General features: G+C 36.8%; 50 protein-coding genes. 6 read left to right on the forward strand and 44 right to left on the reverse strand.

Annotated elements, in window-relative coordinates; translation table 11 throughout:
• The 3 genes from PHV30_02175 to PHV30_02185 all read right to left on the reverse strand — a co-directional run.
• Positions 1-598 (reverse strand): class I tRNA ligase family protein (locus tag PHV30_02175; GenBank protein MDD5455821.1); only part of this gene is annotated, 598 nt, incomplete at its 3' end.
• Positions 599-679: 81 nt separating this feature from the next.
• Complete coding sequence (locus PHV30_02180; protein ID MDD5455822.1) at positions 680-1,069, reverse strand: hypothetical protein; 390 nt, start codon at positions 1,067-1,069, stop codon at positions 680-682.
• 213 nt (positions 1,070-1,282) lie between these two features.
• Entirely contained in the window at positions 1,283-2,383 is a 1,101-nt protein-coding gene (locus PHV30_02185; GenBank protein ID MDD5455823.1) for a hypothetical protein, read from the reverse strand.
• Positions 2,384-2,769: 386 nt separating this feature from the next.
• Between PHV30_02185 and PHV30_02190 the strand changes: the two genes are divergently transcribed.
• Positions 2,770-4,350 (forward strand): S1 RNA-binding domain-containing protein, encoded by a 1,581-nt coding sequence (locus PHV30_02190; GenBank protein ID MDD5455824.1) that lies wholly within the window; start codon positions 2,770-2,772, stop codon positions 4,348-4,350.
• A 2-nt stretch (positions 4,351-4,352) separates the two neighbouring features.
• Positions 4,353-5,723: a ribosome biogenesis GTPase Der gene (gene der, locus PHV30_02195; GenBank protein MDD5455825.1), complete on the forward strand. Its 1,371-nt coding sequence runs from the start codon at positions 4,353-4,355 to the stop codon at positions 5,721-5,723.
• Here der and PHV30_02200 read toward each other — a convergent pair.
• From PHV30_02200 to rpmE, 24 genes are all read right to left on the reverse strand, one after another.
• On the reverse strand, positions 5,713-8,124 hold the full coding sequence (locus PHV30_02200; protein ID MDD5455826.1) for a cache domain-containing protein: 2,412 nt from the start codon (positions 8,122-8,124) through the stop codon (positions 5,713-5,715). The genes der and PHV30_02200 overlap by 11 nt on opposite strands.
• 79 nt (positions 8,125-8,203) lie before the next feature.
• Positions 8,204-9,571: an S-layer homology domain-containing protein gene (locus tag PHV30_02205; protein ID MDD5455827.1), complete on the reverse strand. Its 1,368-nt coding sequence runs from the start codon at positions 9,569-9,571 to the stop codon at positions 8,204-8,206.
• A 3-nt stretch (positions 9,572-9,574) separates the two neighbouring features.
• Entirely contained in the window at positions 9,575-10,750 is a 1,176-nt protein-coding gene (gene ftsZ, locus PHV30_02210; GenBank protein ID MDD5455828.1) for a cell division protein FtsZ, read from the reverse strand.
• Between the two features lie 151 nt (positions 10,751-10,901).
• Positions 10,902-12,131, reverse strand: coding sequence for a cell division FtsA domain-containing protein (locus PHV30_02215; protein ID MDD5455829.1), 1,230 nt, complete (start codon positions 12,129-12,131; stop codon positions 10,902-10,904).
• 49 nt (positions 12,132-12,180) lie between these two features.
• Positions 12,181-12,729: an HAD-IIIA family hydrolase gene (locus PHV30_02220; protein ID MDD5455830.1), complete on the reverse strand. Its 549-nt coding sequence runs from the start codon at positions 12,727-12,729 to the stop codon at positions 12,181-12,183.
• A complete protein-coding gene (locus PHV30_02225) occupies positions 12,726-13,469 on the reverse strand; it encodes a cell division protein FtsQ/DivIB (protein ID MDD5455831.1) in 744 nt (247 codons plus the stop codon). The genes PHV30_02220 and PHV30_02225 overlap by 4 nt, the downstream gene beginning before the upstream one ends.
• On the reverse strand, positions 13,447-14,343 hold the full coding sequence (locus tag PHV30_02230; GenBank protein ID MDD5455832.1) for a D-alanine--D-alanine ligase: 897 nt from the start codon (positions 14,341-14,343) through the stop codon (positions 13,447-13,449). The genes PHV30_02225 and PHV30_02230 overlap by 23 nt, the downstream gene beginning before the upstream one ends.
• Positions 14,344-14,369: 26 nt before the next feature.
• Positions 14,370-15,209, reverse strand: coding sequence for a hypothetical protein (locus PHV30_02235; GenBank protein ID MDD5455833.1), 840 nt, complete (start codon positions 15,207-15,209; stop codon positions 14,370-14,372).
• Between the two features lie 50 nt (positions 15,210-15,259).
• Positions 15,260-15,622, reverse strand: a complete 363-nt coding sequence (locus PHV30_02240; protein MDD5455834.1) for a hypothetical protein — start codon at positions 15,620-15,622, stop codon at positions 15,260-15,262.
• A gap of 15 nt (positions 15,623-15,637) precedes the next feature.
• Positions 15,638-16,747, reverse strand: a complete 1,110-nt coding sequence (locus tag PHV30_02245) for a hypothetical protein (protein ID MDD5455835.1) — start codon at positions 16,745-16,747, stop codon at positions 15,638-15,640.
• Between the two features lie 272 nt (positions 16,748-17,019).
• Positions 17,020-18,702 carry a penicillin-binding protein 2 gene (locus PHV30_02250; GenBank protein MDD5455836.1) on the reverse strand — a complete coding sequence of 561 codons (1,683 nt, stop codon included), beginning with the start codon at positions 18,700-18,702 and terminating at the stop codon, positions 17,020-17,022.
• Positions 18,689-18,955 carry a hypothetical protein gene (locus PHV30_02255; protein MDD5455837.1) on the reverse strand — a complete coding sequence of 89 codons (267 nt, stop codon included), beginning with the start codon at positions 18,953-18,955 and terminating at the stop codon, positions 18,689-18,691. The genes PHV30_02250 and PHV30_02255 overlap by 14 nt, the downstream gene beginning before the upstream one ends.
• A complete protein-coding gene (rsmH, locus tag PHV30_02260) occupies positions 18,940-19,842 on the reverse strand; it encodes a 16S rRNA (cytosine(1402)-N(4))-methyltransferase RsmH (protein ID MDD5455838.1) in 903 nt (300 codons plus the stop codon). The genes PHV30_02255 and rsmH overlap by 16 nt, the downstream gene beginning before the upstream one ends.
• Positions 19,843-19,848: 6 nt before the next feature.
• Positions 19,849-20,514, reverse strand: coding sequence for a hypothetical protein (locus PHV30_02265; GenBank protein MDD5455839.1), 666 nt, complete (start codon positions 20,512-20,514; stop codon positions 19,849-19,851).
• Positions 20,504-20,992 carry a hypothetical protein gene (locus PHV30_02270; protein ID MDD5455840.1) on the reverse strand — a complete coding sequence of 163 codons (489 nt, stop codon included), beginning with the start codon at positions 20,990-20,992 and terminating at the stop codon, positions 20,504-20,506. The genes PHV30_02265 and PHV30_02270 overlap by 11 nt, the downstream gene beginning before the upstream one ends.
• A 62-nt stretch (positions 20,993-21,054) precedes the next feature.
• The gene (locus PHV30_02275) at positions 21,055-22,776 is read right to left on the reverse strand and encodes a radical SAM protein (protein ID MDD5455841.1); all 1,722 of its coding nucleotides are present in this window, start codon (positions 22,774-22,776) and stop codon (positions 21,055-21,057) included.
• Positions 22,777-22,864: 88 nt separating this feature from the next.
• A complete protein-coding gene (locus PHV30_02280) occupies positions 22,865-24,886 on the reverse strand; it encodes a 6-phosphofructokinase (GenBank protein MDD5455842.1) in 2,022 nt (673 codons plus the stop codon).
• Entirely contained in the window at positions 24,879-25,634 is a 756-nt protein-coding gene (locus PHV30_02285; protein ID MDD5455843.1) for a hypothetical protein, read from the reverse strand. The genes PHV30_02280 and PHV30_02285 overlap by 8 nt, the downstream gene beginning before the upstream one ends.
• A gap of 170 nt (positions 25,635-25,804) precedes the next feature.
• A complete protein-coding gene (locus PHV30_02290; protein ID MDD5455844.1) occupies positions 25,805-26,392 on the reverse strand; it encodes a phosphoribosyltransferase family protein in 588 nt (195 codons plus the stop codon).
• Positions 26,370-27,239, reverse strand: a complete 870-nt coding sequence (prmC, locus tag PHV30_02295; GenBank protein MDD5455845.1) for a peptide chain release factor N(5)-glutamine methyltransferase — start codon at positions 27,237-27,239, stop codon at positions 26,370-26,372. The genes PHV30_02290 and prmC overlap by 23 nt, the downstream gene beginning before the upstream one ends.
• A gap of 7 nt (positions 27,240-27,246) precedes the next feature.
• On the reverse strand, positions 27,247-28,317 hold the full coding sequence (prfA, locus tag PHV30_02300) for a peptide chain release factor 1 (GenBank protein MDD5455846.1): 1,071 nt from the start codon (positions 28,315-28,317) through the stop codon (positions 27,247-27,249).
• 2 nt (positions 28,318-28,319) lie between these two features.
• Entirely contained in the window at positions 28,320-29,171 is an 852-nt protein-coding gene (locus PHV30_02305) for a DUF1385 domain-containing protein (GenBank protein MDD5455847.1), read from the reverse strand.
• Positions 29,159-29,863 carry an FAD-dependent thymidylate synthase gene (gene thyX / locus PHV30_02310; protein MDD5455848.1) on the reverse strand — a complete coding sequence of 235 codons (705 nt, stop codon included), beginning with the start codon at positions 29,861-29,863 and terminating at the stop codon, positions 29,159-29,161. Before thyX ends, PHV30_02305 begins: the two co-directional genes overlap by 13 nt.
• Before the next feature lie 23 nt (positions 29,864-29,886).
• Positions 29,887-30,087, reverse strand: a complete 201-nt coding sequence (rpmE, locus tag PHV30_02315) for a 50S ribosomal protein L31 (protein MDD5455849.1) — start codon at positions 30,085-30,087, stop codon at positions 29,887-29,889.
• A gap of 157 nt (positions 30,088-30,244) precedes the next feature.
• Between rpmE and PHV30_02320 the strand changes: the two genes are divergently transcribed.
• Positions 30,245-32,104: a hypothetical protein gene (locus tag PHV30_02320; protein MDD5455850.1), complete on the forward strand. Its 1,860-nt coding sequence runs from the start codon at positions 30,245-30,247 to the stop codon at positions 32,102-32,104.
• A gap of 17 nt (positions 32,105-32,121) precedes the next feature.
• Here the strand turns inward: PHV30_02320 and PHV30_02325 are convergent, their stop codons facing one another.
• Together PHV30_02325 and PHV30_02330 are read right to left on the reverse strand one after the other, a co-directional pair.
• Entirely contained in the window at positions 32,122-32,781 is a 660-nt protein-coding gene (locus PHV30_02325) for a hypothetical protein (GenBank protein ID MDD5455851.1), read from the reverse strand.
• A 37-nt stretch (positions 32,782-32,818) separates the two neighbouring features.
• Positions 32,819-33,553 carry a hypothetical protein gene (locus tag PHV30_02330; GenBank protein MDD5455852.1) on the reverse strand — a complete coding sequence of 245 codons (735 nt, stop codon included), beginning with the start codon at positions 33,551-33,553 and terminating at the stop codon, positions 32,819-32,821.
• 124 nt (positions 33,554-33,677) lie between these two features.
• Here PHV30_02330 and PHV30_02335 point away from each other — a divergent pair, with 124 nt between their 5' ends.
• The 3 genes from PHV30_02335 to PHV30_02345 all read left to right on the forward strand — a co-directional run bounded on the left by PHV30_02335 (position 33,678) and on the right by PHV30_02345 (position 37,168).
• A complete protein-coding gene (locus PHV30_02335) occupies positions 33,678-34,217 on the forward strand; it encodes a hypothetical protein (protein ID MDD5455853.1) in 540 nt (179 codons plus the stop codon).
• Positions 34,218-34,305: 88 nt separating this feature from the next.
• On the forward strand, positions 34,306-35,745 hold the full coding sequence (locus tag PHV30_02340) for a hypothetical protein (protein ID MDD5455854.1): 1,440 nt from the start codon (positions 34,306-34,308) through the stop codon (positions 35,743-35,745).
• A 157-nt stretch (positions 35,746-35,902) separates the two neighbouring features.
• On the forward strand, positions 35,903-37,168 hold the full coding sequence (locus PHV30_02345) for a hypothetical protein (protein ID MDD5455855.1): 1,266 nt from the start codon (positions 35,903-35,905) through the stop codon (positions 37,166-37,168).
• Between the two features lie 62 nt (positions 37,169-37,230).
• On the opposite strand, the gene lnt is transcribed toward PHV30_02345, so the two are convergent.
• The 15 genes from lnt to PHV30_02420 form a co-directional block, all read right to left on the reverse strand.
• Complete coding sequence (gene lnt / locus PHV30_02350) at positions 37,231-38,574, reverse strand: apolipoprotein N-acyltransferase (GenBank protein ID MDD5455856.1); 1,344 nt, start codon at positions 38,572-38,574, stop codon at positions 37,231-37,233.
• Positions 38,571-39,308: a hypothetical protein gene (locus PHV30_02355; GenBank protein MDD5455857.1), complete on the reverse strand. Its 738-nt coding sequence runs from the start codon at positions 39,306-39,308 to the stop codon at positions 38,571-38,573. Before PHV30_02355 ends, lnt begins: the two co-directional genes overlap by 4 nt.
• A complete protein-coding gene (locus PHV30_02360) occupies positions 39,295-41,613 on the reverse strand; it encodes an LptA/OstA family protein (protein ID MDD5455858.1) in 2,319 nt (772 codons plus the stop codon). Before PHV30_02360 ends, PHV30_02355 begins: the two co-directional genes overlap by 14 nt.
• 148 nt (positions 41,614-41,761) lie before the next feature.
• Positions 41,762-44,146 carry a hypothetical protein gene (locus PHV30_02365; GenBank protein MDD5455859.1) on the reverse strand — a complete coding sequence of 795 codons (2,385 nt, stop codon included), beginning with the start codon at positions 44,144-44,146 and terminating at the stop codon, positions 41,762-41,764.
• Positions 44,147-44,204: 58 nt separating this feature from the next.
• Positions 44,205-44,873: a phosphoribosylformylglycinamidine synthase subunit PurQ gene (gene purQ / locus PHV30_02370; GenBank protein ID MDD5455860.1), complete on the reverse strand. Its 669-nt coding sequence runs from the start codon at positions 44,871-44,873 to the stop codon at positions 44,205-44,207.
• Positions 44,874-45,122, reverse strand: coding sequence for a phosphoribosylformylglycinamidine synthase subunit PurS (gene purS, locus PHV30_02375; GenBank protein MDD5455861.1), 249 nt, complete (start codon positions 45,120-45,122; stop codon positions 44,874-44,876). It lies immediately after the preceding gene.
• Between the two features lie 110 nt (positions 45,123-45,232).
• Positions 45,233-46,480, reverse strand: coding sequence for a glutamate-5-semialdehyde dehydrogenase (locus tag PHV30_02380; protein ID MDD5455862.1), 1,248 nt, complete (start codon positions 46,478-46,480; stop codon positions 45,233-45,235).
• Complete coding sequence (gene proB / locus PHV30_02385; protein ID MDD5455863.1) at positions 46,480-47,268, reverse strand: glutamate 5-kinase; 789 nt, start codon at positions 47,266-47,268, stop codon at positions 46,480-46,482. Before proB ends, PHV30_02380 begins: the two co-directional genes overlap by 1 nt.
• Position 47,269: 1 nt before the next feature.
• Positions 47,270-49,102 (reverse strand): glutamine--fructose-6-phosphate transaminase (isomerizing), encoded by a 1,833-nt coding sequence (glmS, locus tag PHV30_02390; GenBank protein MDD5455864.1) that lies wholly within the window; start codon positions 49,100-49,102, stop codon positions 47,270-47,272.
• A 3-nt stretch (positions 49,103-49,105) separates the two neighbouring features.
• Entirely contained in the window at positions 49,106-49,378 is a 273-nt protein-coding gene (locus tag PHV30_02395; protein ID MDD5455865.1) for a hypothetical protein, read from the reverse strand.
• Between the two features lie 310 nt (positions 49,379-49,688).
• Positions 49,689-51,038: an FAD-dependent oxidoreductase gene (locus PHV30_02400; GenBank protein MDD5455866.1), complete on the reverse strand. Its 1,350-nt coding sequence runs from the start codon at positions 51,036-51,038 to the stop codon at positions 49,689-49,691.
• A 95-nt stretch (positions 51,039-51,133) separates the two neighbouring features.
• Entirely contained in the window at positions 51,134-51,916 is a 783-nt protein-coding gene (locus tag PHV30_02405; protein ID MDD5455867.1) for a Xaa-Pro peptidase family protein, read from the reverse strand.
• The gene (gene aroQ / locus PHV30_02410) at positions 51,916-52,353 is read right to left on the reverse strand and encodes a type II 3-dehydroquinate dehydratase (protein ID MDD5455868.1); all 438 of its coding nucleotides are present in this window, start codon (positions 52,351-52,353) and stop codon (positions 51,916-51,918) included. Before aroQ ends, PHV30_02405 begins: the two co-directional genes overlap by 1 nt.
• Positions 52,354-53,451, reverse strand: coding sequence for a 3-dehydroquinate synthase (gene aroB, locus PHV30_02415; protein MDD5455869.1), 1,098 nt, complete (start codon positions 53,449-53,451; stop codon positions 52,354-52,356).
• The coding region (locus tag PHV30_02420) for a shikimate kinase (protein MDD5455870.1) at positions 53,439-53,918 on the reverse strand (480 nt) is incomplete at its 5' end. The genes aroB and PHV30_02420, both read right to left, overlap by 13 nt.

Genomic DNA, 53,918 nt, shown 5'->3' on the forward strand with positions numbered 1-53,918 from the left:
TAATTTTAAGCATCCCCTGCCTGAGATTTTTTTTGCCGACTTCTGCGCCACATCTGTCGCATTTACCATCCGCTACTTCTTCATTAGCTAATCCGGTTTTACATGATGGGCACCAATTGATCGGAAATGTGGCTTCATAAGCCAGACCTTTTTTGAAGAGCTGAATAAAAATCCATTGTGTCCATTTATAATAATCAGGATCAGTAGTATTTATCTCCCTGTCCCAGTCATAACAAAAACCGATGCTTTTTATCTGTCTTTTGAAATTTTTGATATTATTAGCTGTACTTATGGCGGGTTGTATCCCGGTTTTCATGGCATAGTTTTCGGCCGGAAGCCCAAACGCGTCCCAACCCATCGGGTGCAGAACATTGAATCCGTTCATTCTTTTAAAACGGGCAAGTATATCGGATGCTGTATAGCCTTCCGGATGGCCTACATGCAGTCCCGCTCCAGATGGATAAGGAAACATATCCAGTATGTAATATCTTTTATTCTTGGGAACTGCAGGGTCTTCTGCGGTTTTATAAATTTTGGCTTCGTCCCACTTGTCCTGCCATTTTTTTTCGAATTCCAGATGATTGTATGTAGGAGCCATAATCTTTGCCTATTTTAGGGGACAGTGAAAAAACAGTCAACATTTGTAGAAGGTTAGATGATTGGATGGCTGGGAGATTACTTAATTTTTAAAATTATAATGATTAAGGAATGAATATAATAATTGATGATTCCCGATTTTTAAAAGATGCAGGGTAATTTGCAGATAAATATCCAGCATCTTATCATTGATTACCTCAAAATCCACAGCTTTGGAAAACACGTTAACCATTCCGGATAAAGATAAATGACGTCTTCTGTCTATTTCATCTAAACTCTGGGCCAGATAAAGGAGCTGATTAAGTTCTTCGACTGCTTTTTGTAGCTCCTGAAGTTCATTATTTTTACCAGTTGAAAGTTCAAGTACATGTAACATGATATCAAATAGAATTGCCCGGTTATAACAATTAACCAGCTTTGCTAAATTTGCCACACCACGATTAGTTCCGGCAGAAATTATTTTTAAATTCAACTTTTATCCTTTTTATAGATATATATGAATTATCGTTTGATTAATCTGAATGTTGCAGGAACCTCATCCCCAGGCCTCACCCCGGCCTGACGGCCACCCCTCTCCTGAAGGAAAGAGGGATACCTCACCCTGTCGCTACGCGACATCCCATCTACGCCATAAGGCTACGCCGGGCAAGCCCTCTCCACCAGCAGAGAGGGAAAATAAAAATTACTAATTATTCTTTTTTTTTGAAAAACTGTTTTTTATGATATCTATAGAATTAAAAAAAGTAATGTTTTCGTAATTAAATCTTTCAATAGCACCTGGACCCAGCATTTCCCTATATCGTTCTTCCGTCTTTCCTGAACTATCAGGATTGCAAACACAAAATTTTCTTAATGGTACATCACCTGTTGAACCGATTGCATATAATAATTTAAAAAACGTATCTGTAATAGGCATTGAATACCCAATTACAAATATATACTCTGCCATTTCTAATTCTCTTGCTGCTTTATTCCAAACTTTCGATAGAGTTTTATGATAGTCTGTTTTATTCCAAGAAGGTGGCACAATAGCAGGCTCTCTCTCAACTTGAAATTTTCTTCCATCAAAATACTTCAATGTATGTGTCCATATTGGTGCAGTTATCTCTGGGGCAATAGTACTTATTGGGATAGAATAATTAGCAAAATAATCTTTGAGATAGAATGGCATAATTTGTCCGCTTTGTTTTTCTAAAGCCCAATTTAGCGAACCGTGAAGTTTTAATAAGGATATTGTATTCTGTAAAGACTTTTTTTTATCTTCAAGACAATAATCGATATCGAATCCACCATAATAAAGTGCATGATCTAAGGCGATATCGTAATTAAATGTTATTATTGAAACAGATTTCTTTGGGTGAGTTTCTTCTCGCAAAAATTTAATTAGATTTACAAACCTTTCATATGCTTTAGATGGCAAAATATATTGAGCATTCCTTTTAAATTTTATCGTTTTTTCTAATGTTGTATAAATGACTTCCTTCAATGAATTTATAAGACCAATAATCTCATCATATGTTTCAGTGCCGGGTAGTTTACTTATTATTTTTCCCATTTCAAAAGTATTAAAGATAGCTTCTATATTATTTATATCCAATTGGGATTTTGAATGAATTTTTTGTAAAGCAGATATTGATTTATAAACTTTTTCAAAATGAATTATTTTGTCTTGAGGTATTTCATTCCTTTTCCACAAGTCAAAAGCAGTATCCAGAAAATCTGCCATTAAAGGTGCGCCACATTCCTTTGATGCTCCTGCGCCTAAAATAAACACTACATCACTCATGAACCCAATTATATGATACTGTAAGTAAAAATAACAAGTTTGCTTTTTAATAGTTCTATAGTGGATTTTAGAATTTCAGTATTCCCTCCGGCGCATAGCGAAAGAGCCGTAGAATTGTCAACGAATGGAGCGTAAACCCGTCAGGACAGACGGGTTAAGGCAATCGAGGCAGGAGGCCGAGTTTGCCTGATAGCACAATGAGTTGCAACAATTCAAGGTTCTGCAGCATAGCGCCTAGCATTTTCTTTTCTCTCTTTTCTTTGTGGCGATGACAAAGAAAAGAGAAACTGTATTACAATTTGCCATTTACCCCGGTTAATAGTAAAATTACCCTGATTCTTATATATTATCTGGTCTTGTCAATATATTATAAAGGAGGAATTTTGATGGATAATGAATTAAAAGGTACTAAACTTGGGGAATCCAAATCTGCCGAATTATATCCCGGTGATAACAAAAAATCTTATTCTAGCAATGATAATCCAATTAACATGTCGCTTCGTGGTACTCTCATGGGCGAAGAATCTGATTTTGAAAAAAAATTAAAAGCTTCTGTAGAAGAGGCAACACCGAAAATAGAAGAGAAAAAAGTAATCACTCAGCAAATTGAAGTTAAAAAACCTGCTGAGGCTGATGAAACAGAAAGCGTTCCAAAACTGGAAGCTCAATTTGCTGTAAAACAAGAAGAAATGGTAGAACCAAAACCAAAAAAAATAGAAATCAAAGCAACAAACGAAGAAAAATCGGAAAACGATAAAAATGGGAAGCCTGCCGATTTATATGGCATGGCTTTAAAAAATTATGCTGTTGGGGACATCATAAAAGGTATAATACTTTCAATTGAAAAAGCCGGTTTGTTCGTAGATATTAATTATAAATGCGAAGGATTTGTTGCCAATGAAGAATTAAGTTCGGAAATTCCCAAGTCTGCATTAAAAGTTGGAGATACTATTTATCTGTCCATTCTGCAATTGGAAACAAAAGAGGGTTACACTCTGCTTTCTGTTAAAAGAGCTGAATGGGAACTTTCCTGGAAAGAAGCGTATCAGTCATACAAACTCAAGGAAACCGTAGAGGTTACTGTTGTTAATGCGGTTAAAGGCGGTCTGGTTGTAAACTACAAAGGATTAAAAGGATTTATTCCTTCTTCACTTGTAAATCGTGATAAAAACGATTCTCTTAATACTTTAATAAATAAAAAAATGGATGCCTGCTTTGTAGAAGTCGATAAAAAAAGAAAAAAAATAATTTTTTCTAATAAATTATCAGATAAAAAAGACAGCAGACCTGCGAATGACCCTTTTGAAACCCTGGAAGTCGGTCAAGTTGTCAAAGGAAAAGTAACCAGCATAAAAGATTTCGGTGCTTTTGTAAACATAAACGGAATTGAAGGACTGATACATATATCTGAACTCAGCTGGGACAGAATTGATAAAGTTGAAGATGTACTAAAAGTTGGAGATATTATCGACGTTTTTGTGCTGGGAGTGGATAAAGAAAACAAAAAAGTATCCCTGGGCATTAAACAGCTTACCCCTGACCCCTGGGAAAAGGTAGAAGAAATTTACCCCATCGGCAGCACTGTAAATGGAACAATAAGCAGAATTACCTCCTTCGGAGCATTTGTCAAACTAGAGCACGGTTTGGAAGGACTCATTCATATTTCCGAACTAAGTCATAAACATGTAAAAAATGTTGAAGATGTTGTTCAAATCAACCAAAAAATACAAGTTAAGGTTATCCGTATAATTCCTGAAGAACAAAAAATTGGCCTCAGTTTAAAACAGATGCTGGAAGAAGATGAGGAAGAATACTATGAAAACGCTGAGGTAGAAGCCGCAGACGAAGCGGAAGAAATTGAAGAACCTGCGGAAGATTTGGAAATATTGGATAATGTTTCTGAAGACAAAAATGAAGAAAATTTAGAAGAAGATTCTCAGGAAAATTCGACTGAAGATGAAAAATAAAAATGTCGATACCTACTTTTCTTATTGTGGGCAGGCCCAATGTAGGCAAATCAACATTATTTAACCGTTTAACAGGTTCTAAAAAATCAATTGTCTTCGATTATCCTGGTGTTACCAGAGACCTGATCTTTTCATATGGGCATTGGGAAAATCACAACTATCTGCTGGTAGATAGCGGTGGTGTTTTTTTTGATAAGACCTTGGATACTGATACGGTTCCAAGTCACTTAAAAGACTTCCAACAGATTATCGAACATAAAGTTAAACAGGCGGTGGTCGAGTCCGACCTTATCTTCTTTCTTGTTGATGCCAGAGATGGACTGACTCCTTATGACAAAGTGATCAGCAGCTATTTACAACCATGGAAGAATAAAGTTCTGCTGGTAGTGAACAAAACCGATCTTACCAGAACAGATAGCGAAAACGCCACATTCTATGAATGCGGTTTTGAAACCTTGTTAAATGTAAGCGCCACAACATCCAAAGGCATGGACGACTTACTGGAAATAGCGTTTAAAACACTGCCGGATTACAATCAGGGATTAAACAAGCTGGATAATGACAATGCTATCAAAGTAGCTATTGTCGGCCGACCGAATGTAGGGAAATCTTCGATGATCAATGCCATACTTGGTCAGGAAAAAACCATAGTCAGCGAAATACCCGGCACTACAAGAGACAGCACAGACCATCTTAAGAAACATAATAAAGAAAATTATTTATTTATTGATACTGCCGGACTTAAGAAGAAATCAAAAAATGCCAAAGATATAGATTTTTACAGCTACATAAGAACTTTGCGTTCTTTGTATGAATGCGATATTGCTCTGCTGATTCTTGATGCTTCCGAAAAGATTACCGATCAGGATAAACACATCGCCAGTCTGATTGAAGAGAACAGGAAATGTCTGCTCATTATTGTTAACAAATGGGATCTTGTACCCAAAGAAAGTACAATTACTGAAAAATATACGGAATACATTTATCATCAGCTGCAATTTATTCAATACGCCCCTATTCTCTATATCTCGGCTATAACTAAAAAAAGACTTGATAATATTTATGAAAAAATTAAAACAATTTTTACGGAATCGAAAAAAAAGATACCTCAAAAACAGCTCAATGAATTTATCAAACGATATATCAAATACTCTAAAAATCCGGCTATAAATTCCGGAAGAGGGAAAATTTACTTTATTAAACAGGACAAAGTCAAACCTTTTGAACTGAACCTTTATGTAAATAAATCAACATATTTTAATTCAGCCATTATTCGCCATTTTATCACCAACTTCAGGAAACAATTCGGATTTTCCGGATGCCCGCTTTCAGTTCAAGTAAAAGCTGTAAAAGATAAAAAAACTAGAGTTTAAATTCATTAACCTGACTATTCAGGTTTTGCGCCAGGCTCATTAACGAGGAAGCGCTTTCATCGGTTTTTCTTACAAATGAATTGATATGATGTATGGATGCTGTAGCTTCTTCAGTAGAAGCTGAATAAGCTTCCGCAATCGTGGAAATATTATTCATCCTACCTTGAATATTCTTATAAGCTTCCTGAATATTTTCAATAAGGATCGTACCTTCTTCAATAATTTGCAAAAGATTGTATAATACACTCACAACATGGTCACTTTTTGTGGTCATATTCTTTGAAGAGACTGAAATATCCCTAGCTTTTTTCACATTATCATCAACAGAACCTATAATACGTGCTATAGCTTCTTTGGATTGTTCCGAAAACTTTACACCCCTGGTAACCTTACCGGAAGCGTTTTCCATAGTGGCAACGGAAACACCGATTTCCTTTTTTATTCCAGTAAGTAATTCATCTATCTCCTGTGTGGCTTCTGCCGACCTTTCCGCCAGCTTGCGCACCTCATCAGCAACCACAGCGAAACCTTTTCCATGTTCACCAGCTCTTGCCGCCTCTATTGCGGCATTCAACGCTAACAAATTTGTCTGTGATGCTATATCGTTAATAGTATTTATAATTTCACCTATCTTTTCCGAATTTTTTCCCAATTCACTCATTTTTTTGGAATTATCCAAAACAACTTTTTGTATTTCAATAATCGATAAAACCGTATCCTGAATTATCTGTTGACCGGACTTGGCATCTTTTAACGCATTATCGCTGTTATTATAAATGTCATCGGACATCGTGATTATGCCTTTGAAATTTTCAATGAAATCCTTTATCTCATTTTCGGTTGTTTTTACAGAATTTTGCTGTTTTCCAGCATTTCCGGCTAAAGCATCAACTTGTTCCATGATTGCGTTTACAAGGCCGGTTGCGTCTTTGATATTCTGCGTTTGTTCAGCAGCGCTTTTAGCGTTTTCATCTATTACATTGTTCATTTCATTTATATTGCCATGACTTACCTGAGAACTCTCCAGAAGATCCACACTTTCACCGCTTACTTGAGTTACAGAATCTTTAAATTCCTGCAGTACTTTTCGTAAAGCATCCAGAGTAATGTTAAAAGACTCTGAAATTTGACCTATTTCATCAAAAGTTGTAACTTTTATATGATCTACCACAAAATTTTTATTGGATAATTCCAACATTTTATTCTGTATTTCTTTTACCGGATTTGTAATTCGGCCTACTAAAACCTTCATGATCGGGATCATGGCAATAAAAATTAATATTAATAAAAATAAGGCGATATCTATAACATTAATAATCCTATGAATTTGTTTATTGATAACATCCTGGCGAATTTTAATAGTTGCTTCAATATCATTTACATATCCTCCTGTACCGATAATCCAGTTCCAGGGTTTGAATAATTTAACATAGCTTATTTTCGGTTGAGGTTTATCAAATCCAGGTTTCGGCCACATGTAAGAAACAAAGCCGTCACCTTTTTGCTGACAGACCTTTACCATTTCCTTGAATAATAAAACACCATTCGGATCTTTGTATTCAGTGAGATCCTGACCATCCATTTCGGGTTTAATAGGATGCATTATCATTCTGGGATACATATCATTAACCCAGAAGTAATCATTTTCACCATATCTCATCTTTTTTAGTACTTCCAGCGCCTCTTGTTTGTTTTTCTCTTCTGTATAATCCAAATAAACTCCAGTCCCGATCACCCAACCCATCGGTTGAAATAATTTTACATAGCTCAGTTTTGGTTGAGGTTTGTCAAATCCCGGTTTCGGCCACATATAAGAAACAAAGCCATCTCCTTTTTCTTTACAAATCTTAACCATATCATTAAATAAATAAACACCATTAGGGTCCTTATAATCCGAAAGGTCCATACCGTTCATTTCAGGTTTTATCGGATGCATAACCATAACAGGCTTGAGATCGTTGATCCAGATATATTGATCACCTTCATAGCGCAACCCTTTAATATAATTGATAAGCAAGGGTTTTATTTTGGAATCTGAATAACCTCTTGATTTGTAATCCGCATATTGTGTTTCCAGCCCGGAATACGTAATATCAATTACATTTTTTAATCTGGATTGATACTTTTTTTCCAATTCCCTGATATCTTTTGATTTATTATAAAAATTATCCAGAGTTGTATAAGCTGTTTCCACCAGATTCTTCAGCCTCTTACGTTCCTGGTCCATAGCGTCATTTTCCATGGACTTACTAATCAAAGCCTCTTTTTTATGAATATCCTTAATGTTAATTGTGAAAAAAAGCCCAACAATAACAAAAAATATACAAAGTACACTGAGAATTGCAAAAAGAATTTTTCCTAATATTGTTTTGTTATATAATTCTTTCAATTTCCTGATCATAAAGTTTTCCCCCGAAAAAATTAATTCCTAATAAAAAGAGTATTATAAAAAAACCAAAAACACAATATTATAAAGGAAATTAAATGTTTAGAAGGATACCAAACAAAATACCAAAATTTCTAACGTTTGTTGAGTTTGTGGAGTACCTCGCTTCATACTGAAATTTCATGATTTCGTTGTAAGGAATGTAGCACCCGATATTGGCTTGATAATAATTAATGCTATTCAGTTCCTTGCTGGATAATTCGGTATATCCTTCCAATTTTTCTATAATTTTTTCAAACCTGACTGAAAAATAATTGCTGTTGTTTTCAACCGGTGCCATAAAAGTATCAACAGCACCAAGGTCGGTATATTTATCTGAAAATCGTGTATCATATGCGTTGTCTCCAAGTGACAATAACTTTATCGTATAGAAATCAATAAATGAAACGTTGCTACCTCTTAGTTCTATATAATAATAGTTATCGGGAGAAGATGACAGTTTCCATTTGCTTTTAAATGTTGTATCTTTATATTTAATATTAAAAGTAAACAAGTCCTTATTTGCTAGTATACCGTTTGATTTTATCAAATTAGCCAGACGGTCCTGAAATAAATACTTTTTAACCCAGATTAGTTCCACACCATACTCCATCATGTTAAACCCGAAAGAACTGCTCAAAGAAAAAATATTCTGATTATTGCTTCCGAACTGCAATCCTAAATCTAATGGCATATAAAAAGAAGTGTATAGATTTATTCGGTCAGAAAGACCGTTAACTACTTCATTATAACGATTTATCCTTTCACCTGGTCCTTTGCTCACACTAAATCCAATGTTATTTATGAAGGGCAACGGTAAATCACCATTCATGGCAATTTCCAGGTCTGTAGAATTGGAATTCGCTGTAACATCACTCAATAATATATTAAATTTTAAAAAATCATTTTGATAAGAAAGTTTGGCATTATTGGCAAACACATCATTGGCATTACTATTTAGAATAGTATGATGAAATAATGAGAACCTGAAGTCAGCAGTGTTTTTTTGCTTTAGTGAATCTATTTTCTGCTGTAAAAACTTGACATCATTTTTCAGGTCATAAATATCATCTTCAATTGCCTCATTGTCAGTTTCTTTATTTGCAGTTTCTGCTTTGGAGGTTGCGGCCTGACTGATAAGATAATCTTCGTTATTATCATTTTGTTCACCTGCTTTGACGAGCACCAGGTTTAGTTTATTCTGGATGTAACGATCATACTTGGCAAGGACAATTGCCAAGTCATAGCGGCTGATTGTTTTTTCACCCCTAAATGTATTATCGGTATATCCAGTCATAACCCCCATGTCCATGACTTCCTGCAGATAAGCCTGGCCCCAGTAATTATTTGGAACATCTTTAAATTTTAAAACCGGAAAAAGAAGGCTGGTAAATACCAACAAAAATGTCAGTATTTTTTTCATCTTTTATACTTTTCTTTTTCTGAGGAATGTAGGAATAATGATATCATCGTCATCATCACCCAAATCATCCTGTTCCAGAGGGTCATTATCTACGTCCTGTATCACGGACGGAGATTTGTCTTCCTCCACAATGCTAACAAAGGGCTTTACAATACTGGTCGGCTCTTTCCTGCTGTCAAAAGATTGAGAATCCTTTTTGATATTGATTTCCGGAATATCGGTATCTTTTTTCTCATTGGGTTTAAATCCGGTAGCAATAACCGTCACCACAACTTCCTCATTTAAAGATTCATCAATAACCATACCCAGTATAACATTGGCGTTGGGGTCTACAGCTTCATAGATTACATTTGCAGCTTCATGAACTTCATGTAATGATAACCCTTCACCTCCGGCAATATTCAGGATAATTCCAGTAGCTCCGGTAATAGATTCTTCCAACAACGGGCTGCTAATAGCAGCTTCTGCTGCCTCAATGGCCCTATGCGTACCGCTACTCTTGCCGATGCCCATCATTGCAGACCCCGCGTCTTTCATAATTGTCTTAACATCCGCAAAGTCCAGATTGATCAATCCTACATTTGTAATCAGTTTGGATATACCTTGTACTCCCTGCAACAACACATCATCCGCGATCATAAACGCGTCTTTTAATGACGTAGTCTGCTCAATAACCTGCAATAATTTGTCATTGGGAATAACAATTAATGCGTCCAGTTCATCTCTTAAAGATTTTATTCCTTCATCAGCCTGTCTCATTCTAACCGGGCCTTCAAAACGAAAAGGTTTGGTGACGACACCTACTGTTAGAGCGCCAGCTTGTTTTGCCACTTTGGCCACAATTGCGGATGCTCCGGTGCCAGTACCTCCACCCATACCAGCTGTTATAAAAACCATATCGGCACCCTCTATAGATGCCTTAATCTCGTCCAGGCTTTCTTCTGCTGCCTTGGAGCCGATAGAAGGATTTGCACCTGCACCTAATCCCTTGGTTATTTCTTTACCTATCTGTAAAATATTTTCAGCAAGAGAACTATGTAAAGACTGACTGTCTGTATTTAAAGCCCAGAACTCTACTCCATCCAACCCGGCAGCTATCATACGGTTAACAGCGTTATTTCCCCCTCCGCCAACACCAATAACTTTGATATTTGTATATTGACTGAGTTCTGTTTTCATTATTTTGCCCCTTTTCTTGAGGATTTTAAAATATAACCGAATTTTATTAACATATAGAAAACAATTCCTTCCTGCTATATATATCTATTATTAATAATAGTCATTTTACCCTGAATATTCAATATCAGATACTGAATAAAATAATAAACTTTCAAAACAGATTTTCTATCCATACCATCGCTTTGGACAACAAACTTTTGTTATTGCCCGATACATGCGGCAAAAAAATTTCGTTATTTACAGAATAATGCAGTAGTCCGATGGTATTACTAATATTGGAATCATAACCCGTTTCGAGACTTTTTTCCTGTAAATGCCATTTATTACTCAAATAAAGGGCTGAACCTTTGGGGTGTCCCTTGCCTAGTAAAATCAAAGTCTCAACATTTTGCAGGATATTGTCTGCTTCTATTTTTTTTTCTACAGTCTCAATTATTTCTTCAAACCGACTAAAAGCTACCTGTTGAAGCAGACTTAGATCCAATTCTCTACCCTCCACCATAGTTTTCTTTTCCTCATAGTGATCCCAGGTAAGGTCAACATAGTTCTCTTTTAGTCTTTTAGCCAGTGTTACCGGCACATTTAATACCTGGGCAATATCCCGGGTTACCATTTCGCTCCCCAGGCCAAAATTATAAAAAAAAGTTAAAGAACCGTTATTAATACCGTAAACATAAGTTGATTCCGCTCCAAAATCAACAACAATAGACTTCTCCGTGCGATTTTTCGGGTTCAAATTCAAGAAAAGGTTAATAAAAGCCAAAGGTGGCGCAATGAATCTGCCCGTATTTACAGAGATACTTTTGAACATATTTTTTAGCTGCTCATGAATATAAGCATCATATGATATTAAAAAAACATCGATAGACAATACATCGCAGGTTTTACCGACGGGGTCTTTAATTTCCTGATCATCAATAAAATATCTTATCGGTATCGTGTGCAGAACCGCACCTTTTCTGCACAATTCCCTGGCTTTATTGATAAGTTCCAGCTTATGTTCATATTTGACTATATTTTCTTTTATAACCAGGTTTATCCTCTGTACTTCGCTATAATAGGCATTGAAGGGTAAAGCTACCAGGCATTTTTTGGTTTTCAGTTCCAGTGAATATTCATTTTCGAGTCTCTTGAAACCAGTTAACAAGGAATTTTTAATAACATCAATATCATATTTTTTTTTATCCATGCTGTTCAGGTATCTGATTTCAACTGTATCTATTATCTGAAAATCATGAAGACCGGACAATTCAGCCATAACTATTTTGACCGAAGAAGTCCCTATATCTACACCGAATAATATGTTTTGGGAGATCATTTTTCTTTTAGAATGCAGCTGTTCTTTGAAATTGTTAATTGATTTTTTTAGTTTGCTGAACATATGTAGCTATTATATCATAAAAAACTCAGCAGGTGACGATTAACAAATTCTACAAACTATTTTTTGGGATTATCAATGATGCAAATTCTCTAAGATTTTTTACAACGTGATCGGCTGATGATGCTACCTGCTTCTTATTAATAAAAACAGTCCTGCTCCCCAGACCCTTGCCGAACTTCATGTCAATTTCCGAATCACCTACCATAATTGACTTTCTGAAATCGATATCCGGGAAATCTTCCTTTGCTTGTAAGGCCATACCGAGAGCAGGTTTTCGGCATAAGCAATTTCTGGAAGCTTCATGGGGACAAAAATAAATTTTATCGATTCTGCCTCCTGCTTTGCAAATGGCGGCAGTCATCTGTTTATGTATGTTAGCCAAATCTTTTGAAGTCATTAAATTCTTACCTATACCCTGTTGATTTGAAAAAACAATGATATACTTAAAAAACTGGGATAATTGAGCAAGGCTGCTTTTAACATAAGGTAAAAACTTAAACTCTTGCCAATTTTTCACATAATCGTTATCCAGCTTTTTATTAATTACTCCATCCCTGTCTAAAAATAAACTCCAGGATTTATTGATCTTTATATTCATTGATTAAAATATTTTACTACCGGATAATCCGGGTAACGAACATCAATATACTCAACCTTTTCGTTTTTTTCCGAAATTGCTTTCACCAGAGTTTTCAATGTTTTTAACTTCTTCTTAAAATCTCTTTCATCACCGAATTTTATTTCAAGCAAATCATTGGTCAATACCCTTATGTCCTGGGGGTTAGTCAGATTAAATTTCAATCCTGTGTCCTTAAAAATACGGATGAGTATTTTTAAAGTTCCCTTGATCAGTGAACTGTATTCAGTTGGCAGAACGGTTAGGCCTTTGATGCTTTCCGGTGGTATGCCTGTGATTATTGGTAAATTACTGTATTCTGAAACAAAAACTACATTTTTGTCTTTGTTTATGTTAATAATAACTCCGTCTTCATCAATCAGATAATTGTTGGGGTAACAAATTATACTCGCAAAAGGTGAGCGTTCCACTACTTTTATTTTTAAATAATTTTCAAACCAGTGCTTGCTGAATTTAATTTTCTTTAATTGAGGAATTTCATTTATCAGTACCTTCCGGGCTTTTCTCCTGGATAAAAGGAATAAATTCTCGAAGTGATTATTTGAGGCCACATCTATAATCCATTGTGAATCTACAATTTTGTTACCCGAGACGACTACTTTTTTAATCTTGAAAAGCGGAGAATAACCCAGAATTAAATAAATAAACGTAAATAGCAGTAAAAAAAGGAGTAATCTTCTAATAAATTTGGAACGTAGCATCGATTATCCTTTGTACCAGCTCCGGGAAACTTATACCCGCAGATTTTGCCTGAGCCGGAAGATCGCTTGTATCTGTCATTCCCGGTATCGTATTAAGTTCGAGGATATATGGAGTACCGTCATTGGTTAGTATCATATCCACACGAACAGCGCCCCGGCAACCTATTACTCGATATGCTTCCAACGCTATATCGCGAATATTTTTCTCGATTTTTTCAGTTAAATGCGCAGGCAAAATGAAATCAGTAAGACCTTTGGTATATTTGGCTTCATAATCGTAGAACCTTTTTTTGGGAACCAGTTCCAGGATCGGAAAAATTTCGTCACCGAGAATACTGACGGTAAGCTCCCGTCCGGTTATATATTGCTCAACAAATATCTGAGTGTAATCTTTACTTAACTGTTTATATTCTGTGAGTAATTGCTTTTTGTCCTCAATAATAGCTACACCAATACTGGAACCCTCAAGCGTCGGTTTAATAATCTGTGGAAATTTTGTAACAAGATCAAGATCCTCGACGTTATTCAATTCTATAAAAGGCGCTGTCGGTAAATTGTGATAAATGAGTACCTTCTTGGTCAATACTTTGTTGCAGGCCAGAGCCGAGGCACAAATCCCTGATCCGGAATAAGGTATTTTCAGCCATTCCAGGACACCCTGGATTGATCCATCTTCGCCGCCGCGTCCATGCAAAGCTATAAATGCGAAGTCAATATCGGAAGGAATCTGGTCCTGTCTTGGGTCTATTCTGATAACATCATATCCCAGTTCCTGTAATGCTTTACTAACATTATTTCCTGATCTTAAGGATACTTCACGCTCAGACGAAAACCCACCTGATAATACACCTATTTTTTTTATCTTTTTATTCATCACCTACATTGTAACTTAAGACAAACTTAAGGACAATGGGGAGGTAATTGACCTTTCATTATGAGCCTGGGCATTTTGCTTTTTTCCATGTGTTGCTCCGGATTTACAACCGGAAGTATGGAAAGAGTATATGTTTCGGCTGCCGATTCCTCTGCATACAAAAATTTTTCTATATTTTTCACCTCATTATCCGACAAATTCATTTCTCCCAAATAAAATCTGATAATATTTCTCCTTTCACTGTCGATTTCCCAGGACCTGATATCAAAATGAGGCAGACCATTATCATATTTCTCAAATATGGTACCTCTGGATTCTTCAATTGCATTTTTATTGCCCAGTGCTGACAATTTCAATAAATGTATATTAAATGCCTCAACCACTGCCAGAGCTTTTTCATAATTCCTTTGTTCTTTATTAGTTATTGTTATGATCAATTTTTCGCCGGTGTCTTTGCTCTGAACAATTTCATGCTTGGAAAGTACCTGGCTCAATGTGATGTGCTCACCCTGATTGATTTGGTATTTGCCTATAAGATATCTGGTTGAATTTAATTGTTTTAGTTCCTCAGATGATAAATAATATTGGTTACTGTAAAATTTGAAGGGCCTTAGAAAATCCTGATAAAATTCTTCTATATTTTTTGAATTCAACCCATCAGAGCCTCTAAAAATATCTATTTTTTCTTTAAATTCCTGATATTTAGTTAAATAAAAATTACAGGATTTTTTAGCATAATCAATTCTAAGGTCCAGCTTATCTAATAAATCCTGTTGTGTACCGGCCAAAATAATATCGCCGATACGATAGTTGATTAATTTGTTATTAACACCTGTCCTGTCTTTTTGTTTTTTTGAGCGAATCACTTTAGCATACTCCTTCCTCTTTCTTCCTATAAATAATCGCCACAAATCGCTTATAATCTGCCCAGATAATCCTCCAGACGGTCTTGGACCTCAATAATTATTCTGATAGCTGACAACTGCATAAAAATTTCCGGTTTATATTCTCTATATAAATCCTGAAAAATCATGGAGATATGCCCAAGATAATCACGGTCCAGAGCATTCCCTTGGTCATCATAAAACAGATTTTTCGCGATTTTTCTATCTCTTTCGGACAAACCCATCTCTTCGAATAATCTCTTTTCCGTATCATTAAATTCTGCCGAATATTTTCCGAAATATGAAGCCCTTACTGCTGTTGCGTAAAAACAATCCGCTCCAACATTATTGTAAGTTTGTTTTTCAATAACATTGCTAATTAATTTGGTTTTCATAAATACTCCTTTATTTTATCTTTGATTTTTTTGAACTTTTTTCATAACTCCTTCCATTTCAGCATCTAGGTTTTTGCCGGATGCCTGCTGTAACTGCTCTTGATATTGTTGAAAATTTATATAGGTACTGTCAAACCATTCACCGGCTATACCCTGCACGGAAATAACCTGCCCTTTTTTTGTATCTAAAATCACATAATCACCGGCTTTTACGTGGATCTCGGCGTTGGGTGTCTTTATAATTACATCATCTTTAATAGATTCAGGTATTTTCATTGCATAACTAGGAACAAGCTTATAGCCCGATTTCCATGATGTATCAGCATCAATTCCATACGCCTCCTTTACAAACTTCTGGTCTGAAACATATTCATTGTAAAGTTTCTCCTGCCCGCTATTCTGATTGACAACAAATTTGTTATTCTCATCAAAATAGCCTTTAACTTGCTGACCTGCCAGAATATGCCCTGCCGGATAGGTTATGGGGCTGGCATTTTTCAGGATAACATCACCCTCTTTTATTGTAGCTACCCCACCGCCCCATGTTTCCTGAATAGGAATACCTTTTTCATCGACACCTGTGTAGGTAGTCAATTCATTACCCGGTCTGAACCTTGCTTCCTGATGTTTTTTACTTGCCAATAGTATACCGGTTTCAGTTTTCTTAATAACTTTTTCCAATATAGGAAAACTTGTGGTAATTCCTGATTTAATCAAATCTACATTTTTATCTATATAAACATCAAGAAGTCCGTTGTTGGAATATTTCCCCTGAGACTTTGTTAAAACACCGGCTAACAACTTATTGGCGATCTGCCCTATAGCTTTTGCCCGCATCATGTTTCCTTCTCCTGCCTCGAATTCAGCATCTTCCTTTAACTCAGCATAGCGAGAAACTATTTTCATTGCCTGGTCTACATCAAATGTACCAGAATATATTTCTCCCTTATAACCCCATTTGATTTCAACTTTCCCCTCCAAATATTTTATATTTACATTTGGTATTGATTTTAGAATGCTTCCATATTTTTTCCCAACAATGCAATCCTTCCCTAGAAATTCTGTCCACTTAAACTCACTGATTCTTATATCTCGCTCACTTATACCGATAACTTTGAAATACATTTTATCCTCCTTTATTCTTGTTTCTATAAATAGAAACATAAATAGAAGAAACCGGCTTGTGTGCTCAATAATGAAAGAGTTGGGACATTAGTACAGGTTAATACTTAGCAACAAATAGATAAAACTTTCCTCTATAAGTTTATTTCTACTTATTTTTTAGTATATTTCTAATTTGGGACCATTACTGGGAAGCCTGAATGTTTCTTCTACCTCTATATATATTAATCCAACAAGTATAGGTTTTTTAAACATGCATTTTTTTTGATGTTTTCTTAACGATTTGAAGTAATTACTATCACATCTTCTGTTAAACGCTTATCGGGAGGTAATTGCTTGTAGCGTAAAACCTGCTGAGCAATATTCTTAAAAACTGGGACAGCCGTCATTGAAGCGAATTTATTTGTTTGGGGATCGGTTATCACAACGAGCATAATATAAGCTGGTCTGGAAATTGGAAAAATCCCTAAGAATGAATTATTATAACTGCCAGGCAAATATGCATTATTTTCCTGAACAAAACGCCGGGCTGTACCTGTTTTGCCGCCGATTGAGAACCCTTTGATCCGGGTTAATGTGCCGGTACCTTCCTCAACCACCCCATGCATCATATCGAGCATTTGTTTAGCTGTCCTTGATGAAAAAATCCGTTTGGATTTTTTGGGATGATGATGCTTGTCAATAATTATATAAGGTTGAACCATATAACCTTCATTGCCGAAAACTGAAGCTGCTTTGATCAGTTGAATAGGAGTTACCGCAATGCTATATCCGAATGAAATGCGACTCAAGTCAACCTGCGACCAATTCGTATATGGATTTAAAATTCCTGAATTTTCTCCGGGAATATTCATCTGGGAAACCTTGCCAAATTCCAGCAGTGATAGATACTTATAAAGCTTATCGCGGCCCAGCATCAATCCTATTTTAGCAGCGCCAACATTTAGTGATTTCTCAATAATTTCCGTAACACTTTTACTGGAAGCCTCTTCTTTATGGGCTTCTTCAATGATTGTACCATTCACTACCAGCTTTTCTGGGATATAAATTAATTGAGAAATATTAATTACTTTTTCTTCCAATGCTGCTGCTACAGTGAAAAGTTTCATAACACTGCCCGGCTCAATAGCCATGGCGATGGCGTTATTCTGAAAGTACTGCGGATTATATTCTGAATAATGATTCGGATCGAAATAGGGATAATTGGCCATCCCTAAAATTTCACCGGTTTTAATGTCCATCATAATCGCAACCGCTGATTTTGCCTGGAATGTTTCTACTGCTTTCTGCAGTTCGTTTTCCATCATGAATTGAATGTTCTTGTCGATTGTTAACTGTAATTTTTTGCCGTTTTTTGCCGGATAAATTTTCTGATTATAACTGTAAATAAATTTCCCGGATGGGTCACTTTCCATAATCATCGAACCCGGTGAGCCTTTTAAAATATTATTGTAATAGTGCTCCAGACCGCTGGCTCCATCATCATCAATATTTACAAATCCCAGCAACTGCGCAGCGTTAAATTTACCAGGGTATGCCCTTTTGGTATCAGGTAAAAAATAAATTCCGGTTATATCAATTTTATCTTTAATTTCCTGCGGGACTTTACGCTTTACCCAGACAAAACGTCTGCTGGTATCCCAGATTTGGGGGTTACTTACATTCAGATATTCGGAAATGGCAGCCGCGGCTTTTTGCTTATCCCTGATAAGAAAGGGGTCAGCGTATACGGAATATGCTTTTACAGAGGTGGCCAATAATTGACCGTTGCGATCTATTATATCTCCCCTTACAGGATTTAGTTTAATGATCCTCTCCTGCTGGTCACGGGATTTTTTTTTGTAAAACTCATGTTTGATGACCTGCAGATAAAATAACCGCAGTATAATAATAAAAAATAAACTTGCTATTAATAAAAAAACCAGCCAAATCTTATAGTTGTATTTATTCGTAGACATAAATCACTTTTTCAGGGAATCCCATCTCCAGAGTTTGGGTAGCGTATTTATAAACCTCATTCAAATCGTTATCTGAGGACAACTTGATTGACAACTCGTAGTTGGTATCTTTAAGGTGTTTAAGCTCGCTATTCAATGATTGTCTCGTGTAGTCAAGCTTATAATTGATACTAAGCTGTAGCAAAGCTACAAACATAAAAACTATTATTGAAATAATAATAAAAACCAATCTTCTGCTTAAGTTATATTCCATTTTTCTATAGCCCTTAATTTGGCACTTCTGGCCCTGGGATTAATTTTAACCTCATCTTCAGTAGCAATAACTACTTTTTTATTTAATTTTACGATATGAAAAGGATTTTCAGAAGCGGTAAATTTATTAAAGGTTTGTTTTACAATCCGGTCTTCCAAAGAGTGAAAAGTTAACACCACTATCCTGCCCAGATGCGGCAAATCGTTAAGCATAGCAGTCAATGTGTCTTCTAAAATATCCAGTTCGTTGTTAACTTTGATACGTAGGGCCTGAAATACTCGCTTCACCGCGGTCATTTTTCTCTCAAAAGAACCATGTATTGAACTTTTAATAATTTCCAGCAGCTCTGAAGTCTTCGTAAAATGTTTTTCTTTACGTTTGGAGACAATGGACTTTGCCAGAAACCTGCTTTTGGGTTCTTCACCGTATTTATAGATGATGTCTGCGATATCATTTTCCGTAAAAGAATTAAGAATTTGAGCTGCAGTAAGCTGATTGCGAATGCGATCCATTCTCATATCCAGCGGACCTTCCGCCTTATAAGAAAAGCCCCTCTCCGCGTTATCTATCTGCATACTGGATATACCCAGATCCAAAATGACCTTGTTAAATGAATAATTTATCCCGTTTTCCTCAAGTAACCGGCGATAATTTGAAAAATTACCGTTTAAACAAATCAGTTTTTTAGAATTTATCTTGTTCTTTACAAGTTTAATAGCATCTATATCCTGATCTATGCCTATTATTTTTTCAACTTCAGGATAATGGTTTAACAAAAAATCAGTATATCCCCCCGCGCCTAAAGTTGCGTCAAGCACTATATCTTTTTTGGCAGGTGCTAGAAAACGCATTACTTCGTCCAACATAACTGGGATGTGATCGGCCATGTTTAATTATTTATCCTGTTTTAAAAACTTCAGATAGGCGTTAATTCCGGCTTGCAAGGTAGGAAAATACTGATGATGAGTATAAAAAAATAAAAGAAGAGTAAACAAGTTGCATTTCATGGAAAAAATTATACTGTGCTCTGTTAGATTGGGATTGGTTACTATATGCACCATCTTGATTTTTTCTTTTTTTACAAATTTGCGCATACCAAAAAAAACCAGAGCAGCTCTGAGAAACTCGGAAAATTCAATTTCATCCGGATTTACCTCCCACCAGTTTTTATCATCCAGCAGGTTCAACGCCAGTTTTTGTGATAATATATGATCTTTTTGTACATCTTCCTCGAAAAAAATCCTTGGTATGATTACGGGCATAGATTCGGTATACAAAACCACAAATTCACCTTGATCTTTAGGTAACAATTGCGGGTCCAAAATATGATTATCCAGCCCGAAATATATTTTTTTCAGATTACTGGCTTCCCGCTTGATTTTTTCCATTAGATGCTGAGGTATTTTCAGCCCGTTTTGCAAGATCCTGGTCAGGATCATATTATGACTGAGGAACAGCTTATCCATATGTGAATTAAAAGACTGCTGGTTGCTCTGTTCTGATTTCTGAATTTCCCTGTGCGGCTGAGCCTGCTGAAAACCTATTTGATCAATGCTCATTTTTTTCTTTCCTGCTCTGTATAAAAAATCTGGAAGTGGAAATGTCATCCAAAAATTTTACATCTTCTTTTTCCATTATTTTTTTCCAGAGCTTGCGTTTTTTATCTTTGTCTTTTTCCAGAATTTTTTTGTCTCGCATGGCTTTAAGTAATTTTTTCTCTTCTTCTTTTTTCTTGTCTTCAGCCTGCTGTGTTGCTATTACCTGTTCGTCGTGCCTAATTTTCAATACATCAAGTTGATGTTTGCGTAAAAAAACTTCGCTTAAATCAATCGGTTTTTTCCCGGAATACATTTCCAGTATTTTGCTATGCTCTTCGGCTTGATCTGCTTCAATCTTCCTTTGTTTCTCCTGTTCTTCCAACAATTTCTTGGTGGCCTTGTTTACTTCTTCTTTTTGCAGTATTTCTTTAATTTCACGCACCCGCAGCACTGTAGAAAGGTTATATTTAAATCTTTTACTTTTTTTTACTTTGGCCATGGTTATCTATATAACCATTATATCCAGAATTAAGGAATTACAAAGAGCAGGCTGTTTATTCGCTATATCTTTTCCCGTTTCAAAGCAAGAGCTTTTTCATATTCTTTAAGAAGAAATTCTTTTTTTACTCCGGTTTCAACAAAATCCCAGGGTAATGGTTTTTTTATAGCTTTTTCAGTTAAGTACCCTTCCAGCTTCAAACCGCACTGCTCAATAGCTTTTTGCCAGGCGTCAAAACGAAAATGATCATACCAGGCGTCAAAAAACGCTCCGTTTTTATAAGCTTGCTCAATTAATTCTCCTGTTTCTTCGTCTCCTCTGCTCAATAGTCCTTCGATCTGGCTTACCTGTGGGTCTGTCCAGCGTAATTCCAGTTGATGATGACGCAATTGAGCTTTAAGAAAATTCAATTTCCTGGTTATTTCTGGAATTGACTCCTGTCCTGCCCACTGAAAAGGTGTAAAAGGTTTAGGGACGAAGTTGGAAACATTAACCACAACTTTATTATGCGCCGGTTTAATCTCCCGAATTATTCTAAAGCTCAAATTTACAATATCTTCCACATCCTGATCAGTTTCTCCGGGTAAACCGATCATGAAGTACAACTTGATGCTTTTTCCGCTGTTTTGGGCGGCGATTTTGGCAGTAGAAATAATTTCATCTTCACTCAGATCCTTATTAATAACATCCCTGAGAAATTGACTACCGGCCTCCGGCGCCAGAGTTACACCTGATTGCCTGACTTTATTGATCATCAAAGAAACATCATTGGAAAATGTATCCATACGTAAAGAAGGCAGGCTTAAAGATACCTGTTTCTCCTTGCATAACGGCTCCAGTTCTTCTAATAATTGTTTAATGTATGGATAATCAGAAGAACTTAAAGAAGAAAGAGATATTTCGTCATAACCGGTATTCATTATGATATTTTTAACCTGTTTGATTAATTTTTCCTTGGGTTTAATCCTCACTGGCTTATTGATATACGAAGCCTGACAAAATCGGCATTTTCTAGGACAACCGCGCATTATCTCAATACTGAAACGATTATGTACAGTCTTCAACAGAGGTATCAATGGTTTTTCCAGATAAGATTCGTCAGCGAAATCTTTGTAAATATGACGAAATACTTTCTTTTCTTCATTTAATAAAGGTACGAAAATGTAATCAAGATTGTTTAATTCGGATAAAATCTCAATTTTAGTTATAACTTTCTTATATTTGAAGTAGTGAATCTTGTCACAGATTTCTTTGAACACCTCCTCACCGTCACCCAGTACAAAAAAATCCATAAAAATACTCATAGGTAAAGGATTCATTACACCACCACCACCGGCAAATATTAAAGGCCACTGCTCGTTATCCAACCGATCCTTGCTGCGGCGCGGTATTCTGGCCAGGTCTAAGGCCAGCAGCGCATTGGTAAAACTAAGCTCTGTAGAAAAAGAAACAGCCAGGGCATCAAAATTTGCCAAGGGCTTCTGACTTTCCAGGGAAAATAAAGGGACTTCATTATCCTTTAATAAAGTAATCATATCCAGATCTGGAATAAAGGCTCTTTCCAGTGAATGTTTGGTGTATGAATTAATGAGAGTATAAAACAAATTCACAGCCAGATTGCTCATGCCGACTTCATATTTATCCGGATACAACAAGCAAATTTTAGCTTTGGAGGTACTCCATTGCTTCCTCTGCATATAGATTTCGTTGCCCAGATATTGAATGGGTTTGGTAACTATTAATAAATTTTTCTTTAAAAAACTTTGGATGCCGGGATTTTGCATAGGAAAACAATATTAGCATAAATACTGAAAACATTCGATGCGACAATGCAATTCAGGTTAATATTATTTATATTTACGACCCAATCAGTTAATCAAACTTTATACGTGTCAAACGACCCATATTGAAATCCGGCTCAGCGCCATTGTCTATCTGTGCCCAGGTTAACAATCCCTGGTTCAATCCAACAGTGTAAGGTATTTTATAAGCTACCTGTCCTTCATGCTGTATGGAGCCTGGACTGCGTGAAGAATTGCCGTCAGCCCATGTCTCCCTATTCTGGGCAAAAATGTTGAAAGCAGGAGAATCCAGATCCACTAAAGCTTTTTCAATGACAGATGTTTCTTTGCCTTTTCTGACTTCTGTATGTATAAGACTGGAAAGCGGAATACCCAGAGGCTTACCTCCTGATAAAAGGTCGGTCACAGAAGCCATGTAGCCAGTATGGCTATTCAAAACCAGCGAACCTGCTGTCAACCCCAGTATAAAGGAATAATTGGCATCAAATCTGGCGGGAGCCCCGCATCTGGTTTCGTATCCGACAAATTTATCCTGTGGATCGAACTTGGAATCTATAAATTTTTTCATTTCTTTTTCAGAAAAACCCAACATATTTGCAAGATCATATTTTTCCGGCTGAGCTTGCATATCCTTAATCTTTTTTAGGACTAATTTCATTAATAGTTTTTCCGTAGGTATCTGAGAAACTTTCAGGTTACCATGATCATCCCTGTCCAATAACATCGCGTCCACAATATCATCAGGAAAAGTACGGAATAAGTCAGCTGAATTCGATGATATTTCCGGAGAAGTACAAATGAAATTCTTTTTCTCGGCAATCGTCATGGTCGCTTGTTCCAGAAAAAATTCTATATCTTCATCTCTATAATCCTTAAGTTCAGGTACAGCCTCTTTTAAAACAGTTGTTAAAATCTTCATGTCTGCTGAAAGAGCATTAATTTTACCGAACTCATTCCAATCAGTTTCTTCCTTTTTATTAATTAGTTTCTTCCCGAGTAATATGTTTTTTATTTCCACATGTTTTCCCGACAATTTATTCAGTTCACTGATCAATTTTTTTACTTCAGGTATAAACTCGATAACTCCCTCAGGAATAATCGCAACACCATAATTTTTTTCTTTAGCCATTCTTCCGGCAATAATATTGGACATGTAACTTACGACATCATCCATGGACATTTTTTTCTTGCCTATCTCTTCTGAAATTAAAGTAATATGAGGTCTTGTCTGCAAAGCAACCTCTAGGGTTAAATGCGAGGCGCTTCTACCCATAAGCTTTACAAAAAACCAATATTTTTTCTGAGACGCGCGATCTGTCAGCAAATTACCTACGAGTTTCGCCATTACTCTGGCAGCTGTATAAAAACCAAATGATATAGGCAACAAACTGTTTCCTTTATCATTTATTTGCAAGTCGCCATCAATAGTTTTAGGGACACCGATTACAGTGCAGCCTTTATTCAGATTACCTTTTTTGTATTCTCCAGTCAGATACTCGGCAAGTTCAGCTGCATTAGTATTAGAATCATCTCCTCCGACTACGACTATTCCATCCAAACCTAATTTTTTTACTGTATTTTTTACACTTTCAAATTTTTCCGGTTTATCAATTTTAGTTCTGCCAGTCCCCAAAAAATCAAAGCCACCAGTATTTAACAGCAATTCCATGTTATCGGCAGTAACCTTAAAGGCATTTCCTTTTATCAAACCATCAGGACCATTAGTGAGACCGTAAAGCGTATTACCTTTAAGTACTTTGAATAAACCTCCTAAAACATTATTTCCACCTGATGCAGGCCCACCAGAAAAAATAACCCCGACTTTTTTACCGGTAATGTTTGCAGTTTGCGCTTTTTCTCCTTCCAAAGCTTCTGTTTGCAGGTTGGGAAATTTTGTAGCAACTACTTCCGCCGATTTTATTGTCATTGCCTGATCTGTTTTTACGAAATTTATAGGAATAATTTCTCCTGACTCATCAAAAAAAATTTCAGGAACTGCCAGTGGTAAAGTTCTCAATAGAGAATCTATCGGTGCGCTCCGTTTTGCGTCGACATATCCGTTCGGTATCGCTGCTATTATCTTTTTATTCATTTTTCTTTCCTCCTGATTCATTTGTTATTAGGTTTAAAAATCTTAAATTTGTAAAATGATTTCCCATGCGCACACGTGGACAACTTGAAACACCTGCAAATTCCGGATATACTCTCTCCTCCTTAGGAATCCATAAGAGCATGGGAATTAGCATATATCTTTCTTTCAGGCTGCGCAGTTCCAGTTCACGCATCTGATGATCCGGGATGTAAGCCATTAGAGACAATGCTTTATCATTTTCCATAACAACATAAACATCAGCGCTTTTCGCGTCTTCTATATTAGTTTCTTCATCTAAATCATTTAGAATATTTATGCTCATCTTATATAAATTGGGGGTAATCTGTTTAAATCCATCCTCTAACAGCCTTGCTAATAAACTTGTTCCTATCAAATTGACTTCTTTCTGAAAGGGTTCCAGATAACTGGCTTTGACTCCATATCCGAAATACTCAAGCGCAGTTGACGGACCATAACTTATTTCCAGCACAAAATCATCGGGTCTGGCCGCAAGATTCACTCTTTTCAGTAATTCCGGCTTATAAGTGATTCCTGAAATATTATAAGCAAGATCAAAATATTTCTTAAATCCGCCGTTATCCTCAAGTTGAACTATCTGAAAACCGTTCTTAAAAAAATTAAGCTCGCCCAGACGTTCGTAGCCATGCCTAAGAAAAGCTGCCTGTAATTCCGGAAACGGTAAACTATATATAATCTTATTTTTTTGAGCTACTATCTTACAAAACATCAACCGATTTTTTACCCTTCTTTTTTATATCCACATAAATATCGTGTGAAAAATAAAAAAGTTGCAGGGAATTTTCGCCTCATCCCCCTTTGACAAACTATGATGATTAAGTGACTTTTCAACTATTCCCCCTTCTCCACTAGCGGAGAAGGGGGCCAGGGGGATGAGGTCTAAGCCCTACATATAAAAAATCCATCTACCGACAACGGATTATATTTTAGAAGCTCCTGTTTCAGTTCATTAAAGGTGGTACCTGTTGTATAAATATCATCAACGATAAGAACCTTCTTACCCTTGATAAGGTCAGGTCGCAATACCTGAAAAGCGCCTTTGATAATTACTTCCCGTTCCTGTCTTTTCAATTTATAAAAATAGCAGGTATACTTTTTCCTGCGTACCAGACCGTAGCAAATATTAGGAAGAAAATTATAAAGATAATGCAGGTGATTAAACCCTCTTTGAAAAAAACGCAACCAATGTGACGGGACAGGGATAACCAGATCATAATTAATAAAAAAATCCGTCTTTAGCTGGTCCTTTAAATATTGGGAAACAATTTTCTTCTGTGCTTTAAACTTGTATTCATGTAAAATTTCCTTGAGATTTCCCTGATATGGGTATAAATAATAACATCCCGTTTGAAACTCCGCAGGTTCTTTTTTAACCGGTCGGCAATTATTACAAATTCTGTCCGCCGAGATGGATTTACAGCACAGACAAACACGGGGGAAAAGCTTATCCAGTATGCGGTTTAACAACTTTGATAATCCTTGGTATCTGTTGATAATCAGGTATTAAAATAATTTCTTGAAGTCGCTCTTTTTTAGCCAGGTCCATCACTTCACTACTCTGGTCATAACCTATTTCCATAAACAGAGTCAACTGATTAGGTAAAGACTTGATCAGGTCAAAGATCAATTTAATAACCTCAAGGCCATCCGGTCCACCGTCTAAAGCTTCTTGCGGCTCAAAATCCTTTACTTCCGGTTGTAAATTTTTAATTTCAGCGGTTTTAATATAAGGCGGATTAGAAACAAGCAATAAAGATAAACTTTTATCTTCTAAAAAAGGTATTTCAGGAAAAAATCCCTCAAAAAAATTAATTTCTGTCTGATTTTCCTTGGCATTTTGCATGGCCATATCCAGCGCTGGTCTTGAAATATCCGTTGCCCAGACTATAAGTTCCGGGACATTTTTTTTTAAAGATACGGCCAGTGCGCCGGAACCGGTCCCAATATCAACAACTAAAGGCAGAACACTTTGACTTTTTAAATATTCAATAGCTTTTTCTGCCAGGATTTCGGTTTCCGGTCTGGGGATCAAAACTCCTTGACCTACATGAAAAGTATGCCCCATGAATTCACTTTGACCGGTAATATAATCAACAGGCTCGTGTTTGACGCGGCGCAAAACAAGCTCTTTGTAATTTTTCAAATTGGTAGAGGTTAAAGGCTGTTCATAATTAAGAAAAAGCTCTATCCGTTTGCACCTCAGCACGTGACTAAGCAATATCTGCGCGGTTAATTTCGGGGAATCTATCTGTTGTTTGGCAAAATATTCTTCGGACCATTCCAAAATCTTCTTAACGGTCCAGATTTCAGTCATATCTATATTATATATTCTTTAACTTTTCCAGTCGATCCGCAGTAATAAGCGCATCGATAATTTCATCAATGTCTCCCTGCATTATACTTTCCAGTCTGTAAAGAGTCAGCCCTATCCGGTGATCTGTTACCCTGCCCTGAGGATAATTATAGGTTCTGATCTTTTCACTGCGGTCACCAGAGCCCACCTGCATTTTTCTGGTTTCACTTTCTTTTTTATTACGATTTTCTTCTTCCATCTCCACCAGCTTGGCAGCCAGCAGCTTCATAGCTTTATCCCTGTTCTTATGCTGTGACCTGTCTTCCTGACAGGAAACGATAAGTCCGCTGGGGATATGAGTAATACGAATAGCGGATTCGGTTTTATTTACATGTTGTCCGCCCGCACCGCTGGAACGGTAGGTATCGATCTTCAAATCCTTAGGATCGATTTTGACATCCACCTCATCAGCTTCATGTATAATCGCCACTGTAGCGGCTGATGTATGTATCCTGCCACTGGCTTCGGTAACCGGCACTCGCTGCACACGATGTGTGCCGCTTTCAAACTTGAGACGTCCGAATACGTTCAGGCCCTGTATATAAACAACAACTTTAGCGAATCCGCCCGCATCTGCTTCCGCCATATCTACAACTTCTACCTGCCAGTTCCTGCGTGCAGCGTAACGAATATACATCTCATAAAGATCTCGGGCAAACAGTGCTGCTTCTTCGCCACCAGTACCGCTACGTATTTCCAGATACACATTTTTTTTATCGTGCGGGTCTGTAGGTATAAGCATAAAAGTCAATTCTTGCTTGAGGATTTCTTCCTTTTTCTGCAAGGCATCAAGCTCATCCTTAGCCAGTGCCATCATATCTTTGTCACTTGAAGAATTCAGCAGTTCTCTCGTATCATAAAGTTCTTGGGCAAGTTTGGTATATTCTCTGTATTTGTTAACGGGTTCTTCCAGTTCCATGCGCTTTATATTCAACTCCCGATAGCGGTCAAGATTGGAAATGGTTTCCGGGTTAGACATTTCGCTCTCGATCAAAGCGAATTTATGTTCAAGTTCTTTAAATTTTTCACTTAAATCCATACTCAGATTACTTCTTTCAAGGCACTTATAGCAGCGGTTATCTGCATTTCATCAGGCTCTTTGGTTGTCATTCTCTGAACCAATAGTCCAGGTGTAATCAGCATTTTGCAAAATATATTGCTATGAAATTTGGCCGCCAGTCTGATCAATTCATAAGCAATTCCGGAAATCAGCGGGAACAAAAGCAGTTTGAAAAAAATCCTGTGCAAAAGGTCCTGCCTGCCTATCAAAGAAAAAACAAAGATGGATGTGATCAGCACGAAAACTATAAAAGAAGTGCCACAACGAATATGAATACGGGAATATTTTTTGACATTTTCCACAGTAAGTTTCTCTCCTGCTTCAAACGCGTTTACCGCTTTATGCTCTGCGCCATGAAATTGATAAACTCTGACCATATCTTTCATAAGCAGAGTGGAACCCAAAAATCCCAAAAAAATACTTATTCTGATACAACCTTCAATGGCATTAAGCAAAAGGATATTGACGCTGGCGAAATGTATTCTCAAATAATTAAAAAAGATAGCGGGGATAATAATAAATATACCGATAGACACCATCAAACTGATAACAATTGAAGAACTAAGTTCATTTTTAGATATTTTTTCATGTTCTTCACTGGCAATATTAATAGAATATACTAAAGTTTTCATGCCAATTACCATCATTTCAATAAGTGATACAAATCCGCGTAAAATCGGCAGCTTTAACATCGGGTATTTCTTCGATATTGGAACAAATTCCTCTTTATTTACAACCAAATTATGTGACGGATTATAAACAGCTGTAGAGATATATTTATCCCCTTTCATCATTACTCCTTCAATCAGTGCCTGCCCTCCTACATATCCCATTTTTTTCGCCTTTCTTTTTTGACAACTACGCTTTCAGCTGCAAATTTATAGTGTCCGCAACAATCATCTTCAGCGCAATAGCCTTGAAGCTGACATTTTGGTTCCAGAAAACTTCCCAAAAAGGATGATATCCTGATTATTTCCTTTTTCATAGCTTTAGCCAAATCCAGGATTTCCCACTGCGCCCTGTAACACAACCTCAAGTTACAAAACTGCATGATCTCCCGATAGTTCATTGTAACCATGATATTGGTCGGGGTAGCGTTGGGCAGAATATATCTTGCGTCTTCCGCCGGAACACCATCTTCCAGCATTTCTTGATAAAATTCAAATAGAGAATTTATCATACGCTCATACCTTTTTTTATTCTTTATCTTTTTAGGTTTGATAAAATTGATACTGCCTGCATCATATTCTACATAACGTTGAGACTGCTGGGCATAAGAAGCATGTCGATGTCTTACCAGTTGATGAGTGCTTACCCTGCTGATACCTTCTACACCAAAAGTAAAACTGGCATGCTCCAGAACCGAATGATGACCTGATAAAATGGTTTTTCTTATCAAACTTAGCATCTTGTTTTCGGGGACATCGCTCTGGCTCAGTGGTCCTGCCTTGCTGTAACAGGTCCTGCAAGCCAAATATATAACCTTAATCGGTAAGGGTGTATGACTTATCAGCTGAACTTTCATGATTAAACAGTATAAAATACTGCCTATTTTGTTTTATAACGTCTCTTGAAACGTTCTACGCGTCCTTCGGTATCCATTATTTTTTCTGACCCGGTATAAAAAGGATGACAGGCACCGCAGATATCAACTCTTATTTCATCTTTGGTGGAATAAGTATTATATTGCGCCCCACATACACAGGTTGCTACGATTTCCTTAACTTGTGGATGTATATTTTTCTTCATTTCGTTCACCTTGCCTTTAACTGTATTGATCTAAGCCTAATAATTATATCGTTTTTTTTTAGGAAGTCAATTATATTCATTTGAAGTTCCTGACAAATTATTAAAGAAGATTGTAAGATTTCTACCCAATACTTTCGATAATCTAGTGAGGAAATTCATGCAAATAAATCATAAAATTGTAAGTTTCAGGATAATCCTGGGGTTGAAAGCCCGGGGTTTAGCTGAACTTCTGAGAACGGCTATACAGGATGACTGTGATAAATTTAGCCTGCTATTCCCACAGAAAACCGGTCAAATAAGGGCCGATCTGATAAATCTTATTGAGGTCCTCCGCTTTAATTATTTTAATCGGCTCTACAAAAAAAATAATATTAAAAAATTGACTGGTTACTATAAGCAAACTCTTACTGAAGTTAATGAAATGCTTGAATCAACTAATAAATCATTGGGAAGTGATCAATTTCAGCATGGGAATGATTTGGTCGAGAAGATTGCTGAAGTTGATCTGCAGAAAGCTAAATGTCTGAAATTGGAGGAAAAACTATTAGCATTAAATCTTTTTCTAAAAAATTTGAACTTATTTAACAAAAATGATTTAACCAGATTATCCAAACTTTTAAACGGGTCTAAAGGTACAGAGAAACAACTACTTAATTTGAACCCTGATTTTATGGATTTTTATTTGCAACAATCCATTGAAGAAATAGTTTTATCACCTCTGTCTCAAAAAATTTATGACGATTATCAATCAGGGAAAAGACAGGAAAGAATTGATAACTCCACAACAAGGGTTTCCAGAATTCTGTTCTTCGTACAGAGCGAAAAATTGCCCATGTATAAATTCATATACAATAAGGAAGCAGGCACTATATATTTAAAAGAACCCTTGCTAATAGATGAAATCAATGAACTTATTTCTAATTTCTTCGAGCACGAGGATATTATAAACATAAGGAAAACAAATAAACTTGTTCAGGAGTATTTTTTTTCCGACCAGGCAATAAAAAGAATACTTCTCATATTACATTCTGACCCTGCCCTCGATGCTGCTTATAATTTTGTTAATAATTTTATAAAACCCGATCTGGATACAAAAATTAATACCGAGATAACACAATTTCTGAATGACATTTCTGCGAAAATGCCAACTTTTAACAATGCCTTTGATGATTTCTTAAAAAAATTACATAGCATTGTTGAAATGTATAAAAATATCAATTCATTTGTGAATGGATTTAGAAATATGAAGAATATGAGTGGGGCGGCAATACTCATATTTGATTTTCTAGTGCATATTAAGAAAATATATACCGAACAGTTTAAAGAAATTATCAAAGCCGACCTGGATTGGTTAAAAAAATACCAATCAGTGCTCACCTTAGAACTGCAGGAAGGAAAAATGAGCTACTCCAATTTAGAAAGTAATCTGAGAGAACTGAAAGGAAAGCTCAATTCTGATACTCTTCGACAAGAAATAGAAGTATTGAATGATAAACATTCTTTTATTTCGGAACAATTAAATATTCTTGCTCAGAAAGCTGATGAACTTACCATGGAATCTATTGAAGCTAAAATCATTGAGCTCTATGACAAAAAAATAAAAGAAATTGGGAAAAAACTATTAAATCCCATAGCTATACATAACAAAAACGGGAATAACAAACAGGATGAAGCTATTAATACTGAACAAAATTTTGACGAAATTTTTGATTGGAATGAAATTACGCCCAATGTTATTTATACAGTTAAAAATGAGCTGAATGTTATTACCAGGTTCAAGTTTACAGCAAAAATACTGGAAGAAATCAATAAATATCAACCTCACATCTTGCAAAGATTATTAAACGCTGCTAAAAACGGTATGGTAGCAAAAGTCGGGGAACAAGGCATCAAAGCCTACACCAAAGAACCTATAATGAGTATAAAACTTATTAAGGAAAGTTTTCGCATTTTAGGGGATGTTAAGCATGACTCCGAAGGGGTATATACGGTATTCTATAAATTGGACACAAAATAAGCTACAGTAATAACTGTTTAGTCGCCAAAATTTCTGTGCAGTATATCAATAAGATTAATAAAACGGGAAGTATAAAGTTTTCTGTCTATAAAAACAGAAAATTTGTCCGGATACAAATGTCTGTTCATAACAATATTATTGAGCTTATTTATCAGCACTTTATAAGCCTGAGCATAAGGAAATCTATCAGGTTTTAATAACATATCTCTATATATTGTCCAGAATCTCTCCAGAAAAAGCAGTCCCTTATATGGGTCCTGGCCTCTCCAGAAAGGCTCAGCATCTTTCTGCACTACCTTAAAAAAATTAAACTCTGCTCTTTGCCTGTATTTTTCAAATTTTGACCTTTGGAAAAAATCAGCAGATGAAAGAGGTATATTCTGTCCATACTTGTAACCCATACGCAAGGCTATTTTCAGTATACTTTCCGGGAAGTTGTTTTCATTTAATAACAGAAGTTCTGAATTCTTTAATCGTGGTAATTTTTGTTGCGTTTCATGATGCAGAGGTTTATCCCGAAAAACATCAAAAAGATAAGGCAAATTTTCACCAAAAATACCTTTTAATTTTGCAATATCGCCGTTTCTCAGAGCTATACGGCTGTCTCTGGAAAGCTCGCGCCAACCAAGGTAACTGGCGTCTGAATATAAAGAGATAATTTTATGACAGGAAAACATTAATAAACTTCAAAATAAAAATATTATTCCAGACAAATTATTTTTTACCGTATAGTATCTGTCGTAACGAGCTTAATAGTTTATAACCAACAAGTTCGGCATATTCAGGTTTACTACCACCATAACTTTTAAGGGATTTACCTGGTTCAATATTTAGATGAGAACGTAAAATTTCAAAAAATTTCGCCAGATTATAGGCATCTTTTTGCGTACCCGGGGTCAGATCGAAGGATACCTGATAAAATTTTTTGAAACCATTTTCGTCTATGCCATAAACCTGATTCCCTGACAATTTTGCCAAAAGTTCCTTATTCTTAACCGGTTCGCTTTCTAACTTAACCATAGTGGCAATTGCTAATTTTCTTAAATCAAAATACCTTTCATATTGACTGCAGTCTTCATATGAATTATTTCCATTTATATCTATTGCCCCCTTGTCAGGAATAGAGTCTTCCAACTCTTTAATGACTTCATTTAAATTATTAATATTAACTTCTTTCATCTGTCTCCAAACATCTACAATATCTTCCTTTGACGCTGAACCCTGAATGCCACCTACAACGGGCAGCCAGGTTAACCATGTTAATTGTTTTTGCAGTAAACCTGCCGTTATTTCTACTTCGGTAGGTTGAATATCTTTATCATGATTATAGTCGGAACTATAAAACAATCCTCGAATCCCGTCTTTTTCTTCCTTGGTTTTACCGAATCTATTAACATACGCTTCGATTTTATTAGATACTGAATTATTAATAGTAATATTTCCAACCATGATTTATTCCTCCCCAAAAATTTCTTATATTAAATTATCGGGGGGGAAACTCCAAAGTTGCAAAAAATTTGGCCGAATGCTTAAAATATAATTTCTGTGGTATATAATAATAAGGATACAGTTTATGAAATCAGCTATCAAATTCATATTACTAACAATATTGTTAACTGGATTTAACCTTAATGGCAGTATTTTTGATCAGAACTTTAAAATATTCGGAGGTTTCGGTGCTCCTTATGGATTTGGAGGGGTTAATGCCGGTTATTTAATAAACAGTAACCTGGAGATTTCCGCAGGGATCGGATTTTTGGGTTTCATGGACAATACTGTCATTGATTCCGCAGGTAATACCATTATTCCTTATAATATTGGAGCCAAACTATTCACACCGGAAGCTTTCTGGAAAACCAATATTGTTCCTTACGTCAGCTGTTTCTGGGGTACGGTAGCTGTTATTCAGTATCAGGGATATTCGGCTTTCCCCTATTATGAAATTCTTAAAGGTTTCAGTTTTGGCTATGGCTTTTATATAGAAATTTTAAAACCCGATATCTGGGGGGATATAGGCATCAATTATTTGATTACCCAAGAAAAGCTCACGGGTTCTATAAAAGATGCTTTCAGTTCTTTTAACTTCTTCGCTGGCATCGGACTTTTATTTTAACTTAGTTTTTTAAAATCAAAAAAAATCCATGAATATTTTTATTATCCGGGGGCATATGAATTAATGTAATAAAAAAGGGGGAAGAGAAATGAAAAAAGTAGCAGTAAGCATAATTGGCGCAGCGATTCTAATATTTATCCTCGGGGGATGCGCCCAGAGATTAGGGCTGGTTAACAATTCATCACCGGCTGACTCCATTGCACGTTTTGATATAAGTGGTGCACAAAGTTTATTCATTGCAAACGCAGTGAATAAAAGTGTTAGTACCGGCATGTCGGCTAAGGCAGCCAAAGTAGCCTCCAGTAACAATGGTAACAGTGATAACAGCGGCAACAATGGTAATGGTAATGGCAACAACGGCAATGGCAATGGTAATAGCGGCACTCCTGCAACAGTGACACCTGAACCTGTTGTTACGCCAGTAACAACAGTAACCCCGGTTCCTGAAGATATAACGACAGAAGTCTCGGGAACCAAATCATTATACAAATTGATGCCTGATGGTACAGTCCAGCCTGTTGGGTTCTATGATCCATATAATAATTTAATTCAGTTTCAGGCTGAAGTAGTTGGAATTAAAAATATTAATAAGGATTATTTATCTGTCAAATTCCTGGACAGCGCCACCTCCGGTAGTTTTTTATATTTTCTGGTAAATAAAACAACCGGTATTGCCTATTTATATGGAACCAATATTAATGAAAACACTTCCATAACTTATCCCAGTGATGGCACAAAATACTACTTTATAAACAACCAGGGACGTTTGGTTAGACTGGACTTTACGGTATCCAGTACTACAGGTATTAAAATGACAGTTCTGCCGGCTCTTAAAGGTGTAAACTACGCCACAGCCAAAATAGATAAAAATGAAAATATTATTGTAGGAGACAAGTTCATAAAACAAACAACAGGTGGTTATGAATACCTGACTGTTGCTTCCCAGGGCAAAGATGTCTATGTAAGCAAATCCGGAGATTTTAATTACTATTCCGGTGCTCAACTTTTCAAACTATGTTTGGATGCCAATAATGCCGTACAAAGCATAGCTATTACTACAACTCAGGGTACAGACTACCAGTTTGTAGCCACAATAGAAAGCAATACTCCCTTACTCACAAATACAGATTACGGTTATTATTCATTTCCAAAATTAAGTTCGTCCGGTGTAGCGCAAAGTTTGCTGATAGCCAAATACAACGCAAACACAATGGCCATTAATACAATTGAGTATCCCAAAACAGCAAAAGCTGTTGCAGGCAATCAACTACTCTACGTTTTGAAAGACAACAAAACTATAGAAAAAGTGGATACTAATTTAACCATACAAAGTTTCTACACAACTAATGAATATGATATAACCAGCGTAGCAGCGAATAATGCCAACGAAGTGTACTTCTACGGACTAAGATATAGCGATGGTGCTTATATCGCCGCTGTTCTGAATCCTGATGGCACTCAAAAAACCATTACAACTTCTGTTACTGTAGCTGAAGTTTCTTATCTGACACCGCTTAAAACTAAATAACTGCAACCATCTTTTTTAATTATTTTATTGGAAACCCGGCTAATGGCCGGGTTTCCTTTTATATTGTGTTTTCAATTTATATAACTAAATTTTTCGATGAATATTTTTATTCTCCACGGGTATATAAATAAATGTAATTAAAAAAGGGGGAAGAGAAATGAAAAAAGTAGTAAGTTTAGCAAGCATCGCAGTTCTGATGTTTATCCTTGGGGGATGCGCCCAAAAATTAGGTCTGGTGAATGATTCTTCACCGGCAGATTCTATAGCTCGTTTTGATATCAGCGGGGCTCAAAGTGTATTTATAGCCAGTGAGGTACCTAAAGGAGCCGCTACTGCCAAAGGGCTGTCTATTAAAGCAAATGCCAATAAAAAACTGCTCTATAAGATGTTGCCTGATGGCACAGTCCAACAAGTAGGATTTTATAATACCAAGACAAATGTTATATCTTTTACGGCTGAAGCAGTGGATATAAAAACTATTAATAGTGACTATTTGTCTATTAAATTTCTTGATAATACTACTTCCGGCAGTTATTTGTATTTTCTTGTAAATAAAACTACCGGTTACGCTTATCTGTATGGAACAAATATTAATGAAAAAACATCCATAACTTATCCCAGTGACGGTACAAAATATTACTTTGTAAATGATCAGGGTCGTTTGGTTAGACTTGACTTTACAGCTGCCAACACTACAGGCATTAAAATGACAGTTCTGCCGGCTCTTAAAGGTGTAAACTATGCCACAGCCAAAATAGATAAAAATGAAAACATCATTGTCGGTGATAAATTTATCAAGCAGACAACCGGTGGTTATGAATACCTGACTGTTGCTTCCCAGGGCAAAGATGTCTATGTAAGCAAATCCGGAGATTTTAATTACTATGCAGGAGCTCAGCTTTTCAAACTGTGTCTGGATGCCAATAATACCGTACAAAGCATAGCTATTACCACGACCCAGGGAACAGATTATCAATTTGTCGCTACTATAGAAAGCAATACACCTTTAATAACCGACTCAGATTATAGTTATTACTCATTTCCCAAATTAAGCGCTTCCGGTGTAGCTCAAAGTACACTTATAGCTAAATATAATGCGAATACTCTGGCTATAAATACAATTGAGTATCCCAAAACAGCCAGAGCCATTGCCGGCAATCAGCTACTCTATGTCTTAAAAGATAACAAAACTATAGAAAAAGTAGATACTAACCTTGCTATACAAAGTTTTTATACAACAAATGAATACGACATAACCAGCGCTGCTGCAAACAATGCTAACGAAGTATATTTCTATGGTCTGAGATATAGCGACGGGGCTTATATCGCTGCAGTTCTGAATCCTGATGGCACTCAAAAATCCATTACAACTTCTGTTACTGTGGCTGAAGTATCTTACCTGACACCGCTTAAAACTAAATAGTAACAATAATAATATTTAATGAATGTTCAAAAAAAGCCCGTCTGAATAGTCGGGCTTTTTTATTATAAAGGAACTTTATAGATAATATACCCTTCTTTGTTTGATGGCAGTATTCTCCTTATTCTGCCATTTTCATCGATAACAGCTGATTTACCGCCATTGCTAACAAAAAGAAGATATTTTCTGTATTCGGCGGCGCGACAAATAGCGGAACGCAAATGCAGTTCTTTAAAACAGGCATGGAACCAGGCATCATTGGTAAGCACCAAAAATAAATCAGAATCTTTTATTCTTTTGTAAAGTGCGGGAAACGCCGACTCATAGCAGATAACCGTTCCATAACGCACACTTTGAATAGTAACTGGCTCAATTGTCCTGGACGCGTCATAATCAACAAGATCCATAGGTCGCAAGAAACCGAACAACCAGGGTACCCTCTCCCCAAAAGGTACAAGATGATTTTTATAATAATTTTTTTCTACATTTCCATCCCTGTAAAACATAACAGAATTATAAATTTTGTTGTCACGTCTGGCCGGCAAACCGAATATTAAAACTTTTTTACCGATAACATCATTTTCATTTAACAACCTGACTATTTTATTTTCCCATAATGCCGGAATGATAGACTCGGGCAATATGATTACATCCAGATTTTTTTCTTTGCTTACTACAAAAGTTAAAAGCTGCAAGTAATTATTTAATAGATTTTCATAATAATCGGCGTTATGTCTTAGTTCTTCTTTAACATCGGTTTGGACCAGGGCTACCTGAAGTTGCCTCTGATTATGAGCCGCTTTTTCAGGCAATAATGATCTGATTCCTGTTAATACAATTAATAATAGAATGATAAAAAGTAATCCGGGGATATATTTCTCCTGCTTTTCCTTACAGACAATTAATTTGGCTATAAAAGCTGTTATACTGACAAGACCGAAAGTCAACAAACTTGCGCCAAATGGATTATAAGCAATATACAAATAAGGCGCATAAACCTGAGTAAGATATAAACTATAAAAAGGATAACCAAATGGTCCTAAGGTCAACAATCGTTCGAATATGGTCCAGGCTATTCCCAGTATTATAAAAGAAAATGGCTGTTCCTTAATTATCCGAATTAATTTAAAAAAGATAAAAAAGAAAACAAAAAAGTAAAGAGTCAGTCCCAAAGTAAGGAACAAAGCTGCGATCTTTCCACCCACCCAGGGATATAAGGAGTAAATCCAGTAATTATGAAAAAGCAGGAATAAAAATAACGACAAAAGCAGTTGTCGGGAAGGATATTTCTTTTCGCTCTTGTAATAATCGACGAAAAAAAACATCAGCACAATGACAACCAGAGGATATAAATTTAGATAATAACTCATGGCCAGGACTAATGGACAAATAATGTAAAAGATAATCATAATATTCTGGCTTCCCAGGCGATAATATCCAGATTTCCGGAAACAGGCGCGTAATTGGTCGGGCCTCCGGTTTTGATCTGGTTCAGGTCATTGGTCATGACTGCCAAATCGGTCTGTAATGTATCGACCAGTTTACGGTCCTTATCCAGCACCAGCAAATTGAAATAAAACGTGTCTCCGGCAGCCGGAGGGTTTCTTAAAGCGCTCAAGGAAATCTGAAAATAAAAACCGTTAGCATATTTTGAGCTGCTGTTGAACTGAAAGGATGTGTTGGAGAGTGAATTACGCGCTATTGAATTATGAATAACAGCGTTAGCCGTAACTGGGAAATAATTGCCAGTTCCAAAACACAGATAATTACCTTCGGAACTATCCATTACAATATCATCCGACCAGGTGGAAAAATAATTCTGATAATAATAGTTTATTTTGTCATCAGCGGAAATAATAGTCGGATCCGGTATTGTAACACCGCTTAACTGTGATTCAATGCCGATATCTCCCGGTACAAACAGATAATAATTAACCGGGAAATTAAGAGGTTGTTTGCTGTAAACAAAAATGTAGCGGTAACCTGCTATATTGTATTGGTCTCTGAAATTAACATTAAAATTCAGAACATTGCCCGCTGAAGTCTTTGGACTGGAAACCATTTCAGCGCAACCCGTTAATAAAAAAGCCGCAACCAGTATTAAAAAAGTTATGCTGTGAAGGAAATGTTTATCTTTCGGCATTTTCAGCATCCAATCCCTTTAGTTTTAGACCTTCATTACCATAGCCTATACCAAAACTGTCATTTGGAAAAGCATTGACCCTAAACATGAACACATGTTCCTGTTTGTAATCATTCCATTCGTAAATCATTTCCACACAGTTCATATCGCGCCTGATCCTTAAAGATGGAATACGATACTGTTTGTTAATATTGTTCCAAAGGAACTCGGCCTGAAATATCCAGCGTTCGTATTTATCCACTGGATAAACATAGCTGGTTAGTATATGGCTGTCATCAATAAATCCTGTTTTCAGATTGTAATTAGTGTTCATTTCTATAGAGTTTTCTTTATTGAACCTGTAGATGGCGCTGCCTTGTAAATTATTCCAGGCCTGATTCTGATAATCATATCCTGAGGTAAGGGAAAAAAGATGGTCGATATCCTGATTATAGGATAAATAGTATCTTTGCGATTCTCTGGCATTATTCACAAAATCATATCCGTCCTCAACACGAAAGCTCCAGAACCTGTTTATCAAATAAGAAAACACATTGGATAGCCGGTTTTGTCTGGACCTGATCTCGTCAAAATAAAAAGGAGTATAGCCCAGCGCATGCGCTTCAAAAAATGTAATTTTATTACTGATATTATTCTGTGGTAACAAGGTAAGATCGTATTTGTTATTGAAAGCAAATTGTTTGTCGCCGGTTTCGTATAAATATTGGTCATAATTATATTCAGCGCTGATATCATAAGCGCTGGAACGATACAAATACCCACCTAACCTGTTCTGCAGAAGCATACGGTTGTGATACAAATTTAACTGGGAAGTAATAAACTTCCTTTCATGATAAGAGCCAAGTGTAAGTATTGGAGTATAATTCAACCCAAAAAGCGAACGATTTTGAAAATTCATGACTACCTCAGGTAAACTTTCCCGGTATTCCACATTAGCGTCGGTTGTAACCTTGTCGCCATCTACATCTATAAACGCGTCCACATTATATTGTATATCACGAACACCAAGCTGCCCCAAACCTTCCTGCGGATTAATGCGCTGCCACAGGTTGATTCGTGGATTTAAAAACTGATCTTCGTTACCGTTATCAACATTGTTACCATAATGCATGGCTGTATCCATGACCCAATTTTCGCCTAGAGTCATATGAGTCATATCATCTATATACTCTGTTCTTTTTTTTTGCGACTGGTAATCCGAGTTCCTGTAGAATAAATTATTGTTCATCCACTCGTTTTGCAAATGATCTGAAAAATTCAAATAATAGATTCTTGATCCTACAAAATTGTCGTAATTAAAATCCAGGTTATGCCCCAGTTTATCGAACTGTTTATCCCAGGAAAAAGCGAATTTTCGTTGAATATAGAAATAGTCTTCTTTGTTATATAAATTCCAGTTACCCAACTGACTGTCACGCATTTGCAGATTATTTTCCCAGTAATCATCCCGGCTGCCATAGACCTGATACAAATTGCGCCGGCCCTGAGCATAAGTAATTTCACTATTTTTTGTAAGCACCAGCTTTTGTTTAAAGGACACTGCAAAATCATTTTCATCCTGTGCATAGGCATAAACATTCAGAGGATGATCGCTCTTGGGAAAAATATCGCTGCGCACACCAAGGCCCAGACCTTTATTGGACATTAAATCAATTAAAATAAGGGCCCTCAAATCTCTGTTAATATTATAATCCAGGGCACTTTTGATAAAAGTTCCTTCCACCCTGTTATCACCTACAATCGGATACAAATAAATAGGGTTGCGATAACCAAGCTGGAACTCATAATATGGTGAATAAAACACAGGAATCATACCTGTATATGCATACACATCATAGGCTTCTATTCTTTGCTCAGGATAAAAAACAAATTTCCGGGCCTGAATAACATAATATTGTCTTTCCGGCGGGCAGGAGGAAAAAGATGTCTTGCCGCCATAATACACTCCGTTTTTTCGGGAAATATTTTCACATTCAAAAAAAAGAGGAGTTACAGCTTCCACTATATTAAAAGTGGCGCTGAATACATTAAAATTTATTTCGTTACTCTTTATATTATATTGTAATGATTCAGCTTTAAGGCTACGACCCTGATAATTCATGGATACATGGCCCTGTGCCACCAGGATATTGCTGTCTGTATAGAGCACAACCGTATCTGCGTTTACTGTAAGGTCTTTATGGTAAAGCTGCACATTTCCTGATGCCAGTATCATGGACTTGTTATCGTATTTCATATAATCGGCCATCAATGACACGGAATCGGCAAAAGCCATGCTTACTATAAAAGAAGTCAGTATATACATAAACCAAATTGGTTTATGGTATACTCGCACAAAATTGGGAATTCGGCGAGGCGTCCAAGAGCCAGGCGCGCAGGCGTATTCAAAAATACGTCGAGCACATGGCGCTGCAGACAACAAAGCCGAAAACCAATTTTGAAAGAGTATAACTTTAAAAAAGGTTAATATAGCGGGTTTCAAACATCCTTTTACTGGCGATGATGGGCAATAGACCACTATTTTTATATTTCCCCCAATTTTCTAACGCGCTCTTGATATCTTTTAAATAATAATAAATATCTCCCAGTAGTAAATAGCATTCGTAAAATTGTTCATCAAATTCCAGTATTTTTTTAATAAACTTTATACTTTCTTCATATTTATGATACTGATAGGTATAAATAAAAGCCAGATTGTAAAGGGCAGCTGCTGACAAAGCAGATTTATCCTTGATAATTTTATCATAAATCCGTTCGGCAGAAAGCCAGTCACTCTGTAAAATCAAAATAACTCCCTTATTATTTAAAATATTTTTGTGTGCCGGATCCATTTTATAGGCTATATCCAGAAGATCAGCCGAAGAATTAAGCTTTCCCTTAAAAATATCATCTATAGCCTCATTGTTCTTGAGGATACCCATGGAAGAGTCAACAGATTCTTTATGTTTTCTTTTCAAAATATTGCGGTTAAAGACCGCAGCCGGGCTTTTGCCATCCAGCTCTCTGGCTACAAGTATCAAAGATTTTCCAGCTACATCCAGATAAGGACAATTTTTCAGCATCTGCTCCTTATCTTTAATCTCCTGTCGTGAATAATCGATCTCCAGAATTTTTCTGTAATATTCCAGACTTTTATCAATTTCAGCCACAATCTCATAGCACAGGGCGATTTTGTTGAGTACTTCCAAATAACCGGGAGAAGATTCCACAAAGATGTTGTCCAGCGACTTTTTGAAGCTGCCGACAGCCGAATAATATTGACCCATTTCCATAAAAATAATTCCCTGTAAATAATACAGCTGATAATTGGGTTCATTTTTCAGAAGGTTTTGGGTATAAAGCAAGGCGTTATCCGCATCCTGACATTCGATTAAAGACAGTATGTATTCCAGGCTTGCATTAAAATCCTGTGCATGGGAAGAAATTTTTTGTTTGAAAAAATCTTTTTTTAACTGTAGTTCCTGCGTGTAAATTTTTTGGAACAAACAGTAAAATTCAATCCTGTTTAAAAATTTGTTTTTGTCATTTTCAAAGTCCGACCTGATGGAATTAAAATCCTTGATGGCAATCAAGGTGTTAAATAAAACCTGGTAAGCCTCCAGAGTATTTTCTCCCTTATCAATAAGCTCTCTGGCTATTTCCAGACAATTATTATAATTTTCGCGCTTATAATAAGCTTCGGCCATGGTTAATCTGGCATAAAAATTTTTGGGATTGCTTTCCAGCAGGTCCTTGCACTGGGCAATTACTGCCAGTGACTTGGAAAAATCGATATCCAGCATTTTACGCATAAAGTCCAGAGCGTTTTCGGTTTGTCCTTTGGTTTTATAATATTCTCCCAGATATTGCAGTACAGACAGCTGTTCCGGATATATTTCCAGAATACTTTTCAAACCGTCCAGGGACTGCTTTTCAAAATTGGGATTTTTGATCAACGACCAGAAAGAATCGGCTGCTTCCGAGTATAATCCGGTCTTATAAAAAAACCCTGCTTGCAACAAAATTCCTTCAGGAACATCCGGGAAGTCCTTGATTATTTTGCGCAAACGTTCTTCGAAAAATTCCTTTTTATCTGACCTGATCTCGGGTTCTATGTAGAGTTTTAGCAGGTTCACTGCCTGGTCCGGCTTGTCACCTCTTATATACAAATCAACAAGGAGTTCTCCAATACTCTGATTTTCCAGAGATTTTTTATAGCAATTTTCAATAAATGAAGTTACATCACTCAGACTGTTATTATTGGCACTTACCCTTTTAAAAGCTGTTAAAGCAGCCTCCATATAATCATCGTTGCGAAAATACAAATCGGATAGTGTTCGCAGATAACTTTCTTTGCTGCCGTTTATTTCAATAAGGTCCAGATAGACGTTGATAGCTTCTTTGATTTTATCAAACTCGATGTAAGCCACTGCCAGCATATTAGCCATTTCTTCGTCATAAATTTTCAGAAGATATGGAGCATGCAAAACACCTATTACGCGTTCGTAATTTCTGGTTTTCAGATAAAGTTGGGAAAGCTGTTTATAATGGCCGATATTAAAGGGATCCTGTTCAATAATATCCTCATATTCATCAATAGCTTCATCCAGGCTTTGTTCCGCGGAGTGCAATTCAGCCAGTGAGGTTTTAATCTCCACATTGGAATCATCTTCCAGGATAGTCTTCTCGAATTGTAAAAGAAGATCAGGCAAATATTTAGGCCAGAGCCTGATAATTTTCTTGTAATAATTCTGCGTAGCCTGATTATATTTCTTCTGTTTAAAAAGATAATCCCCTGTTTTTCTCAGTGAATGGTAATCTTCAGTCTGGTCGCTGGAAATTTTCAGATCAGTGATCATAATTATTATTCTACAACAGGTTTTACCTTATATAAAGGACAACAAGTCGCTAAAAGAACTAATTCATACTGAGTATTTGTAAACTTTTTTTATTGAAAAAATTGCATCGTTCAGGATGTGGCATCATTCCCAATACATTCTTCTTCCGATTAAAAATACCGGCTATACTATTTAAAGAACCGTTAGGATTTGCCTGATCGGTTTCGGAACCCACTTCGTCGACATATTTGAAGGCAATCTGTTCATTATCCTCAAGCTCTTTCAACCCGTCATTATCTATAAAAAAACGACCTTCTCCGTGCGCTATGGGGACTGTTAGGATATCACCGGTCTTATATTTTTTTGTATAAACGCTTTTGTTATTCATAACCTTCAGGTTAATATTTTTACAAATAAACTTCTGGTACTGATTTCTAAGTAAAGCGCCGGGCAGCATTCCGGACTCGGTAAGAATCTGAAAACCGTTGCAGATACCTATTACATATCCACCGTTTTTAGCGAACCTGATAATCTCGGGCATAATTTTGGCGAACTTGGCTATAGCTCCGCAGCGCAGATAATCGCCATAGGAAAATCCTCCAGGTATGATAATCATATCCAGACCTTTGGGTAAAATACCCTCGTCATGCCAGATATACTGCACTTTTTCTTTCAACTCGTCCTTAACTGCGTGATAGCAATCCATATCACAATTGGAACCGGGGAATACAATAACTCCATAATTCATTTATATTTTCTCCAGGGTAAAGCTAAATTTCTCAATAACGGTATTGGTTAAAATTTTCTTGCACATTTCATCAACAGATTGTTTTAAAACTTTTTCATCCTGCTCACCGGATACGAATTCAATATATTTTCCAATCCGTACGTTGGAAATGTCTTTATATTCCAGATGTTCCAGAGCGCGTTGCACTGTTTTTCCCTGCGGATCCAAAACGTCATCTTTTAACAAAATCTGAATCTTTACTTTATACATTTATTAATTTCCTTTCTTCACCTCATCCCCCTTTGAGTTTCCACGTTAATTACTAGCATGGAACTATTCCCCCTTCTCCACTAGTGGAGAAGGGGGCTAGGGGGTTGAGGTTATCCTCTGATCTGTCCGTTACCTTCCACAATATACTTATATGTTGTCAGCTCTCGAAGGCCCATAGGTCCGCGAGCATGCATCTTCTGGGTACTGATGCCTATCTCCGCACCAAAACCGAACTCAAAGCCATCGGTAAAACGTGTAGATGTATTGACCATAATCGCTGCGGCATCTACCTGACTTTTAAAAAGTTCCAGTGTTGTATAATTTTCAGAAATAACAGCTTCCGTATGCAGAGTACCGTATGTATTGATATGCTTAACTGCCTCTTTTATATCTTTAACAATTTTTACCGCGATTTTGTAATCCAGAAACTCTGTTTTATATTCTTCTTCAGTCGCGACTTTAACTTCCTTATCAAATTTTTGAGTTTTTGGACAACCGAAAATTTCGACTTTATTTTTTTTCAATTCCCTAATTATCAACGGCATCATTTCATCGGCAATGTCTTCATGCAGAAGCAATGTTTCCGCCGCATTACAAACACTGGGACGTTGTACCTTGGAATTTATCACTATTGGAACAATTATCTCTTTGCGCGCGTCTTTGTCCACGTAAACATGACAATTGCCGACTCCGGTCTCGATACTGGGGACTGTGGCATTATTAATGACAGTTTCGATAAGGCCGGCCCCTCCTCTGGGAATTACCAAATCAACAAATTCCTTACAGGTAATCAGGTCTTGCACACTTTCTCTCGAAGTATCTTCAATAAGGCCGATTGTGCCTTGAGGAAATCCGGCTTTCGATAAAGCATCATTTAAAACCTGAACTATAGCCTTGTTAGAATTTATAGCGGAGGAAGAACCTCGCAAAATAACTGCATTGGACGATTTCAACGTCAATCCTGCCGCATCTACAGTTACATTAGGTCTTGCTTCATAAATAATACCGATAACTCCAATTGATACACGTTTTTTAATTATTTGCAGACCATTAGGGCGAGTGCTGCCCTCGATAACTTCACCTACAGGATCAGGCAAATCTATAAGCACTTTCAAGCCTTCTGCCATGTTTTCAATACGTTTGACGTTTAAAGCCAATCTGTCGAGCAAAGCTTTGCTCATACCGGCCTTTTCCCCGTTTTTCAGGTCCAACGCATTTTCCTGCAGGATATAGTCCTGCCTGCTCATCAGGTTCTCAGCCATAAACTTAAGTCCACTATTTTTTTGTCCTGTAGTAACTCCGGTCAGGAATAAAGAAACTTCTTTAGCTTTTTTTGCTTTATTAAATACATCTGACATCAGCATTTTTTTCCTTTTATACAAAATGTACCATACATTTTACCATGATATAAATCTTTGAGAATATTCTCTTTTCTGCCATTTGCTATAATTACTTCTATTCCGTTTTCCAAAAGCTGTTTGGCGGAATTTACTTTTGATTTCATCCCTCCCCTGCCCTTGCGCGAAGCATTTGCGCTAAGACTGGCCAACAAATCATCGGAAATTTCAGTCAATTTGGTAATTAACCTGGCATCCTTGTGCGCTCTGGGGTCCAAATCATAAAGCCCGTCTATATCGGTTAAAAAAATCTGCAATCCGGCTCCTAAAAGCAAAGAAACAGTGCAGGACAAATTGTCGTTATCCGAGAACTTGATTTCATCAACAGAAATCGTATCGTTTTCATTAACTATAGGGATTACATCAAGGTCCAGCAAATGCTGAAAAGTATTTTTAGCGTGTTTGGCACGTTCTTTATCCATAAATGCATCACGTGTAAGCAGTACCTGCCCTATTGTAAAACCATGCCGAACGAAAAACTGCTGATAATTCTCCATCAAAATAACCTGACCTACCGCCGCTGCGGCCTGTTTATCAGCTATACTTTCAGGTTTTATCTTCAGCGCTTCGCCACCGCATACTATAGCTCCTGAGGTAACTATAACTACTCTTTTGCCCTGATTTTTCAGGAAAGCTATTTGGCTGACCAAATGTCTCAAGGTATTTAAATCGAGTTTATTGCTCTCGTCAGTGAGTATGTTGGAACCGATTTTAATGACAATCAATTTCTTCTTTGTAAAATCTATCATTTTATTCCACAGTCACGCTCTTAGCCAGATTTCTGGGTTGATCCACATGGCAACCACGAAGTACTGCTGCATAATAAGCCAGCAGTTGCAACGGTATAACCGAAAGTATGGCTGTCAGCTCTTCTTCCGTATCCGGTATATAGATCACATCATCCACTTTTTGTTTTATAGAACTGTCACCTTTGGTAGCAATAGCGATAACAATACCTTTACGTGCTTTAACCTCAGAAATATTACTTAGTATTTTTTCATAACTGCGACCTTTTAAGGCAATAACCACAACAGGCATATTTTCGTCGATCAAGGCGATCGGACCATGTTTCATTTCCGCAGCTGAATAACCCTCAGCATGAATATAAGAAATTTCCTTCATCTTAAGCGCTCCTTCCATGGCTACAGGGAAACCGATACCACGCCCCAGAAAAAGGAAATTGTCTGATTTGTAATATTTATTGGCGATTTTAAATATCTCATCTTCAGATAGAAATACTTCCTTAATTAGCGAAGGAAGTTCAAATAACTGTTTTATCAATCGTGAGCGATCATTTCTGGCGATCAGCCATTTAATTCTGGCCAGATAAATAGAGAACATGTAAAGAGCTGTTATCTGCGCGGTAAATGCCTTGGTAGAAGCAACCCCTATTTCTATTCCTGCTTTTGTATAAATCACACCGTCTGATTCACGGGTAATAGTGCTGCCCTGTACATTACAAATGGAGATAACCATAGCACCTTTGCTTTTGGCCTCGGTCACTGCTGCCAAGGTATCAGCGGTTTCCCCGGACTGACTTATAGCCAGCACCATAGTTTTATTATCAATAATAGGATTGCGATACCTGAACTCAGCCGCGTATTCCACTTCTACGGGTATATGCGCGAGTTTTTCCAGAAAAAATTCTCCTACCAGTCCTGCGTGTAACGATGTCCCGCAAGCTGTGATCACAATTCGATTGATATTTAACAGTTGGAAATAACTTATGTTCAAAGAGTTAAGAGTAATATTACCGGTTTCTATATCGCATCTGCCTTCAATGGTTTTTATAATAGAGTCTGGTTGTTCATGAATCTCTTTCATCATAAAAAAATCATAGGTCCCCTTGCTGACATCCTCAATATTTATTGCACTTTTTACAACTTTTTTTGGCTTCAGATTTCCTTTGAAATCCTTGATATCCAACTGATTTTTAGTAAGAACGGCGTATTCTTCTTCATCCAAATAAAGAATCTGTTTGGTATATTTAAGAATGGGTGAAATATCTGATGAACAGAAGCATTCCTTATCACCAATACCGATAATCAACGGACTACCTTTACGCACTGCGAAAATTTTACCGGGAGCGAATTCTGATACCAGACAAATAGCATAGGAACCATCTAATTGTTTGATAGTTTTTACAAAAGCCAGTTCAATATCTTTTGTTTCTTTGTAATATTTATCAACCAGATGAACTATTACTTCAGAATCGGTTTGTGATCTGAACACGTAACCTTCGTCAATTAATTCCTTTTTTAAAACCTGAAAATTCTCAATAATACCGTTATGTACCAGGGCAATCTTACCGGATTTATTAATATGCGGATGAGCGTTGATTTCCGTAGGCTCGCCATGGGTTGCCCAGCGTGTATGGCCAATACCGACTTTACCATCTATTTTTTTCTCGCTAAGTTTTTCTTCAAGTTGACAAACTTTCCCTATACATTTATAGGTAGACAAGGAACCGTCCAGTATAGAAATTCCTATACTGTCATAACCGCGATACTCAAGTTTCTTCAGGCCGTTAATTATGACGTTAACTGCCGGACGATGTCCTATATAAGCGAATATTCCACACATAACTTATTGTCCCTTTTCAAATTTTTTAAGTAACCTGGCCAGTAAAATATTAGTCCCGGCAATACATTTAGCTGTAGTCACGTCACTGGCATTTAGAGGCGCAGTGCCCGGCTCACAGGACTTTCTAAAATTGCCTATTTCCTTGCAAATCTTGGCTGACGGGCACTCATCGCAGCGAATAACAGGCTCAGCATAAAAGCTCGAACTATACGGTTTATTCTTGGACATTGGAGATGTCTGCGGAATATGATGGAAATCCGGGCTTATATCAACCATGTCCTGTATTTTAGCATAGGAGAAACCTAAATTTCTACTAATATATTCTTAAAACCCTGCTCAACTCTTCAACCGCCTTCGTCAGTATCCGCCTTTGGCTGCGACGCGACTTCAACGCGGCAAGCCTTTCAACGTTAAGCCTACAACCTACCACCTAACACTTATCTCTTAACACACTTTGTCAAGCTCAGCATGACACTACTCAACGACTCCACAATTACACGATTCAACCTTAAACCTTCAACTTTCTACTGTCAGGCTTCGTCTAGCTCTGCATGACCCTTCACTCTTCACTTTTTATCCCTTACCCCTATCTCTTAAACCTTGTTTCTTCCTTTTTACCGCTGGTAATCAGATCTACAACTTCAACCCCCTGCATGAAGCTGTGGTCCATATTGCCGGTTTCATAACGCCACTGACCGAAACGACCGCGACTATAAATATCTTTTTTCTCCAGTGCCGGTATAAGTTCATTTAAAGCTTTATCTCTGGAACATGAAGGTATCGGATATTCATATTCCATTTCAATTACATCGTCGAAAAAAATCAGGTCCTGATCTTTTTCATCAATAAATTTACTTTGCACCAGGCCTTTTATTGTGTCGTTAAGAATAGTTTCTTTATTATGTTTCTTGTAATCCGAATAGGATGTTTCGCACATTAGCAAAAAATGTTTTTTTATGTCAGGCACCATATTCGGAGAATAATTGGACAAATAAGTTACTCTGTAAAAAGGAGAGTCGGTTTCGGGAAAATAGTTCCAGCATTTGGTTTTTTTATCTTCTTCCAATGGCCGGTTAAAACCCAGCGATACGCTGAAAATACCATTATGCAACAGAAGCTCAGCGGTTTTAGCGTATTGATTTTGCAAATCGGAGTTCTTAATTAAAATATCCAGGGGCATTGTATTTATTAAAAGATCATAAGACATCTGCGTACCATCACCTAAAAAAAGTGTTTTGTTTTGCGATTCTATTCTCTCAACTTTGGAATTTAAACGAATATATTTCTTGAAGTTTTCCGCTATGCCTGTAAAAATCGCCCCGGTTCCGCCAAAAAGCGGGAACTTGAACATATTATTAGGCCCCCAGGCTACGTCATCCTGATTAAAAATAATATTTTTAAGTACTCTGTTAATATCAATTACGCTGACCCGTTCGGCTATCCAGTCTTTAGACATCATATTCAGCGGATGGGCCCAAACTTTAAAGTTATAAGGTTTCATAAAATATTTGGCGATACCCGCGCCGAATGTCTGGTCTATCCATTCGTCAAAATTCTGCGACTCAGCCGATTTTCCAAGCTCTAAAAGGCCCAGTACACATTCCCAGATCATATCCGGAGGTAAATATTTAATATTATTTTGGAACGGATAAGGTACGAATTTATTTTTTATCCAGACCCAGGCCTCACGCTGATGTTCCAGATATTTACCCTGCAGAGAATCTTCCACAACTTTATCAAAATAAGGATAATGAGAAAATAGTACATGGCCGCCAATATCTACAGTAAAATCTTTTTTCTTAAAACTGGCTGCCAAACCACCTACATAGGAGTTTCTCTCCAGAATAATAAAATCCTCATAACCCTGTTCCTTCAGTCGATAACCAGCCCCAAGCCCGGTCGGACCTGCCCCGATGATAACTATTTTTTTTGACATCTAAACCCCCTAATATTTAATAAAATTATTTATATCCTTACTCTAGGCTATTCTTAGATTATATTTTTTATTTTGCCCAAGGTAAAGAAAAACCGTCAGATAAACAATTTTCTGGGGAATTTGGTAAGTATTTCGAGACCTTGGGCGGTAATCAGCACTGTGTCTTCCAGTCTCAATCCGAATTTACCAGGATAATAAAGGCCGGGCTCCACTGTTACTACCATTCCCGGCTTGGGCAGCAGCTTGGCATCCATGTCTTCCACAATGCGCGGATATTCATGCACTTCAATACCTATGCCATGGCCCAGGCTATGCAAAAAATGATACTGTACTTTTTTTTTCTCAAAATATTTATTCACTTTTTGGGCTACGATAAAAAATGGCTGCTTTTTTTTGAGTTCGTCCAAGGCCAAATCCTGGGATTTTTTTACGATTTTGAAGAGTTTTTTTATTTTTTTAGGGGCTTTTTTCTTTTTTCCAACATAAATCACTCTGGAAAAATCAGCGCAATATCCTTTTACTTTAACACCCAGATCAAACTGGATTATATCGCCTTTTCTTATAGTCCTGGTTGTAGGCAAACTATGTACCAGAGAGGAATGAGGGCCGGAACCGATAATGGTTTTAAAGGCAAGGTCCTTGTCAGCACCAAGCTCCGAGGCATAAAGAATAATTTTTTGTTCCAGTTCTTTTTCTGTTTTACCGGGTTTCAAATCCTGCCGTATAAGTTTCGCGAAAATTTGCACGGTAATACTACAGGCTTTGCGTATATTCTCAATTTCTTCTTTATCTTTTATAAGAGAAGATTTGCTGTATGCATAATTTACTTCATTTCTGAATTTCTGCAGAAATGACCTGTAGTAGTAAAGAAGGCCCATTAATCCTGAAGGAAATATTCAACGGCCAGCATGTAGCTTTTAAAATGAAAACCGCTTATCTGGCCAACAACAGCCGGCGCGATGGCAGACTCATGGCGTTTTGTCTCTCGCTTGTAGATGTTACTTAAATGAACCTCTACAGCCGGCACATTTACAGATTTTAAAGCATCATGAATTGCTAACGAATAATGAGTGTAGGCACCTGCGTTAATAATTATCCCCTGCACCTTTAACTTTTTGGCTTCCTGAATTTTATCGATGATTTCGCCTTCAACATTGGACTGAAAAAAGGAAAAAATCACCTTGTCCTTATATTTTTTATTTAGATAAGACTCCAGGTCTTTTAGCGTTTCTTTACCATAAATAACCGGTTCTCTTTCTCCCAGAAGGTTCAGGTTCGGTCCATTGATAATAAGAAGTTTTATTTTTTTTCCCATTTATTTTAATTCCTTTAACAATTCTCTCAAATCTTCAATTTTCAAATCTTTTACTATTCTAACTTTTCCGATTTCTTCTGGCAATATGAGGGTAAGCCTGTTACTCTTGACTTTCTTGTCCAGCATCATACATTCCAGAAGCCTGTCCGGACTTATTTTTTTCTGTGGTAAAAGCGGTAATTGCAGACGCTTCAGCAGATTAGTCTGCCTCTCCACAACATCTTGTTTACAAATTTTCAGTTTGCAGGCGATATTCGCAGCAATATTCATGCCTATGGCAACTGCTTCACCGTGCGTATATACCGAATAACCGGTCAATTTTTCCAAAGCATGACCGAACGTATGTCCGTAATTCAATATCATGCGCAAGCCTGATTCTTTCTCGTCCAGCGTGACAACCTGTGATTTTATGAGCAGACTTTCAAAAACCAGCTCAGTCCAAAATGGATCGGGAAATTCTCGGTAACTTTCCAACTTTCTCTCGCTGAAAAAAGTTTCCAGATCATGGAACAACTTCTTGTTGGCAATCACACCTGTTTTCACTACTTCCGCCATTCCTGTTTTTATTTCTCTTAAAGGCAATGTCTTTAAAAAAGAAGTACTGATCAGCACTTTAGACGGCTGATAAAAAGAACCTATCAGATTTTTGCCGGCCTTATGGTCCACTCCGGTTTTGCCCCCTACACTGCTATCTACCTGCGCCAACAAAGTTGTAGGTATCTGCAGATAATTGATCCCGCGCAGAATAATAGATGCGGCAAAGGCGCCCATGTCGCCGGTCACTCCTCCTCCCATAACCAAAAACATATCATCCCTGTTCCATTTTCTGGCCAGGGCAAAATTTATCAGGCCCATAATTGATTTGATATTTTTATGTTTTTCTCCGGGCCTGAACTCATAATGAAAAATATTCAAACCTTTTTTACTTAGAACTTCATTTAAATTTTTACCGTATAATTTATAAACATGCCTGTCGCTTATCAGGCATATCTTCTTGTTTGTGTATGGGCTGAGCTCACTGAAAATTGTTTCTTCAGAGCCATCGATAAAATTTATTTGGTAGCTGCAGGAATCAAGCTTGACCGTTAAATTTTGCATTGTAAAAGCCTTTCATATTCGTCCCGGATACTTTCAACCAAATCCTGAACAGCAATTTCTTCAGTATTAATAATAACATCAGCGCTGCTATTATATAAGTCAAACCGTTGTTCCAGCATGGTCTCGATTTTCGCCATAACCTGTTTTTTATCTTCACCGGTATTGATCAAAGGTCGATGCGCTTCGTCTTTAATGCGTTCATAAATAGTTTGCGGTTTAGCTGCCAGCCAGAAAACTATTCCGTTTTCCCGCATCATCCTGACGTTATTTTCTCTGAGAATTATTCCTCCACCCGTGGAAACAATCTGTTTGCTCTTTTTGCATATCTTTTGCAGTACCTCGGTTTCCAAATCGCGGAAATAAGTTTCACCTTCGTTTTCAAATATCTCGCTGATTTTTCTGGCTGCTGTTTTTTCCAGTTGTTCGTCGCTATCAATAAAAGTATAACCGGATAAATGTTTGGCAAG

It is taken from the genome of Candidatus Margulisiibacteriota bacterium (genome assembly GCA_028715625.1).
Classification (GTDB): Bacteria; Margulisbacteria; Riflemargulisbacteria; order GWF2-35-9; family GWF2-35-9; genus JAQURL01.

Coding starts and splice junctions, on each gene's coding strand:
- proB (MDD5455863.1), bottom strand. CDS start 47,268: ATGATAGATTTTACAAAGAAGAAATTGATTGTCATTAAAATCGGTTCC.
- aroB (MDD5455869.1), bottom strand. CDS start 53,451: ATGCAAAATTTAACGGTCAAGCTTGATTCCTGCAGCTACCAAATAAAT.
- PHV30_02400 (MDD5455866.1), bottom strand. CDS start 51,038: ATGTCAAAAAAAATAGTTATCATCGGGGCAGGTCCGACCGGGCTTGGG.
- PHV30_02270 (MDD5455840.1), bottom strand. CDS start 20,992: ATGGCCAAAGTAAAAAAAAGTAAAAGATTTAAATATAACCTTTCTACA.
- lnt (MDD5455856.1), bottom strand. CDS start 38,574: ATGATTATCTTTTACATTATTTGTCCATTAGTCCTGGCCATGAGTTAT.
- PHV30_02200 (MDD5455826.1), bottom strand. CDS start 8,124: ATGATCAGGAAATTGAAAGAATTATATAACAAAACAATATTAGGAAAA.
- PHV30_02320 (MDD5455850.1), top strand. CDS start 30,245: ATGCAAATAAATCATAAAATTGTAAGTTTCAGGATAATCCTGGGGTTG.
- rpmE (MDD5455849.1), bottom strand. CDS start 30,087: ATGAAGAAAAATATACATCCACAAGTTAAGGAAATCGTAGCAACCTGT.
- PHV30_02255 (MDD5455837.1), bottom strand. CDS start 18,955: ATGGAATATAACTTAAGCAGAAGATTGGTTTTTATTATTATTTCAATA.
- PHV30_02265 (MDD5455839.1), bottom strand. CDS start 20,514: ATGAGCATTGATCAAATAGGTTTTCAGCAGGCTCAGCCGCACAGGGAA.
- glmS (MDD5455864.1), bottom strand. CDS start 49,102: ATGTGTGGAATATTCGCTTATATAGGACATCGTCCGGCAGTTAACGTC.
- PHV30_02305 (MDD5455847.1), bottom strand. CDS start 29,171: ATGGGATATGTAGGAGGGCAGGCACTGATTGAAGGAGTAATGATGAAA.
- purQ (MDD5455860.1), bottom strand. CDS start 44,873: ATGAATTATGGAGTTATTGTATTCCCCGGTTCCAATTGTGATATGGAT.
- PHV30_02280 (MDD5455842.1), bottom strand. CDS start 24,886: ATGAATAAAAAGATAATAGCAGCGATACCGAACGGATATGTCGACGCA.
- rsmH (MDD5455838.1), bottom strand. CDS start 19,842: ATGGCCGATCACATCCCAGTTATGTTGGACGAAGTAATGCGTTTTCTA.
- PHV30_02230 (MDD5455832.1), bottom strand. CDS start 14,343: ATGAATAAAAAGATAAAAAAAATAGGTGTATTATCAGGTGGGTTTTCG.
- aroQ (MDD5455868.1), bottom strand. CDS start 52,353: ATGGGAAAAAAAATAAAACTTCTTATTATCAATGGACCGAACCTGAAC.
- PHV30_02285 (MDD5455843.1), bottom strand. CDS start 25,634: ATGTTTTGTAAGATAGTAGCTCAAAAAAATAAGATTATATATAGTTTA.
- der (MDD5455825.1), top strand. CDS start 4,353: ATGTCGATACCTACTTTTCTTATTGTGGGCAGGCCCAATGTAGGCAAA.
- PHV30_02250 (MDD5455836.1), bottom strand. CDS start 18,702: ATGTCTACGAATAAATACAACTATAAGATTTGGCTGGTTTTTTTATTA.
- PHV30_02225 (MDD5455831.1), bottom strand. CDS start 13,469: ATGCTACGTTCCAAATTTATTAGAAGATTACTCCTTTTTTTACTGCTA.
- prmC (MDD5455845.1), bottom strand. CDS start 27,239: ATGACTGAAATCTGGACCGTTAAGAAGATTTTGGAATGGTCCGAAGAA.
- ftsZ (MDD5455828.1), bottom strand. CDS start 10,750: ATGAAAACAGAACTCAGTCAATATACAAATATCAAAGTTATTGGTGTT.
- purS (MDD5455861.1), bottom strand. CDS start 45,122: ATGTATAAAGTAAAGATTCAGATTTTGTTAAAAGATGACGTTTTGGAT.
- PHV30_02335 (MDD5455853.1), top strand. CDS start 33,678: ATGAAATCAGCTATCAAATTCATATTACTAACAATATTGTTAACTGGA.
- prfA (MDD5455846.1), bottom strand. CDS start 28,317: ATGGATTTAAGTGAAAAATTTAAAGAACTTGAACATAAATTCGCTTTG.
- PHV30_02345 (MDD5455855.1), top strand. CDS start 35,903: ATGAAAAAAGTAGTAAGTTTAGCAAGCATCGCAGTTCTGATGTTTATC.
- PHV30_02245 (MDD5455835.1), bottom strand. CDS start 16,747: ATGTATTTCAAAGTTATCGGTATAAGTGAGCGAGATATAAGAATCAGT.
- PHV30_02330 (MDD5455852.1), bottom strand. CDS start 33,553: ATGGTTGGAAATATTACTATTAATAATTCAGTATCTAATAAAATCGAA.
- PHV30_02355 (MDD5455857.1), bottom strand. CDS start 39,308: ATGCCGAAAGATAAACATTTCCTTCACAGCATAACTTTTTTAATACTG.
- PHV30_02325 (MDD5455851.1), bottom strand. CDS start 32,781: ATGTTTTCCTGTCATAAAATTATCTCTTTATATTCAGACGCCAGTTAC.
- thyX (MDD5455848.1), bottom strand. CDS start 29,863: ATGAAAGTTCAGCTGATAAGTCATACACCCTTACCGATTAAGGTTATA.
- PHV30_02190 (MDD5455824.1), top strand. CDS start 2,770: ATGGATAATGAATTAAAAGGTACTAAACTTGGGGAATCCAAATCTGCC.
- PHV30_02395 (MDD5455865.1), bottom strand. CDS start 49,378: ATGGTTGATATAAGCCCGGATTTCCATCATATTCCGCAGACATCTCCA.
- PHV30_02240 (MDD5455834.1), bottom strand. CDS start 15,622: ATGAAAACCAAATTAATTAGCAATGTTATTGAAAAACAAACTTACAAT.
- PHV30_02360 (MDD5455858.1), bottom strand. CDS start 41,613: ATGTATATACTGACTTCTTTTATAGTAAGCATGGCTTTTGCCGATTCC.
- PHV30_02380 (MDD5455862.1), bottom strand. CDS start 46,480: ATGTCAGATGTATTTAATAAAGCAAAAAAAGCTAAAGAAGTTTCTTTA.
- PHV30_02215 (MDD5455829.1), bottom strand. CDS start 12,131: ATGTTCAGCAAACTAAAAAAATCAATTAACAATTTCAAAGAACAGCTG.
- PHV30_02340 (MDD5455854.1), top strand. CDS start 34,306: ATGAAAAAAGTAGCAGTAAGCATAATTGGCGCAGCGATTCTAATATTT.
- PHV30_02405 (MDD5455867.1), bottom strand. CDS start 51,916: ATGGGCCTTCTTTACTACTACAGGTCATTTCTGCAGAAATTCAGAAAT.
- PHV30_02185 (MDD5455823.1), bottom strand. CDS start 2,383: ATGAGTGATGTAGTGTTTATTTTAGGCGCAGGAGCATCAAAGGAATGT.
- PHV30_02205 (MDD5455827.1), bottom strand. CDS start 9,571: ATGAAAAAAATACTGACATTTTTGTTGGTATTTACCAGCCTTCTTTTT.
- PHV30_02275 (MDD5455841.1), bottom strand. CDS start 22,776: ATGCAAAATCCCGGCATCCAAAGTTTTTTAAAGAAAAATTTATTAATA.
- PHV30_02365 (MDD5455859.1), bottom strand. CDS start 44,146: ATGATCACTGATCTGAAAATTTCCAGCGACCAGACTGAAGATTACCAT.
- PHV30_02220 (MDD5455830.1), bottom strand. CDS start 12,729: ATGAATATAAAGATCAATAAATCCTGGAGTTTATTTTTAGACAGGGAT.